60 protein-coding genes (2 of these 60 cut by a window edge) are annotated in these 55692 nt (G+C 60.3%); 38 read left to right on the forward strand and 22 right to left on the reverse strand.

The genetic code is table 11. The features are described 5' to 3' along the window. Positions 1-985, reverse strand: the beginning of a protein-coding gene (locus NKI46_RS14150) for a CheR family methyltransferase (RefSeq protein ID WP_352746668.1). It extends 2123 nt beyond the left edge of the window; 985 of the gene's 3108 nt are visible here — the first part of the coding sequence; the start codon lies at positions 983-985; its stop codon lies off the left edge, out of view. Positions 986-1143: 158 nt separating this feature from the next. Here NKI46_RS14150 and NKI46_RS14155 point away from each other — a divergent pair, with 158 nt between their 5' ends. Both NKI46_RS14155 and NKI46_RS14160 read left to right on the forward strand, forming a co-directional pair. After that, complete coding sequence (locus NKI46_RS14155; protein ID WP_050588792.1) at positions 1144-1698, forward strand: response regulator; 555 nt, start codon at positions 1144-1146, stop codon at positions 1696-1698. A 2-nt stretch (positions 1699-1700) separates the two neighbouring features. Then, positions 1701-1991, forward strand: a complete 291-nt coding sequence (locus tag NKI46_RS14160; protein ID WP_031197822.1) for a hypothetical protein — start codon at positions 1701-1703, stop codon at positions 1989-1991. A gap of 223 nt (positions 1992-2214) precedes the next feature. On the opposite strand, the gene NKI46_RS14165 is transcribed toward NKI46_RS14160, so the two are convergent. From NKI46_RS14165 to NKI46_RS14180, 4 genes are all read right to left on the reverse strand, one after another. Continuing rightward, positions 2215-2478, reverse strand: a complete 264-nt coding sequence (locus NKI46_RS14165; RefSeq protein ID WP_023681159.1) for a hypothetical protein — start codon at positions 2476-2478, stop codon at positions 2215-2217. A 339-nt stretch (positions 2479-2817) separates the two neighbouring features. Then, positions 2818-2982, reverse strand: coding sequence for a hypothetical protein (locus tag NKI46_RS14170; protein ID WP_352626355.1), 165 nt, complete (start codon positions 2980-2982; stop codon positions 2818-2820). Between the two features lie 246 nt (positions 2983-3228). After that, positions 3229-4722 carry an alpha,alpha-trehalose-phosphate synthase (UDP-forming) gene (locus tag NKI46_RS14175; RefSeq protein ID WP_352746672.1) on the reverse strand — a complete coding sequence of 498 codons (1494 nt, stop codon included), beginning with the start codon at positions 4720-4722 and terminating at the stop codon, positions 3229-3231. Positions 4723-5013: 291 nt separating this feature from the next. Then, entirely contained in the window at positions 5014-5238 is a 225-nt protein-coding gene (locus tag NKI46_RS14180; RefSeq protein ID WP_023681156.1) for a hypothetical protein, read from the reverse strand. A gap of 192 nt (positions 5239-5430) precedes the next feature. Between NKI46_RS14180 and NKI46_RS14185 the strand changes: the two genes are divergently transcribed. Continuing rightward, complete coding sequence (locus NKI46_RS14185) at positions 5431-5901, forward strand: GFA family protein (protein ID WP_050588111.1); 471 nt, start codon at positions 5431-5433, stop codon at positions 5899-5901. Between the two features lie 55 nt (positions 5902-5956). On the opposite strand, the gene ligD is transcribed toward NKI46_RS14185, so the two are convergent. From ligD to NKI46_RS14200, 3 genes are all read right to left on the reverse strand, one after another. Further along, positions 5957-8599 carry a DNA ligase D gene (gene ligD, locus NKI46_RS14190; RefSeq protein ID WP_352746675.1) on the reverse strand — a complete coding sequence of 881 codons (2643 nt, stop codon included), beginning with the start codon at positions 8597-8599 and terminating at the stop codon, positions 5957-5959. Between the two features lie 165 nt (positions 8600-8764). Continuing rightward, positions 8765-9058 carry a hypothetical protein gene (locus NKI46_RS14195; RefSeq protein WP_023681153.1) on the reverse strand — a complete coding sequence of 98 codons (294 nt, stop codon included), beginning with the start codon at positions 9056-9058 and terminating at the stop codon, positions 8765-8767. After that, on the reverse strand, positions 9055-9279 hold the full coding sequence (locus NKI46_RS14200) for a hypothetical protein (protein ID WP_156933724.1): 225 nt from the start codon (positions 9277-9279) through the stop codon (positions 9055-9057). Before NKI46_RS14200 ends, NKI46_RS14195 begins: the two co-directional genes overlap by 4 nt. A gap of 194 nt (positions 9280-9473) precedes the next feature. On the opposite strand from NKI46_RS14200, the gene NKI46_RS14205 reads away from it, so the two are divergent. After that, entirely contained in the window at positions 9474-10466 is a 993-nt protein-coding gene (locus NKI46_RS14205; protein WP_023681152.1) for a YihY/virulence factor BrkB family protein, read from the forward strand. A gap of 73 nt (positions 10467-10539) precedes the next feature. Further along, complete coding sequence (locus NKI46_RS14210; RefSeq protein WP_023668045.1) at positions 10540-10836, forward strand: hypothetical protein; 297 nt, start codon at positions 10540-10542, stop codon at positions 10834-10836. A 91-nt stretch (positions 10837-10927) separates the two neighbouring features. Here the strand turns inward: NKI46_RS14210 and NKI46_RS14215 are convergent, their stop codons facing one another. Further along, positions 10928-12328 carry a phospholipase D family protein gene (locus tag NKI46_RS14215; RefSeq protein ID WP_023733192.1) on the reverse strand — a complete coding sequence of 467 codons (1401 nt, stop codon included), beginning with the start codon at positions 12326-12328 and terminating at the stop codon, positions 10928-10930. 422 nt (positions 12329-12750) lie between these two features. On the opposite strand from NKI46_RS14215, the gene NKI46_RS14220 reads away from it, so the two are divergent. From NKI46_RS14220 to NKI46_RS14245, 6 genes are all read left to right on the forward strand, one after another. Then, positions 12751-13278, forward strand: a complete 528-nt coding sequence (locus NKI46_RS14220) for a YciE/YciF ferroxidase family protein (protein WP_023681150.1) — start codon at positions 12751-12753, stop codon at positions 13276-13278. 63 nt (positions 13279-13341) lie between these two features. Next, positions 13342-13497: a hypothetical protein gene (locus NKI46_RS14225; RefSeq protein ID WP_155923313.1), complete on the forward strand. Its 156-nt coding sequence runs from the start codon at positions 13342-13344 to the stop codon at positions 13495-13497. After that, positions 13494-13706: a hypothetical protein gene (locus NKI46_RS14230; RefSeq protein ID WP_245259911.1), complete on the forward strand. Its 213-nt coding sequence runs from the start codon at positions 13494-13496 to the stop codon at positions 13704-13706. Before NKI46_RS14225 ends, NKI46_RS14230 begins: the two co-directional genes overlap by 4 nt. Positions 13707-13774: 68 nt before the next feature. Then, complete coding sequence (gene xth, locus NKI46_RS14235) at positions 13775-14551, forward strand: exodeoxyribonuclease III (protein ID WP_352746679.1); 777 nt, start codon at positions 13775-13777, stop codon at positions 14549-14551. A gap of 119 nt (positions 14552-14670) precedes the next feature. Then, complete coding sequence (locus tag NKI46_RS14240) at positions 14671-15234, forward strand: hypothetical protein (RefSeq protein WP_033000226.1); 564 nt, start codon at positions 14671-14673, stop codon at positions 15232-15234. Positions 15235-15248: 14 nt separating this feature from the next. After that, the gene (locus NKI46_RS14245) at positions 15249-15545 is read left to right on the forward strand and encodes a SemiSWEET family sugar transporter (protein WP_023681146.1); all 297 of its coding nucleotides are present in this window, start codon (positions 15249-15251) and stop codon (positions 15543-15545) included. A 1-nt stretch (position 15546) separates the two neighbouring features. Here NKI46_RS14245 and NKI46_RS14250 read toward each other — a convergent pair whose 3' ends face one another. Next, the gene (locus tag NKI46_RS14250; RefSeq protein ID WP_023681145.1) at positions 15547-16146 is read right to left on the reverse strand and encodes a cupin; all 600 of its coding nucleotides are present in this window, start codon (positions 16144-16146) and stop codon (positions 15547-15549) included. Positions 16147-16271: 125 nt separating this feature from the next. Further along, positions 16272-16781, reverse strand: a complete 510-nt coding sequence (locus tag NKI46_RS14255; RefSeq protein ID WP_352746683.1) for a pyridoxamine 5'-phosphate oxidase family protein — start codon at positions 16779-16781, stop codon at positions 16272-16274. A 120-nt stretch (positions 16782-16901) separates the two neighbouring features. Between NKI46_RS14255 and NKI46_RS14260 the strand changes: the two genes are divergently transcribed. Next, positions 16902-17090, forward strand: a complete 189-nt coding sequence (locus NKI46_RS14260; protein WP_023681143.1) for a hypothetical protein — start codon at positions 16902-16904, stop codon at positions 17088-17090. Positions 17091-17282: 192 nt separating this feature from the next. Here NKI46_RS14260 and NKI46_RS14265 read toward each other — a convergent pair whose 3' ends face one another. Next, on the reverse strand, positions 17283-18200 hold the full coding sequence (locus tag NKI46_RS14265) for a glycoside hydrolase family protein (RefSeq protein WP_023681142.1): 918 nt from the start codon (positions 18198-18200) through the stop codon (positions 17283-17285). Between the two features lie 353 nt (positions 18201-18553). Here NKI46_RS14265 and NKI46_RS14270 point away from each other — a divergent pair, with 353 nt between their 5' ends. The 3 genes from NKI46_RS14270 to NKI46_RS14280 are packed head-to-tail and all read left to right on the forward strand — an operon-like array spanning position 18554 to position 21440. Continuing rightward, positions 18554-19726: a glycosyltransferase family protein gene (locus tag NKI46_RS14270; RefSeq protein ID WP_023681141.1), complete on the forward strand. Its 1173-nt coding sequence runs from the start codon at positions 18554-18556 to the stop codon at positions 19724-19726. A 2-nt stretch (positions 19727-19728) separates the two neighbouring features. Next, entirely contained in the window at positions 19729-20871 is a 1143-nt protein-coding gene (glf, locus tag NKI46_RS14275) for a UDP-galactopyranose mutase (protein WP_023668033.1), read from the forward strand. A gap of 47 nt (positions 20872-20918) precedes the next feature. Next, positions 20919-21440 (forward strand): ferritin-like domain-containing protein, encoded by a 522-nt coding sequence (locus NKI46_RS14280; protein WP_023687824.1) that lies wholly within the window; start codon positions 20919-20921, stop codon positions 21438-21440. Between the two features lie 69 nt (positions 21441-21509). Here the strand turns inward: NKI46_RS14280 and NKI46_RS14285 are convergent, their stop codons facing one another. After that, complete coding sequence (locus NKI46_RS14285; protein ID WP_023691420.1) at positions 21510-22667, reverse strand: hypothetical protein; 1158 nt, start codon at positions 22665-22667, stop codon at positions 21510-21512. 299 nt (positions 22668-22966) lie between these two features. On the opposite strand from NKI46_RS14285, the gene NKI46_RS14290 reads away from it, so the two are divergent. The 5 genes from NKI46_RS14290 to cyoD all read left to right on the forward strand — a co-directional run bounded on the left by NKI46_RS14290 (position 22967) and on the right by cyoD (position 28113). Continuing rightward, positions 22967-23857, forward strand: a complete 891-nt coding sequence (locus NKI46_RS14290) for an MBL fold metallo-hydrolase (RefSeq protein WP_023668030.1) — start codon at positions 22967-22969, stop codon at positions 23855-23857. 197 nt (positions 23858-24054) lie between these two features. Further along, on the forward strand, positions 24055-25020 hold the full coding sequence (cyoA, locus tag NKI46_RS14295) for a ubiquinol oxidase subunit II (protein WP_084627195.1): 966 nt from the start codon (positions 24055-24057) through the stop codon (positions 25018-25020). Between the two features lie 2 nt (positions 25021-25022). Beyond that, positions 25023-27023, forward strand: coding sequence for a cytochrome o ubiquinol oxidase subunit I (cyoB, locus tag NKI46_RS14300; protein ID WP_352459582.1), 2001 nt, complete (start codon positions 25023-25025; stop codon positions 27021-27023). Then, positions 27020-27706 (forward strand): cytochrome (ubi)quinol oxidase subunit III, encoded by a 687-nt coding sequence (locus tag NKI46_RS14305; protein ID WP_023681134.1) that lies wholly within the window; start codon positions 27020-27022, stop codon positions 27704-27706. Before cyoB ends, NKI46_RS14305 begins: the two co-directional genes overlap by 4 nt. Further along, entirely contained in the window at positions 27703-28113 is a 411-nt protein-coding gene (gene cyoD, locus NKI46_RS14310; RefSeq protein WP_023687822.1) for a cytochrome o ubiquinol oxidase subunit IV, read from the forward strand. The genes NKI46_RS14305 and cyoD overlap by 4 nt, the downstream gene beginning before the upstream one ends. A 217-nt stretch (positions 28114-28330) precedes the next feature. On the opposite strand, the gene NKI46_RS14315 is transcribed toward cyoD, so the two are convergent. Beyond that, a complete protein-coding gene (locus tag NKI46_RS14315) occupies positions 28331-29221 on the reverse strand; it encodes a LysR family transcriptional regulator (protein WP_023752165.1) in 891 nt (296 codons plus the stop codon). A 151-nt stretch (positions 29222-29372) separates the two neighbouring features. Between NKI46_RS14315 and NKI46_RS14320 the strand changes: the two genes are divergently transcribed. After that, positions 29373-29756: a DUF1330 domain-containing protein gene (locus tag NKI46_RS14320; RefSeq protein WP_023748057.1), complete on the forward strand. Its 384-nt coding sequence runs from the start codon at positions 29373-29375 to the stop codon at positions 29754-29756. A 100-nt stretch (positions 29757-29856) separates the two neighbouring features. Next, a complete protein-coding gene (locus NKI46_RS14325; RefSeq protein ID WP_023752166.1) occupies positions 29857-30699 on the forward strand; it encodes an SDR family oxidoreductase in 843 nt (280 codons plus the stop codon). A gap of 131 nt (positions 30700-30830) precedes the next feature. On the opposite strand, the gene NKI46_RS14330 is transcribed toward NKI46_RS14325, so the two are convergent. Continuing rightward, entirely contained in the window at positions 30831-34160 is a 3330-nt protein-coding gene (locus NKI46_RS14330; RefSeq protein WP_352746687.1) for a DEAD/DEAH box helicase, read from the reverse strand. 212 nt (positions 34161-34372) lie between these two features. Here NKI46_RS14330 and NKI46_RS14335 point away from each other — a divergent pair, with 212 nt between their 5' ends. The 3 genes from NKI46_RS14335 to NKI46_RS14345 all read left to right on the forward strand — a co-directional run bounded on the left by NKI46_RS14335 (position 34373) and on the right by NKI46_RS14345 (position 35932). Next, positions 34373-35308 (forward strand): Crp/Fnr family transcriptional regulator, encoded by a 936-nt coding sequence (locus NKI46_RS14335; protein ID WP_245260109.1) that lies wholly within the window; start codon positions 34373-34375, stop codon positions 35306-35308. A 19-nt stretch (positions 35309-35327) separates the two neighbouring features. Then, entirely contained in the window at positions 35328-35564 is a 237-nt protein-coding gene (locus NKI46_RS14340) for a DUF6894 family protein (RefSeq protein WP_023668023.1), read from the forward strand. 191 nt (positions 35565-35755) lie between these two features. After that, positions 35756-35932 (forward strand): hypothetical protein, encoded by a 177-nt coding sequence (locus tag NKI46_RS14345; RefSeq protein WP_023687819.1) that lies wholly within the window; start codon positions 35756-35758, stop codon positions 35930-35932. A gap of 186 nt (positions 35933-36118) precedes the next feature. Here NKI46_RS14345 and NKI46_RS14350 read toward each other — a convergent pair whose 3' ends face one another. The 4 genes from NKI46_RS14350 to NKI46_RS14365 all read right to left on the reverse strand — a co-directional run bounded on the left by NKI46_RS14350 (position 36119) and on the right by NKI46_RS14365 (position 38746). Further along, a complete protein-coding gene (locus NKI46_RS14350; protein WP_023668021.1) occupies positions 36119-36511 on the reverse strand; it encodes a response regulator in 393 nt (130 codons plus the stop codon). 242 nt (positions 36512-36753) lie between these two features. After that, entirely contained in the window at positions 36754-37284 is a 531-nt protein-coding gene (locus NKI46_RS14355; protein ID WP_023668020.1) for a DUF1003 domain-containing protein, read from the reverse strand. A 20-nt stretch (positions 37285-37304) separates the two neighbouring features. Further along, on the reverse strand, positions 37305-38363 hold the full coding sequence (locus tag NKI46_RS14360; protein WP_352746690.1) for an alpha/beta fold hydrolase: 1059 nt from the start codon (positions 38361-38363) through the stop codon (positions 37305-37307). Positions 38364-38491: 128 nt separating this feature from the next. Further along, positions 38492-38746 carry a hypothetical protein gene (locus tag NKI46_RS14365; protein WP_352746692.1) on the reverse strand — a complete coding sequence of 85 codons (255 nt, stop codon included), beginning with the start codon at positions 38744-38746 and terminating at the stop codon, positions 38492-38494. 220 nt (positions 38747-38966) lie between these two features. Between NKI46_RS14365 and NKI46_RS14370 the strand changes: the two genes are divergently transcribed. The 13 genes from NKI46_RS14370 to NKI46_RS14430 all read left to right on the forward strand — a co-directional run bounded on the left by NKI46_RS14370 (position 38967) and on the right by NKI46_RS14430 (position 54154). After that, positions 38967-42119 (forward strand): GAF domain-containing protein, encoded by a 3153-nt coding sequence (locus NKI46_RS14370; RefSeq protein ID WP_352746694.1) that lies wholly within the window; start codon positions 38967-38969, stop codon positions 42117-42119. A gap of 379 nt (positions 42120-42498) precedes the next feature. Then, a complete protein-coding gene (locus tag NKI46_RS14375; RefSeq protein WP_023691426.1) occupies positions 42499-43467 on the forward strand; it encodes a manganese catalase family protein in 969 nt (322 codons plus the stop codon). Positions 43468-43602: 135 nt separating this feature from the next. Beyond that, positions 43603-44652 carry a chemotaxis protein CheB gene (locus NKI46_RS14380; protein WP_352746697.1) on the forward strand — a complete coding sequence of 350 codons (1050 nt, stop codon included), beginning with the start codon at positions 43603-43605 and terminating at the stop codon, positions 44650-44652. Between the two features lie 273 nt (positions 44653-44925). Continuing rightward, positions 44926-45708: a heme-binding protein gene (locus NKI46_RS14385; protein ID WP_023712209.1), complete on the forward strand. Its 783-nt coding sequence runs from the start codon at positions 44926-44928 to the stop codon at positions 45706-45708. After that, positions 45705-47582, forward strand: coding sequence for a methanol/ethanol family PQQ-dependent dehydrogenase (locus NKI46_RS14390; protein ID WP_352746700.1), 1878 nt, complete (start codon positions 45705-45707; stop codon positions 47580-47582). The genes NKI46_RS14385 and NKI46_RS14390 overlap by 4 nt, the downstream gene beginning before the upstream one ends. Further along, positions 47563-48432 carry a substrate-binding domain-containing protein gene (locus NKI46_RS14395; RefSeq protein WP_023754469.1) on the forward strand — a complete coding sequence of 290 codons (870 nt, stop codon included), beginning with the start codon at positions 47563-47565 and terminating at the stop codon, positions 48430-48432. The genes NKI46_RS14390 and NKI46_RS14395 overlap by 20 nt, the downstream gene beginning before the upstream one ends. Further along, positions 48429-48962, forward strand: coding sequence for a c-type cytochrome (locus NKI46_RS14400; RefSeq protein ID WP_023668011.1), 534 nt, complete (start codon positions 48429-48431; stop codon positions 48960-48962). The genes NKI46_RS14395 and NKI46_RS14400 overlap by 4 nt, the downstream gene beginning before the upstream one ends. Further along, the gene (gene coxB, locus NKI46_RS14405; protein WP_352746703.1) at positions 48959-49972 is read left to right on the forward strand and encodes a cytochrome c oxidase subunit II; all 1014 of its coding nucleotides are present in this window, start codon (positions 48959-48961) and stop codon (positions 49970-49972) included. Before NKI46_RS14400 ends, coxB begins: the two co-directional genes overlap by 4 nt. Further along, a complete protein-coding gene (gene ctaD, locus NKI46_RS14410) occupies positions 49969-51939 on the forward strand; it encodes a cytochrome c oxidase subunit I (protein ID WP_023681117.1) in 1971 nt (656 codons plus the stop codon). The genes coxB and ctaD overlap by 4 nt, the downstream gene beginning before the upstream one ends. After that, a complete protein-coding gene (locus NKI46_RS14415) occupies positions 51936-52541 on the forward strand; it encodes a cytochrome c oxidase subunit 3 (RefSeq protein WP_023681116.1) in 606 nt (201 codons plus the stop codon). Before ctaD ends, NKI46_RS14415 begins: the two co-directional genes overlap by 4 nt. Then, the gene (locus NKI46_RS14420; protein WP_023681115.1) at positions 52541-52882 is read left to right on the forward strand and encodes a hypothetical protein; all 342 of its coding nucleotides are present in this window, start codon (positions 52541-52543) and stop codon (positions 52880-52882) included. Before NKI46_RS14415 ends, NKI46_RS14420 begins: the two co-directional genes overlap by 1 nt. Next, positions 52879-53757, forward strand: coding sequence for a cytochrome c oxidase assembly protein (locus NKI46_RS14425; protein WP_352497972.1), 879 nt, complete (start codon positions 52879-52881; stop codon positions 53755-53757). The genes NKI46_RS14420 and NKI46_RS14425 overlap by 4 nt, the downstream gene beginning before the upstream one ends. Beyond that, on the forward strand, positions 53738-54154 hold the full coding sequence (locus NKI46_RS14430; RefSeq protein WP_023712217.1) for a c-type cytochrome: 417 nt from the start codon (positions 53738-53740) through the stop codon (positions 54152-54154). Before NKI46_RS14425 ends, NKI46_RS14430 begins: the two co-directional genes overlap by 20 nt. A 1-nt stretch (position 54155) precedes the next feature. Here NKI46_RS14430 and NKI46_RS14435 read toward each other — a convergent pair whose 3' ends face one another. The 3 genes in view from NKI46_RS14435 to NKI46_RS14445 are tightly spaced (each overlapping or abutting the next) and all read right to left on the reverse strand, a layout consistent with a single transcriptional unit that may run on beyond the window. Beyond that, entirely contained in the window at positions 54156-54962 is an 807-nt protein-coding gene (locus NKI46_RS14435) for a lanthanide ABC transporter permease protein PedC (protein ID WP_023681112.1), read from the reverse strand. Beyond that, on the reverse strand, positions 54959-55684 hold the full coding sequence (locus NKI46_RS14440; protein ID WP_023681111.1) for a lanthanide ABC transporter ATP-binding protein PedB/LutE: 726 nt from the start codon (positions 55682-55684) through the stop codon (positions 54959-54961). The genes NKI46_RS14435 and NKI46_RS14440 overlap by 4 nt, the downstream gene beginning before the upstream one ends. After that, positions 55681-55692 carry the end of a PQQ-dependent catabolism-associated beta-propeller protein gene (locus NKI46_RS14445; RefSeq protein WP_352746707.1) on the reverse strand. Its footprint extends 951 nt past the window's final position, so only the last 12 of its 963 coding nucleotides appear in the window; its start codon lies beyond the right edge, outside the window — the gene reads right to left on this strand; the stop codon is at positions 55681-55683. The genes NKI46_RS14440 and NKI46_RS14445 overlap by 4 nt, the downstream gene beginning before the upstream one ends.

The raw sequence follows: 55692 nt of genomic DNA on the forward strand, positions 1-55692 counted from the left end.
TTCCGATCGAGAAGACTTCCTCGCCGGTTGCGCAGCCGGGCACCCAGACGCGGATCGTATCGTTGGCGTCCTTGCCTTCGAAAAGTTTGGGGATGACGGTTTCTTCCAGGGTCTTGAAAGCGTCCGTATCGCGGAAGAAATTTGTCACGTTGATCAGCAGGTCGCGAAACAGCGACCGCACTTCCTCCGCATTTGAACGAAGCAACTCTATATAGGCATCGATCGCGGTGTTCTGTGTTATTTGCATGCGTCGCCTGACGCGGCGCAAGAACGTCTTGGCCTTGTAGCCCGAGAAATCATGTCCCGAATGGCTGCGCAGGATCGCGTAGATTTCTTCCTGGCCCTTGCGGAGTTTCAAAGCACTGGCCTTGCCATCGTCAGCTTCAAGCTCGTCGAGCAGTTCAAAGCTGTGGGCAAATTCCATGAGTTTCGCACCCATCTCATCGGCCGGGATGGCGATATCGATCAGACCGGAACTGATCGCGCTGCGCGGCATGTCGGGATTGCTCGGACCCGACTCGTCGGAGAGTTGCGCCAGCGTCAGGCCGCCATGCTCCTTGATTGCCTTGATGCCCAACGTACCGTCGGAATCGCCGCCCGACAGGACGACGCCGACGGCGTATTCGCCCTGATCCTCGGCCAGCGCGCTGAAAAAGATATCGATGGGCTTGCGCTCCCTGGACACCGAATTCGGTTGGCGCAGCTTTAGGCTGGAATTTTCGATGGTGAGGATCGCGTTGTGCGGCATCACATAGACGGTGTCAGGATGGATATCCATTGCATCTTCAGCGACACGAACCGGAATTCCGGTGTAAAGCGCAATCACTTCGTGCAGCAGACTTTCCCGTTCCGGGCTGAGATGCGTGACGATCACGAACGCCATCCCGCTCGAAGACGGCATCCCGCGAAAAAATCCCTCCATGGCGGCAATGCCGCCCGCAGAGGCGCCAATACCGACTATGGGGAACCTCGGCAGCTTTTGCATCAATTGTCCTGCTTCAGTGAAATGCAACGCGGCAGCGCTGATTTCGATCCAATGTGTAAACCGTTCCTGGTCGAATTCCCATCCCGCACCGCCGATAGCCACGGAACCGATGGACGCGACCGCCGTTTAAAGCCCGGAGGGCTGCTATGTTATTAGGCATGCGAATTCTGCTCGTCGAGGACGAATTCTTGCTGGCAAGCGAACTTGCCTCTTATTTCAGCGATTGTGGGGCGACCGTTTTGGGGCCGGTGTCGTCAGTCAGCCGGGCTCGACGATATATCGATTCAGCGGACGGGGCGGTGCTGGACATCGATCTTAACGGTGAGACTGTTTTTCCCCTCGCCGATGAGCTGACGGACAGAGGCATCCCGTTCGTATTCTTCTCCGGAAACGATCAGATCACCCTGCCGGAGCGGTTCCGGTACACCCAAAACCTCTCCAAGCCGGCCGGGTTCAGGACGGTTGCCGGGATCCTCGCCGCGCAATCAACAGCGCTTGGTGAAGACAATGTTTTCCGCGCTCTTCCAAAACTGAGGCTGTCCGCGCGGCTGCTGCTGGGCGACCCACAGGCGGCCGATCGCCTCGTCGAACGGACATTGAAGGCGGCGCTGGAGGAGCGGTTGTCGACGCGGCATGACCTTCCCTTGAGCGAATGGCTCAATACACTCATGGAGGAGGTGCTCCGCAACGACAGGTCTGGCATCATGAATTAAGATTGTCCGATAGTTTGCCGCAGGCCGCCCTGTCGACCGCCCCCGCTACGGTACCCCTCCCCAAGAGCGCTTCGCTTCGTCTTGCAAATACGGCCGCATTCCTGCTAGAAATCCTCGTGGCCAAACCTCCGCAAACCAAACCTGACTCATTCCGCGATCCTGTTGAGGGCGACGCACTCGCAGCGCTGCTCGACGAAATCGCGGAAGAGGAAACACCTGAACGGCTGTTGAAGCTCGCCCTTGAGCTGCAGCAGCAACTGCTGTTGTCAAAGCAGCTGAAAAATCCCAACTGAACGGCCTGCAGCTAGGCATCTTGATGTGCCTCGAGTTCCACGATGGCGTGATCGCCTCGTTCGCCAGACCGATGCTGCTGCGGTAATCTTTCTGCGCTCGATGTGGGCGAAACCCAGTCTCAATAGCTCAGCGGTTCCTGCGCCCAGAAGGCCCTGATCCCATCATGACGCCGATGAGACGACCAGGAAGATCAGGCCAACTTGGGTCGCAGCCCAAGGTCGATCACTGCTGCCCTGGCATCTCGGTATTTTCTTGCGGGTTCTTTTTAACGCCGGGCGCGGGTGATGTCTCGGCGGGGGCATTGCCGCCTTGGTTCTGTTCCGGGGTGCGCTTTACTGGCGATGTCTGCCACGATCCGCCTGAAAGGGGTATGAACACAAAGAAGGCTAGCAGTGCGACGAAGATCACAGCCGCAATGACGACGCCCCACCCGAGTACATTTCGGGTGCCACGCTGTTCTTCCTTCCGGGACACATGCTCCGTCATCACTGGACTCCTTTGTGTCATTCGATGAAGTACAAATTTATCGTGCAGATCGACCGCACGGTCTGCTCTTCCCCGACGCGTGCCGCCGGCACAGCCGAAGAAGCTGAAGCTAATCTTCTCCAGCTTTTCGGCTGCCTGGTTTGGCGGCCCGCTTTGGGGCTTTCGGCACTGCCGGTTTCCGCTCGGGTGCAGGCGGATTGATCGCCTCGTGCGCCAAACGGGCTTTGCGCAATCGCGCCGTTTTCTCTTCCCGCGCCTTGCGCTCGGCTTCCATTACGCCTTGTGCGTAGAGGGTGGCTCGTGCGTCTCTGTCGTTTGCGGATCCACTGGCCGCCATAGTCAGCCCTCCGCCTTGTAATTTCTTGCTTCCTTCTTGGCGCCGTCTTTGCCGTGCTCGGCTGCAAGCTCTTTGGCCTGCCCGGGTGACACGTCGGTGGCTTCGGCCAACTTGATTGCCTCTTGTTCAGAGAGATCACTGTCCTTTCCCCCGGGGTTCCTTGTCATGGCAGATCTCCTATCAGAGCCCAAACGACCGGACCGGCGGTGTGTTCCGTGGAACCTTCGATAGTCCACCGATTGAGGCGGGCTATCGCGCTTCCGGCAACGAGCGAAAAGTTTCTGATGCGGGCTGACAAGGTACATGATCAGCTTCAAGGCCTTTCGAACTGCTAGGCAAGCCGGGTTATGGCCGGGCTATGACCGTGTGGGAACGCGTGACACACGGACGGGTTCAGGCATCGATGCCAGGCGCTAGTTCTCACCCGCGAGCGTGGCGAGAAATGACCGCCGCCATTCTGCTGCGTCATTGCGCGTGATGCGCTTGAGCAGTGCACTATGCCTTGCAATTCTTTCCTCAAGCGGCATCGCGAGCGCTTTTGCGATCGCATCGGCAACCTCGTCGACCGCATACGGGTTTACGATCAAGGATTCGGCAAGTTCTTCGGCCGCACCTGCAAAACGCGACAACACCAGCACTCCGGGATCGGCTTCGTCCTGCGCGGCTATGTATTCCTTGGCGACGAGGTTCATTCCGTCACGCAGGGGCGTGACCAATCCGACCTGGCTAGCGCGCAACAGGCCAGCAAGCCGAGAGCGTGATACGGCACGGTGGATGTAGCGGATCGGGGTCCAAGCCAAATCCGCGTATCTTCCGTTGACCGCGCCGGCGGTTGCCTCAAGCTGGGCCCGGATGTCGGCATAGGCGCTGACCTCCTCGCGCGTCGGCGACGCAATCTGCAAATAGGTTGCCGCCCGCTCTTGTTCCGGATGCCTTTCCAAAAGACGCGCGAAAGCCTGCATGCGGCCGGGGAGACCCTTGGAGTAGTCCAGCCGATCGACGCCGATGATTTGCTTGATGCCCAGAATCTGGCGGCGCATGGAATCGATCTGCACATCCTCCGCCGCCTCATTGGCCATGCGTGCGATTGAATCGACGTCGATGCCTATCGGAAAACACCTCGATAACACCGTGCGGCCGTTCATCTCAGCCGAACCATTGATATCAAAAGTAGTGGAGTTGGCCGCCTGCACTGAGCGCCGGAAATTCCCCACGTCCGTTTCGGTCTGGAATCCCACGACGTCATATTGAAGCAGATCATCGATGAGTTCTTCATGGTCGGGCGTGGCTACAAACAAGTCAGGCGGCGGGAACGGTATGTGAAGAAAGAAACCGATCCGATTCCGGACTCCCAGCCGCCGCAACTGGGCGGCCAAGGGGATAAGGTGGTAGTCGTGAACCCACACCAGGTCGTCGTTGCCCGACAGCAGTCCTGCGAGCGCCTTCGCGAACCGCGCATTGATCTGCCGGTAGGCGTATAGAAACTCTGCCCGGTGGTTCACCAGGTCGAGTCGGTAATGAAAAAGCGGCCACAGCGTGCTGTTGGCATAGCCATTGTAATAGAGCGAATACTCCTCATACGGCAGGGTAAGCGCAGCGGTCTCGATCTTTCCCACGCGTTCCAAGCGGATCAGCGGTTCGTCGCTCGCGGCGTAGTCCTGATACTCAGCGCTTGCTCCTAGCCACAGGCCTCCACGCTCGGCCAACGCATCCCCGATGCCTACAGCAAGTCCGCCGGCTTGCGACAGATCGCGAATGTTCCCCAGCCTGTTCGAGACGACAACCAGACGACGCGGGATGGCGCGATCGCCAGTTAGCTCAGCCTCCCCACCTAAGGCGTCGCGCTCAAGGGGATCACCAACCGTTTGCGAGGCCTCGTTGAAAATTTCATCCGGTCGCTGCAACAAGAGCAAATCCTGAGCGTGAAGATCGCTTGGGGAACGGTCCGCGCGTGCGATTGTTCCCGACGTAAGTGTCCAGCCGGACTCGCTGGATCACATTCTCGGCCCGCTCGGCGCCTTTTTCAGCGGCTCTCGCAGGATCGTCGTCGGACGCACCGGTGATGAGACCCCGATCCAGCACGCCGAGCAGCCGCTTTGGCGACGGCCGGACTTACCGCTTTGGTATTCATGCTGCCGGATCCCCTGCCCTGTCATATCAACTCCCCACCTTGGCAAACGCCCCAAGTGACCAAACCGTCAGTCCACCTCGATTACCTTGCGCGTCGGCTTTCGTTGGCGGGGCGGCTGCTTTGCGGCTACGGGCGCGGGCGGGGTCTGCGCTATCGATGCCTCCAACAACTGTCGCTGTTCTCTAAGCCGCGCCGTCTTGGCTTCCCTGGCATGCCGCTCCGCTTCCAACAGCAACTTGGCTTCTCGATCCGCCCTCTCGATCTTTTCCCTGTCGACGCGTCGTGTTTTCAAGGTCGCCTCCTTTGGTCAGACGGCGAACAAAGTGCGGACCTGAAAAAATGTTCCCAACAAATTAAGGCCTGATCTGCCTCAAATGATATTGACCAGCAGCCCGCCGGTTGCGCGCATCTGCGGCTCTGTGACGTCCAAAGGAACTGCTTGCCGTCCGCGGCGTTACGCCACCACGCTGGCCGGAAGATTACCATGGACGACAAACCCCGAACGACGATCAGAAAACCGGCCCGGATTGATCGAGGGCATTGCTTTTGCGGAGCCATCACAGCTGAATTCAGTGGCGATCCCTTTTGGATTTGTTTCGACCACGACGATGACTGCCGACGAGCGATCGGCAGCCCACTGACGATCTGGATTGGCTATCGTCCGGATCAGGTCGATTGGCTCGGCTCCAAACCAAAAACATTTTCGAAAACCAGGGGCGTCGTGCGCTCCTTCTGTTCGGAATGTGGCACCTCGATTGGGTACACCGATGAAGGCTTGCCAAATGAGTTCTACATCTCGATCGGATTCATGGACGCGCCCGAGAAGTTCCATCCCCAAGCTCAAGCCTATTGGGAAATGCGGCTGCCGTTTATCAGGATGGATGACGGTTTGCCTCGCGTCGAGGGCTACACCCGGGCGCGCGACCCCACCCTGGGCAATCCCAGAGACCGGTGAGGCAGGAGGTTGGACTTTGGGCCGCGTACCTGCAAGCCAGCGCGAACCGACGTCGTCATGCGGCGAGCTTCGCTGAACCAATCCGTTTGATGGCACTGCTGATCGACCGTTCGCCATCGTCGTAGTCAGCCCAGGCGACGGTCTTTTTCAGGTGGCCCGGGACCGTGCGAACGGTGTATTTTTTCGGATCGAGATCCGCCTTCACCTGACTCCAGGTCAGCGGCATGGATACAGTCGCGCCTTCCCTGGCGCGAGGGGAGAGAGGGGCGACGGCTGTCGCCATGCGATCATTCCTGAGATAGTCGAGAAAAATCCGGGATGTCCGCAGCTTCTTGGCCATGTTGACGAGGTAGAGATCCGGGCTGTCTGCCGCCATCTGGATGCAGACGGCCTTTGCGAAGGCCTTGGCCTCGGCCCATGTCGTCTTGCTGCGTTGGGCCGCCAATGGCGTCACGACATGCAAGCCTTTGCCGCCCGTGGTTTTGCAGAAGCTCACCAAGCCCAGATCTTCGAGACGATCGCGCATTTCCTTGGCTGCCGCGACCACCTTCGCAAAAGGGACTTCCGGACCGGGGTCAAGGTCGAAGACAAGTCGGCCAGGTATTTCGGGATGACCCGGCTGGCAATTCCAGGGGTGAAGCTCAAGGCCGCCTATCTGGGCGATCGCGGCCAGACCCTCGACGCGGTCGATTTGCAGATACGGTTTGTGATCGCCGAAGACTTTTACCAGCTCCAGCAGATTGGATGTGCCTGGCATTGCGTGGCGCTGGAAAAACTGCTCGCCGGCGTAGCCATCCGGCGCGCGCACGAGTGAACAGGGACGACCTTTGATATGTCTGATCATCCAGGGACCAACGGTCTCGAAATATTCTGCAAGATCGAGCTTGTCGACGGGCTGACCGTCGCCGGCATTCGGCCAAAGCGGCTTGTCCGGCTTGGAAATGATGACGCCCATGACAACCGGGCTTTTTCCTGTCTTGCCAGTCACCTTGGCAGGGTCGGCAATCGGCGTCTCTTGAGGATCAGCTGGACGCTCGGCCTCGACGTCTTTTGCGGGCTTGTCTTCACGCAGGCCTTTGAAGGCGGCCTGCCGGATATTGCCACCCCCGGTCCAGCCGGCGAACTCGATTTCCGCGACCAATTCCGGCTTCGTCCAGAAGACGGTTGAATTCCTTTTCGGTGCGCCATCGCCGGTAAACGGCGACGTCGCGGCTTTCATCTCCTGCAGCCTGGGCATCAGCTGCTTGACCTTTGCCTCGCTGAACCCGGTCCCCACACGGCCGATATAGGCGAAATGTTCACCGCGATTGACGCCGACGAGCAATGACCGGAATTTGCCGTTGGTCGTCGACCAGCCGCCGATGACCACCTCATGCCCGGCGCGGCATTTCGATTTGGCCCAGGTGTCGGTCCTCCCCGAAACATAGGTTGCATCGGCCCTCTTGGAGACAATCCCCTCAAGCGAAAGGCGACAGGCAGAACGCAGCACCGCGTCGCCGCCATTGCTGAAGTGCTCGACATAGCGGATGAGATTTTGCTCGCCGCGATCGACTTCGCCGAGCATCTCGCTCAGACGTTCCTTCCGTTGTGAGAGAGGCATCTTTCGCAGATCGACGCCATTTGCGAAGAGCAGGTCAAAGGCAAAGTAGATCAGGTCCTTCGTCCGGCGCTCCGACAGCGCTGCCTGCAGTGCGGCAAAATCGGGCGCGCCGTTCTCGCCAAGCGCTACGATCTCGCCGTCGATGATGACGTTGGGAAGACTGGCGGCCTCCTTTGCGATGGCGCCAAATTTCTCCGTCCAGTCAAGACCCTTGCGGGTCCTAAGCGCGATGTCCTTGTCTTCCACGCGCAACTGGACGCGATAACCGTCAAACTTGATTTCGTGAACCCAGTTCGTCCCGGCCGGCGGCCGGGAAAGCGTTGCGCAAAGCTGTGGTGGGATGAAGTCGGGCATCTTCGCCGCTGAGGCACCAGCGGCTCGCTTCGGCCGCGGAGCAGGCTTTGCCGACTTGGCGGCGCGCTTGTCGGCATGGCCGCGCTTGCTGTCCCAAACGGCATCCGCATCGGCCAACGATGAACCTTTCATCATGAACGGCTTCGGACCTGCCCCCTTTCCCGCTGCAATCCTTTCCATGCTCCGACCGGAGGCGACGGATCGGTCCTGAGCCAGCACCGCATCGCCATTGCCCTCTGTCGCGTATTTGTCGCGGTGTTTGATCAGCAGCCAGTTGGTCCGCTTCCCGCCATTGCGGTCATGCTTCATGCGCACGAGGACGAAGCTTCCATGCAGGCGCTTGCCCTGCAGCGTGAATTTCAGGTCGCCTTTTTCCAACGCCTTTTCGGGAGACATGGCGCCTTCCGGTTCCCAATATCCGCGATCCCACAACTGCACCGTGCCGCCACCATATTGTCCTTTGGGAATCGTGCCTTCGAAGTCGCCGTACTCCAGCGGGTGGTCCTCAACCTCCACGGCAAGTCGTTTGTCGTGAGGATCCAGTGATGGACCTTTGGTCACAGCCCATGATTTGAAGACCCCGCCAAGCTCGAGGCGAAGATCATAGTGCAGCCGCGTGGCCGCGTGTTTTTGGATGACGAACCGAAGTCGATTCGAACCCGCAATCGAGCTTTCGCCGCTGGGCTCTTTCGTCTTCGCGAAATCCCTTTTGGCCCGGTAGGTGGAAAGCTCGCCCGTTTTCATGGAAGTGCCCCGACTAATGACGCAACGCCGAACTCAACGCAGTGGGTGAGATTTGGTTCGGTTCATAGCCGAGACGGCGCCGATGCTGCTTTTCCGCTTCAGAGTGGCATCGCCGTCAAATGTAGGCATTCACGGAGATTACACGTGATGTCGTCACCGCTGACGTTAAGGTTCCTTGGTTTGCCCAACCATTTTTGCAAGCTCTGGAAATGGTGGGATGTCCAGTTCGCCTTGCGCGTTGTTTGCGATCTGCAGAAGCCGGATCGGGAAGCAGATCGCGTCACGGTTGGCCGGTGACATATCTTCGTAGGTCCGCTCGTCACTTGTCATGGACGCCTCTGCCTTTCGCAGGGCGGTATCGATCTCGTCAATTGACAGCAGACCTTTGTGAACGAGCAGATTGTTGATTGACGCGACCGCCATCATCAACCCTTCAAGCTGAAGATTGGCAACGTTCATGGCTTGACCGTGTTTCCGCCGCCCGGCCTCGCCGGGGCGTTCTGGCCATCGGATTGGTGCGTCTTGTCATCCACCTCATTGACTGGCCGCGTCAGACCGACCCCACTCTTGGGTTTCTTGTTGCCGGCCGCATCCTGAGAGAACGCATCCGAAGGATCAGGACCTGTTCTAGCCGGGTACTTCGTTGCGCCGGTCTCGCGATGGTTTTCATTATCAGGCATTTTTTGATCACTCCAATCGGATGACCGATAACCATTACGAGCCCGGCGAGTTCCGGCGCCGCATGGAACATTTCTGGCCGTTGGTGCAGAGACAAGCGGGCGTGTCTCGGCAATCGCGCCTCGCGCACTGGCGGCAGGTCTCGCTTTCGTTGCCGACAGCACTAGGTTGCTCGTTGAGGTAAAAGGAATTCCCCATGCGGGTGGCACGCGAAGCCTGGGTTCTTGGCAAGGAGAGCATCCTCGGATTCATCAACGACAATGCCCTCAGCCACGGTGCGGCGATGGCGTTCTATGCCGTTACGTCCCTGGCCCCGATCTTGTTGATCGTTGTTGCGATTGCTGGACTTGTCTTTGGGCATGAAGCAGCTCAACTCGCTCTGTCGGCCGAAATCGCAGGCGTGATGGGATCGCAAACCGGCGACCTTCTGCGCAGCACCATCGAAAGCGCTTCTCACAGAACCGCCGGCACTCTTGCCACCTTGGTGGGCATCGTCACCCTCTTCGTGACAGCCTCCGGGGTGTTTGGCGAAATGCAGCTTTCGCTCAACACAATCTGGAAGATTGACCCACCACCCATGTCTGTGTCGCGATTGGTGCGGGCGCGGGCGGCCAGCCTGGGTCTGGTTGCAGCGTTGGGATTTCTACTGCTTGTGTCGTTGGCGGCGAGTGCCGCCATTTCCGCGCTTGGCGCTGTCATCAACGCCCATCTGCCGTTCGGCACGATCATTCTCGCGTCGATAAACGGCATTGTATCATTCGTGCTGATTTCCGCTCTGTTTGCCGCGATCTTCAAGATCCTGCCGGACCGGTCGCTCGCTTGGCGCGATGTCGCAATTGGCGCGGCAGTGACCGCTTTGCTCTTCACCATCGGCAAGTCGCTGATTGGCTGGTATATCGGAACCAGCGCGATCGCATCCTCCTATGGCGCGGCGGGTGCACTGCTGGTCGTGCTGCTTTGGGTTTACTATTCGTCTGAGATATTCCTGCTCGGCGCCGAGTTCACGCGGGCCTATTCCGTCCGTCTCGGCAGTCGGTCCGACCTTCAACCGATAGTGGAGGCAGAGAGCCCGTCGCGACAGACATCGAACCCTGGGCCAACCATCCAGCGCGAGGTGCAGGCCTGGATTGTGATCACGGGTTTGCTGACCTTCGTGGCGACACGGGTCTGGCCATCGCGGCGATCTTAGCTGCTTCCCACCAATTCTGTTTCTTTGGAACGCAACCCGGACACCGGAATTGCATAGGAACAGGAGGTTGCCCATGCCAAAATTCCGCTTTGAGACGACAGTATCCGGCCAGACTACCGCTCTCGAGGAAGAGCTAGCGAGTGCGGAGATGGCCAGTCCGAGAGCAATAGAGATGGCGCGCGTAGCGGTGGCGGCGGATCCTGGGTCAGGAACCAAGCAATCGGGATCGACTATCAAGGTCTACGATGAAGCCGGATACCTGGTCGCCACAGTCAATTTTTCCGACGTGTTGCCGAGTGATCCGGACGCCGGACAGCATGGGATTGGCGACGCGGTTGTCGAAGAACCGGGTGTGATGCGGTCTGGCTGACCCGTGGTAGATCAGGGTTTCACGTTTCGCTCACGCGATCCCCGGCAGGGCAATTCGCTGAGATCGCGAGGTCCTCGGCCATCATCAGATGCTAGAGCTGAGATTCGATCGGGAGGTGACGGACGAAGACCGCCAGGATACGGCGAAAAAATCCGGCTTCTGGTTCATGCGTATAGTCCTGAATCTTGCCTTCGCCGCATCCGTGCCAATGCAGAACATTGTGCTTCAGTTCGAGCCGATAGCTTGTTTCCGGAGATATTTCCGATTGGAATCGATGCCGCAGCTCGGCGACCAATTTCGGATCCTCAAACAGCACGCCCATTTCCGAGTTCAAGGACACTGACCGTGGATCGAAATTGAAGGAACCAACAAAGCCGATATTGTCGTCGACGGTGAAAGCTTTCGTATGCAGACTGGCGCCCTTCGAGCCAAACACCGAGATTGCCGAGCGCCGGTTGAACGGCTGAAGCTCGAAAATTTTGACGCCATTCCTCAGCAGCCGCTTGCGATAGTTTGCGTAAGCGCCATGGACTGCGGCCACGTCGGTAGCGGCCAGGGAGTTGGTCAGAACCGAAACGTCAACACCGGCGCCGACAAGGTCCAGCAAGATCGCTGTGCCCCTTTTGCCGGGGATGAAATAGGGCGACACAATTTCCAGACACCCGCGGGTGGATTGGATGATCGGACGCAGCTCTTTCATAAGCCAGCTGCGACGTCTCCAACCACGAACCTTCTCCGGCGGATCGGAAATGACCCGCACGCCATCCACCCAATGAACGTCGTTGCTGGCCGCAATAAACTCCGTGATCGAGCCCCGGTTGCCGATGCCGTTCAGGAATTTGGGATCGGGGCCGGTATCGCTTCCTTCAAGCCATTTGGCATGCTCATGCTCAGCCACTGATCCCAAGGTTTTGATTGGCTTGGCTTCATTGCAAGCCCAGAAGGCATCGAATATCGCCGCGGTTTGCCAAACCGCAGGCCCCAGGAGCAGCAGATCGAGATCCCGGAAATTGGTTTCTGCCGCATCGAAATAGGCATCGCCAACATTCCGACCGCCGACAATGGCAAATTTGTCGTCAACGATCCAAGCCTTGTTGTGCATCCGTCGCGTCAATGCAAAGAGCCGCAACAGCACTTCCACACCACGCATGATCCGGCCGCGCCTGATACCGCTCGGATTGAACAACTTCAGTTCGATGTTTGGATGGTGGTTCAGCGCCAGATATGCCGCATCATTTTTGCGCGGATTGACGTCGTCAAGGAGCATGCGCACCCGAACACCGCGCTCAGCAGCTCGAAAAACCTCGCGAAGCAGCAAGCGGCCGGTGTGGTCATCATGCCAAAGGTAATACATCAGGTCGAGGCTGCGCTCAGCGCTCCTTGCCGCCAGCACGCGCACGGCGAAAGCGTCATAATTGTCCGAGACAAGCAGCAAGCCGCTCTTGCCGGCCTTGATGTTGTCGTCTGCGGTTCGCGAAAGTGATACGTCCATAAAAATTGCCACCTTTGGACGGCGCTCGCTGCCATCCCGCTCAAATCATAGCTAGAACCATTCTGAGGTATTCTGGTTGCATACGCAGCGTCCAATCACCCAATTGCTGGATGCAAGCAGGGCCAGCAATCAAGCGGCTGCAGAGCGGTCAGGAGGCTTGAGAGGCGTTGCCCCGACTGCTCTGCTGCCGCCGCGGAACTTGCTTCTCCTGTAGTCCCAGCCCCTCAGACCGTGAACTGTTGGCGGGAGCCCGATGGCGTGCACCCCGCCGCGGCTCTTCGACGAGAATGACGTGGTCGTTGTTCTCACTGAAGCGCAGGACCCTTTAAATTTAGATATCTCCATTATGCCGGAACCGGGTTCGGGTTTCCGAGTTAAGAAAATGCTCGCGACGGGCAATTTTCAACAGAGGAGACGGCACAATGCCCACTGCCAAGAAAGCCAATGGCAACAACAAGGACCTGGAGGACCTTTTCCTCGATGGCCTCAAAGACATCTACTATGCCGAGAAGAAAATTCTGAAAGCCTTGCCGAAGATGGCCAAAGGCGCATCCGAAGAGCAAGTTTCGGCAGCATTCGAGAAGCACCTCGCTGAAACCGAGGGGCAGGTCGAACGTCTGGAGGAGGTCTTCGAGATTCTCGGCGCGGCCGCGCGCGGCAAAACCTGCCCGGCGATCGACGGCATCCTGGAGGAAGGATCTGAAATCCTTCAGGAGTACAAGGGTTCGACTTCGCTCGATGCAGGGCTCGTCGGTGCCGCGCAAGCCGTGGAGCACTACGAGATCGCCAGGTATGGAACCCTGATTGCCTGGGCTACGACGCTCGGCAAGGATGACGTGGTTGCGCTCCTCAATGCGACACTTGAAGAGGAGAAGGCCACCGACGAGGCGTTGACTGCCCTCGGTGAAGCCGGCGTCAACGAACGAGCGGCAGAACGGAAAGCGGCTTGATTGATCGCCTACCCAACCGCCTCGGCGACCCATGTGCCGAGGCGGTCCCGGGAGATGAAGGACATGATCACGCATATCTACAAAGGACTGGAATGTTTCCTGCTTGAGTGTTCGGCCGCGCTGGTCAGGCGCCGCGCGCTTGGCGGTTCGCGCAGCGATCCTCGGCAGCTGCGAGAACAGCGCAGAGATGAGTTCAGGGCCCGCAAAGTCGCCGAATGAGCGCCAAGATGGAGAGTCGGATGGGCTTCTTTGGAAAATATTTCTCAGGACTGTTGAGCAAGAAATCGACTGACGGCAAGGGGAGCGGCGATATGCGGAAAGCTACCGGCGCGGGTCCGGCAATTGCCGCGCATTCCAAAGATGCAAAGACATCCGCTGCTTCCGGTCAAAGCACCAATGCTTCGAGCAAAAATGCAGATGGACGATGACAAAAGGCAAGATTTGGCTACCGACTCTATGTCGCATCGAAGCGGCGCAAAGACGTTAAATCGTCGAGATGACCCGCATCGCAACCTTCAACGTCAATGGCGTCAACGGCCGACTGCCAGTGCTTCTCAAGTGGCTTGGCGAAACCGGCTATGACATCGTCTGCCTTCAAGAACTGAAGACCTCTGACGAAAAATTTCCCGTCGACGCGATTAGAAACGCCGGCTATGGCGCAATCTGGCACGGACAGAAGTCCTACAATGGCGTGGCAATCCTCGCTCGCGGGATTGAGCCGCTGGAACGTCGTCGAGGTCTGCCGGGCGATCCCGACGATTCGCACAGCCGCTACATCGAGGCAGATGTGAATGGGCTTGTTGTCGGCTGCCTGTATTTGCCCAATGGCAATCCAGCGCCGGGGCCGAAGTTCGACTACAAACTTCGCTGGTTCCGAAGCTTGATCACCTATGGCCAGGTGCTGCTCGGCGACAGCTCACCGACAATCCTGTGCGGCGACTATAACGTCGTTCCAGGCCCGATCGACGCGGCGGTGCCGGGGCGCTGGGTTGGCGATGCCGTTTACTACCCCGAGAGCCGGAGCGCATACGCCGAAATGCTTGCTCAGGGCTGGTTCGATGCGGTTCGTCGCATTCATCCAGAAAAAGGAATTTACACCTATTGGAACTTCTCCTACCGCGGCGGGTACGATCGGAGTTCCGGGCTCCGGATGGACCATCTCTTGCTGAGTTCATCCCTATTGGATCGCCTGAAGAATGCCGGAGTAGATGCCGAAACGCGTGCATGGGACAAGCCGAGCGATCATGCGCCAGCCTGGATAGAACTTGATTGAGCTTCCTCGGCAAGGAGCCTGAAGAACCTGGTGGCGCTCCTTCGTGATTACATTTGGCCGCGCATGTCTATCGTCAACAATGAGGACTGCCGGCGCCAAGCGATTCAAAGGACGCAATGATGACAAACACTCAAAAGGAAGCTGAACTGATTGCGCGCCTTGCACGCCAGCAAGGCGTCACTGATGGCGCTGTCATGGCTGTCCTTGAGGCGTTGCGGCGTGGTGGTGGAACCATGGCCCAGTTCAGCCACGTCGACTTCGGAGGAATGTCACAATGGTCCTCCGGCATGACGATGGTCGGCGACATGTTTGATGACAGCCTCAAGGCGAAGCTCAACACTATCGCGGCGGAGCTCTCGGCCTACCTGCGCGATCATCCCGCCAAGCCACAACGCGACGACACGAGCTATCGTTCTGCAGCTATGGCCCACGCCGGCTCATGGTGGCCTGAGGAGTTTGGGAGCCCGTCTGCCGCTGGTTCTCAAAACAATATGCGCTACGCAGCGTTTCCTGAGCGAAGCCGGCTGGTCATCGACGATCATGGAAAGATGGAGATTTATGACACAGGCGACCATCGCATATCCGGTGTTTCGCAGAGCCAGAGCACGGACTCCACCCTGACCTTTGTCAGCCAGCACGGCGTGGTCCGCGTATCTGATCTTAAGCGCGTATCTGCGACGTAGGGCAGGCCGCTTCCATGCAGACAGTCACGCTCATCGGCTATCTCGCGACCGTCTGCTCGATGAGCAGTTTCACGCCGCAAGCCTGGAAAATCATCAGGACACGAGAGACAAGCGGCATCTCCGCACCGACGTATGCCATCACTGTGTTGGGGTTCGCCTTGTGGCTGGCCTTCGGCATCATGAAGGCAGAGTGGCCGATCATAATCACGAATGGCGTTTGTCTCCTGCTGTCAGCGTTCATTCTCACAATGACAGTCCTGCCGCAGGCTGAGAAAGATGCAGTTGCCAAGGCTTTCGACCCCGACGACTAAATTAACGCTTCCAACTTTTCAGAAGCGGACCTTGGCTACCATATGCAGGATCCTTGCGCGGACGCCCCACCTTGGGGATGGTTGCGAGCGCATCGCTATGCTGATCCTTGCTCCTACATTCGTCATAAGTCCCAAATGGAGGATACGCGCCGACAACCAAAAAATCATCGGATGCCGAGAGGCATTGGTGCCCGGTGCCTGCCGGGAGGACCGCGACGTCGCCAGCCTTCAGCGACAGCGTTCGTCCTTTCTTGCCGCCAAACCGGACTTCAGCATTTCCGCGGGCAATGCCCAGAACCTCGTGTATTTGCGAATGATAGTGAACGTAATCATAGATGCCGTTTCGCCAGCTATCGCCCCATCCGTTTGCATCGAAAAGCACCTCCATGACGGCTGCTGGATCAAGTCCTTCGGGCAATTCGACGGCGCCGCGATAAACGACGAGCGGCCATGCTGGATGATTGGGTACAAGTCCATCATCCTTGAACCAGAACTCATTCGACTTTCGCTGCCTCACAAATCCGGCGACAGCTTCCTTGCGCGGTCTTGCGAAACCGGTGACGTTCTCGATCACTTTCTTGCTGGTTTCCAAAATGCTCATCGACGCTGCCTCTGCGGAAAATATCGAACACGTTTTAGTCAACATGCACCAGAAGCGCTCCGTTCCGCAGGGTCAAACAAACCTTGCATGGATACGCGGCCGGAAAGCAGAGGTTAGCCGCTCGCTCAGAGCTCGACCTTTGCGTTGTCGCCCACATTCGGCTTGGCGCCGGTAACGGCCGCAAACACCATCGTTGCGGTAGCCATCATTAGCCCCGGGCTGTCCCACAATTCGCCTTCGTCGGGTTTGACCGTTATCAGACGAATCTCGGGATCATCGGCATTATCCCACCAGGCTGAGTCAGTTTTCTCCCAGAGCTCGGCGATCTTTTCCCTATCATTTGTCACTGTGGCCGGGCCTGACATGGTGACGTATTTGCAGTGGCTGTTGTCACTCCAGGCCAATGTGACCTTTGGATAGGTCGACAGCTGCTTGCTCTTGGCGCTGTCGTCATTGACGAGGAAGTATATGGCGTTTTCTTCACGGACCACACGCGCAGATAGCGGACGGGCTCGATTGTACTCGCCGTCCCAGGTCACAAACATGCAGACGTCGATGTCCTCGGCGAGTTCCCAGATGCGGTCTGTTGCCTCGGCGGGCGTGAGGTCCGTCTGCTGCTCTCGGCGGTTAGCCATAAGCGTCCTCCTGCGGGTGAATATCCTCGCTTACAACTCACGTCCCGCCACGACGTTCCAACTCACTGGGTCCTTCGGCTTGCTAAAGCGGTGGAACTTTCGAAATTGCCGGAAGTTTGGATGGCAAACGCGATGGCGGACAAGACGCTTCGAACATCAAAACGGACACCCGAGCAGGACGCAAAGGGTCAGTCGGAAAAGGACCACAAGGGCGGCGGAAACGACGGCGTCGCCAGCGCCGATCCGCGGGTGATCTCTGGCAAAAAAGACGGCGACGCGACATTCCCTGTCAAGGCACCGAAGAAATAGCTATGAGCTCATTGCGATCGCGGCAATCGTCGATCCGCATCGGCCATGTCGTTTCTCCTGCTGCGTCGGATGACACTTTACTTGCCGTCCCCGACGCGGATCACCTTCACCCTCAGGAGTTTCATGGCCGCATGACGCGCATCCGCCTCAAGGCGCTAATGGCAGCCTGAAGGCGCTAATGGCAGCCTGGAATCACGCGACCTTTGAAAAGAGAGCGACGTCGCATCTGGCCAAACCGTAGCGCCATCGGTGATCGGTTGTGGCAACCCGGCTCTGGTAGAACAGCGAAAGCTGACTTCCTTCGATCATCACTGTCGAGTGGCCGTTCTCGCCCGGTTGACCTGGCTCCAGCACCGGGCCGATCGAAACGTAAGGTCCGCTGACCTCGTCGGCTATGGCAAAAAACACCCGTTGCCGGTTTCCCCGAAGGCCGTCCGGAAGAAAGCACGTGGCATTGAGAAGCACCCGGCCGTCCGGCAATTCGATCAGTTGCGCGCCCTCAATGCCCCATTCGTAGTCGGGATCATCTCTGGTGTTATGGTGGGGAACATCGTTGTGGTCGAGGATTTTGCCGATCCGCTTCCACGGACCGAACCACGAGTCGGACTGGCTACGCGCCAGATAGATGTCGGGCTGAGGCACCCTGGTGAATTTTGGCATAGCCGAATAAACGAGGTAGCGCCCACCGCCAATGACCGCCGGATGCGGATCGTAAATTCCGTCCTCTTCCGTGTCCGGGATGGCCAGAATGGCCGGACTGAGGACTACCCAATGGAACCCGTCGTTGGAAACCGCATGCTCGCAACGGCCACCCGACTTCATGAATTCCGTCTGGATGAACATGTGGAAGACGCCGCACTCGTGGGTCACACCGGGAGCCGCAACACCAGTGCCGTTGATTGGAAGTTCGATCGGCTCATGCTCGGCCCACGGTCCATACAGATCGGGCGCCGTGGCATGCAAGATTCTCCACGTCTCAGTGGTGACCGTGCCGCTTGACCCGAAGACGTGCCAGACGCGGCCATCGAAGACAGGACACGGGTCCTTGAGATCATCCACGCTTTGCGGATGAAACAGTGGAAAAACGTTGGTTTCAAAGTTGATGTTCATGTCAGCCCCGGAATTCGCCTCGGCAGTCGGAGACGCGCAGAGATACAGGCGAATCATTGATGTTAGGCACATTCTATAGCCAACGAGTTCAACGCAAATACGGCAATGCCGCTGTCCACCAGCATTCCTCGTTGAACCACGGTTTCAGTGGCGGCCGGGTTCCGACAGCCGCCCTCGCCTCCGCAACCAGATCCCGCTTCGTGCGTGGAACAAGCGGGCGACCGGGCCTTCTTCATTTCAGTTGGAACAACTCACCTGATCGAAAGTTAGGAGCTGGAACTAAGTAGTTCTCTCCATTCGCGATTAACAAATGTTAATCGTAACATAAATAGTGTCACAGAGGGAGTATGTCAATGGATGCGGCCTTTGGCGGGGTAACCGGCAGTCAATATGTTCGTCGCGAAAATATACTGGTCTGCTTCTCCCACTTACGATGGAATTTTGTTCACCAGCGTCCGCAGCATCTCCTCACTCTCGCATCCGCTCAGCAGCGAGTGGTCTACTTTGAAGAACCCCTTTTCGAAGAATTGCCGCAGCCGCTGATGCGGACGAGCGTGGCATCGGAAAACATTCTAATTGTCACACCAGTGCTGCCGCTCGGCACGTCGGCCGCGAAAGCAGATGCCGTCCAGCGGAGATTTGTGCAGCAGACCATCGCTTCTATGCCGCATAGCCGGCTGATCGCCTGGTACTACACCCCAATGGCTCTTCGCTTCACGGAATTCCTCGACCCAGACATATGCGTCTATGACTGCATGGACGAACTCTCTGCGTTCAAGAATGCGCCCCCCGAGCTGGGCCAGATGGAAAAGGCGCTTCTGCGCCGCGCGGATCTGGTTTTCACCGGTGGTCTAAGCTTGTTCGAGACCAAGCGTCACCTCCATCCCGCCATCTTTCCATTTCCGAGCAGCATCGATGTGAGGCACTTTCACACCGCAAGACGGCCAGGAAGGGACCCAGCCGACCAGGCCGGCATTCCTTCCCCGAGGGTTGGATATTTCGGCGTCATCGACGAGCGGCTGGACGTCAATCTCGTGGCGCTAGCGGCAAAGACAATGCCGGACGTGCATTTCGTCATGCTCGGTCCGGTCGTCAAGATCGACCCTGCAAGCCTGCCGCAAGCCGAAAACCTGCATTGGCTTGGCCCGAAAGCCTACTGCGATCTGCCCGACTATTTGCGCCATTGGGACGCCGGATGGATGCCGTTTGCCCTCAACGAGGCGACGCGTTTCATCAGCCCGACCAAGACGCCGGAATTCCTCGCCGCGGGTCTGCCGGTGATCTCGACGGCAATCGTCGACGTGGTGCGCAGTTACGGTGCTGCCGGGCTGGTGGAAATCGCCGACTGTGACGATCTGGAAATCAAGTTGCGCTCCGTTCTTTCGCGACCGCGTCAGATGCTCCTGCAGCAAGTCGATGCCTACCTTGCGGACATGTCCTGGGAACGGACATGGAATGCCATGGCAGCTCACATTGAGCGCGCCTACCAACGCAAGAAGGTCGTGCCCCTTCGCAGGAGTGCATAGCCATGTTCGATTGGCTGATCGTCGGCGCGGGTTTCGCCGGCAGTGTGCTTGCCGAACGGATAGCGTCGCAGCGTCAGGAAAGCGTTTTGCTGATCGATCGCCGCAGCCATGTGGGAGGCAACGCCTACGACTGCTACAATGAAGCCGGCATCCTCATCCATCGCTACGGCCCGCACATCTTCCACACCAACAGCCAAACGATCGTGGACCACCTTTCGCAGTTCACGCAATGGCGGCCGTACGAGCACAGGGTGTTGGCGGCCGTGGACGGGCAACTGGTTCCCATCCCGATCAATCTCGACACCATCAACCGGCTTTACGGGCTAGACCTGACCTCGGCACAGCTGGAGGATTTCTTCGCGTCGCGACGCGAAACGGTGGAGGATGTCCGAACGGCTGAGGACGTCGTCGTCAGCACCGTGGGGCGCGAGCTCTATGAAAAATTCTTCCGCGGCTACACAAGAAAGCAATGGGGCGTCGATCCCAGTCAGCTGAGCAAATCCGTGACGGCACGAGTGCCGACCAGGACCAACCGTGACGACCGCTATTTCAGCGACAGCTTCCAGAAAATGCCGGCCGGCGGGTACACGCGGATGTTCGAACGCATGCTCGATCATCCGAACATCAAGATCATGCTGCAGACCGACTTCCGTGAAATTCGTGAGAAGATACCGTTCAGGCGCATGGTTTATACCGGCCCGATCGATGAATATTTCGGCTGGCAGCTCGGGCACCTTCCGTACCGTTCGCTTCGTTTCGAGCACGTTACACTGGATTGCGAGCAATTTCAGCCGGTTGCCGTGGTCAATTATCCCCAGACGGAAGATTACACGCGCATTACCGAGTACAAACATCTGACCGGCCAGCAGAGTTCGCGGACCAGCCTGACCTACGAATACCCCACGGACATCGGGGACCCGTACTATCCCGTGCCCCGGCCCGAAAACGAAGTGCTCTACAAGCGCTATGAAGCGCTCGCGGCAAGCTGCCCAGACGTCTGGTTTGTCGGTCGGCTTGCAACTTACCGCTATTACAACATGGACCAGGTAGTCGGACAGGCTCTGGCCACTTTCTCGCGCATCCAAAAAAGCCTCCCGGCCTGGGCGCGCACGGACGAGCCGTTGTTGGCCGAGCCGAGAAGATAGTTTCTTTCAAGACGGAAGATCGGGCGGGTATCAGAAGGAGAAACTCGATGGATACAAACTTCAACTCGGAAAGCCGTGAGATATTTATCGTCGGCTTGCGCAACGCGCACGCCATGGAAAATCAAGCGCTGTCGATCATGAAGCCTCAGGTCGAGCGTATAGAGAACTATCCGGAGGTGGCCGATCGCTTGCGCCGGCACATTCAGGAAACCGAAGGCCAGATCACGAGACTCGAGTCCGTCCTGGAGGGCCTTGGCGAGGAGCACTCCACCCTCAAGGACACCGCCTTGTCGATGGTTGGCAGCGTGGCCGCCATTGGACATTCGATGGCCGGCGACGAGATCATCAAGAACAGCCTGGCGAATTTCGCATTCGAGAACTACGAGATTGCTGCCTACAATTCGCTGCTGGTACTGGCCGACGCCGGGGGCTTCCAGGATGCTGAAAGGGCCCTCAAGCAGAACCTGAACGAAGAGGAAGCCATGGCCAACTGGCTCAAGGAAAATCTGAGCGACGTTACCATGCGGTATGCCAGGTTGCGCGAGGCCGGGGCGACTGCAAAAAGCTGATGCACCGCACCGGCGCGGGCGGCGTTTCGAAACAGACGCCCGCCCGCCCCTCCCCCGTTTGAGGCCCCTTCAAGGCGTCGTGTCCGCCACGAGAAGAGCTTGCTGACGGGCCAGTTCATCTGCTGTGGGTTTGCGCAGGTGTCGCCTGCCATCAGCCTGGATGACGGAAAACAAACCAACCTCGGCATGTCGCGAATTGTCCCAGCCCGGGTAGGCCGTTATCGGGTACAGGCAAATACCCTCGATCGGCGCTCCGAGACTGATTGCGGAACGCACCTCGTCGCAGACATAGTGGAGCCAAGCCGGCCCGCCGGATCCCTCGGAGCCGGTCTCCGCAATGAACATCGGCTTGCCGTACCGGTGAGCAACTTCTAGCAACATTTCCGACAGGGCGCGGTACTCGTGGTGTCCCATCGGAATCGTCGGCCCGTTTACGTACCATTGATTGTGCGGGTAAAAATTCAAGCCCACGACATCGACAACATCTTCGCTCCCGCCCAACTCAGGTTCGACGCGGCCCAGCAACATGTCGTAAGCTTCGAACTGTCCCTGTCGGGCGTTTTCGGCCCGGCGCCGTTCGCTGCGGGTCCGGTCACGAGGGGCGATATGGATAAGCGGCTCGGCCCAGACAAATCTGCAGGCGGGATCGATCTCCCGCATTGCACGAACACCCGCGATGGCGGCCTTGACGAGGTGCCGCTTGAACCATCCACGTTTGTTCGGCCCCACGCGCGGGAAATAGCCGACCTCGACAGCCCATGCGAAAAAGGAGATTTCGTTGATGGGACACAACAGAGGCGATGTTCCGGTGATCGAACGGTGTACCTTGACGGCTTCCGCCGCGAACGAGGCATAGGCGTCGATGAAATGCAGCGAGCCCTGATCGACATGGTCCGGAGATCCGTAGTGAAAGATGTCCCAGATTACCTGAACACCTGCCGATCGGGCTGCCTCGACCATTGGCGCCCAACTTGACCAGTCATAGGTTCCGGGAGCGGTTTCGATCAAATGCCAACGCAGGCCGTCGCGGATGGTGCGAAGGCCGAGTTCGGCGCAGCCGCGGTAGTCGCCCAGGGCATGCAAATTATGCGAGGTCGCACGAATAAGATCGAGGCGAACGCCGTCCTTGCGCCGGTGCGAGGAGCATTCAAAGCCTGCCATGAAAAAACTGGCGAAGCGCGAAGCTTCCGGAACCGAGGCCTCCGTCTGGCGTCCCACTTCGCTCATTTTTCGAAGTCTCCTTTGGGCAATCGGCTTCGAACTCGGCCGCCTTGTCCGGACCGGGAACCGCGTTGGCGAAATACCGAATTCAGTCGGGCGCGCCCCATGTTCGTTGCTCAGTCCAGCTCGTCCTTGCGTGGCCGGGTAGTGCCGAACCCATTGGTAGAGCCTTTGTTCCGGTGGTGAACTGTCCGGGCGCCGCGTGCAAATGAGGAACAAGGAGGCCCGTCCCAAGTTCGGGGCGATGTACAGCCGCCGTCATCCACTCGAGCGGCTGCTCGGCAACAACAGAGGCATGGGATCACATGACCGTTCAGATTCGACTTTCCGAGATCGACCACGCCAGGCGCGAGGATCGTGGCGACGGCGCTTGGAGCATCGCACCGGACCTGGGTTACTTGCGGCTAGCAATCGTCAATGTCGTGTTCTTCGGCGCACCGGGCAGCGGAGATCGGAACTGGGTGCTGATCGATACCGGGTTGCCGACGTCTCGCAGCAGCATTCTAGCGGTCGCGGAAAAGCGGTTCGGCGTTAACGCACGGCCGGCTGCAATCATCCTGACCCATGGCCATTTCGACCATGTGGGAACGGTTCTAGAACTCGCAAATGGCTGGGACGTGCCTGTCTTCGCCCATCCACTCGAGCACCCCTATTTGGACGGAACCACATCCTATCCGCCACCGGATCCCTGGGTTGGGGGTGGACTGATGGCGCTGCTTTCACCGCTTTTTCCACGCGGGCCAATCGATCTTGGCAGCCGTTTGCAACCCTTGCCCGCCGATGGATCGATCCCCGGAATGCCCGGATGGCAATGGCTGCACACACCCGGACATGCCCCTGGGCATATCTCGCTCTGGCGCGAGCAAGACCGCTCGCTCATTGTAGGAGACGCTTTCATCACCACCGGTCAGGAGTCGGTCTATGAAGTCGCCATTCAGGATCTCGAGATGCACGGTCCGCCGCGCTATTTCACGCCAGACTGGGATGCAGCGGAAAGGTCCGTGAAGCATCTGGCTGCCTTGGGTCCCCAGATGGTCATCAGTGGACACGGTGCGGCTGCTGCGGGAGTGGGCATGCGGCAGGCTCTCGATAACCTGGCTGAGCGATTCAGGGTATTCGCCGTCCCGCCGAAATTGAAATTCGTGCGCGAGCCAGCGTCGCCGATAGCTAGGCCAATCGAGCCGCCATCGTTCTGAAGTTATGGTCGGATTGGCCAACGCGGGACCATCGGACAGAGTAACTCGGTCCAGCGGAACAAACCCGGCCGGCGACAGTTGGGGCACTCGCTCAGGGGGCGACACCCTGCGAAGTGCCGCGAGGTTCCGCGCCATGGGGAGGCTCAGATGGAAACCCGATGAACGCATGCCCCTAGCACGCGTTCCCGCAAAGAGAGATTGCAGAGCCGGTGTTGTTGCCATCCAGCCCTAAGTTGACACGCCAACTGCTCTGGATCCTCGGAGGCGCATTCTTGCCCGGTTGCGCGGGGGGAGTGCTCGATCCCCAAGGACCAATTGGCGTCGGCAATCGCACGATCCTTTTGAACTCGCTGGCGGTGATGCTGGTGATCGTTGTTCCCACGCTTGTTGCACTTCTGGCATTCGCCTGGAAGTTCCGCGCCTCGAACAGCAACGCCCGCTATAACCCGGAGTTCACCTATTCGGGACGCGTGGAGTTGATCGTCTGGTCGATCCCGACGCTCACCATCCTGTTCATTGGCGGTCTGATCTACTACGGATCGTATCAGCTCGATCCGCGCAAACCGATCCCTTCTAGCCAGCCGCCGCTCGACATTCAGGTGGTGGCGCTCGACTGGAAATGGCTGTTCCTCTATCCCGAGCAGGGCGTGGGCGCTGTCAATCAACTGGTTATCCCCGCCGGTGTTCCAGTGCGTTTCAAGTTGACCTCGGCCAGCGTGATGAACACGTTCTTCGTGCCCCAGCTTGGCAGCATGGTCTACGTCATGAACGGCATGCAGACCGAATTGCATCTGCAGGCCGACCGCGAGGGCAGCTTTTTCGGCCAGTCGGCGCACTTCAGCGGCGACGGCTTCTCGGATATGAATTTCAGTGTGAGCGCGGTTTCAGCCGATGCCTTCACCCGCTGGGCGTCATCGCTGCGTGGCGGGGGCGGCGTGCTCAACGCCAACGCCTATCGCGAACTCGCCCGGCAAAGCACAAATGTGGCGCCGGCTTCCTTCGGTCATGTCCAGCCTGGGCTGTTCGAAGCGGTCGTTCAGCAGACGCTCCCACCGGGTCCGGGGCCTGCTGAGAGCGCAGCCAGCGGCGAGCCACAGGTGAGCCCAAGGGCATTACCCGCGGCGGCGGCAACGATGACCCATCATCCACAAGGCGCAGAATGACGATGCTGGGCAAGCTCGACTGGTCGGCCGTTCCTTTCGATCAACCTATCCCCCTCGGCGCAGCCCTTGGCGTCTTTCTGGCAGCAGCCGCCGTGCTTGGCTGGATAACGGTGAAGGGCTACTGGCCATATCTGTGGAGCGAGTGGATAAGCTCGGTCGACCACAAGCGCATCGGCGTGATGTACATTGTGCTGGCGATGCTCATGCTTCTTCGTGGTTTTATCGATGCTATCATGATGCGCACACAACAGGTGCTGGCGATTCACGGGCCGGGCTACCTCCCGCCGGAGCATTACGACCAGATCTTTTCCGCGCACGGCACGATCATGATCTTCTTCGCCGCGATGCCGTTCATGATCGGCCTGATGAATTTCGTCGTGCCGCTGCAGCTTGGCGTACGCGATGTCGCTTTTCCGACGCTCAATTCCGTCAGCTTCTGGCTGACGGCTTCCGGAGCCCTGCTGGTCAACATCTCGCTTGTGGTCGGCGAGTTCGCGCGCACCGGCTGGCTGCCCTATGCCCCTTTGTCGGAAACCGCCTACTCGCCGGGCGTCGGTGTCGATTATTATCTGTGGGCGATCCAGATCTCCGGCGTCGGCACGCTGCTCACCGGCGTCAACCTGGTGACGACCATCCTCAAGATGCGGGCGCCGGGAATGGGCTATCTGCGAATGCCGATGTTCTGCTGGACCTCGCTCGCGTCCAACCTGCTCATTGTCGCAGCCTTCCCGATCCTTACCGCCACGCTCGCAATGCTGACGCTGGACCGGTATCTCGGCTTCCACTTCTTCACCAACGAAGCTGGTGGAAATCAGATGATGTTCGTCAACCTGATCTGGGCGTGGGGCCATCCCGAAGTATACATCCTGGTGCTTCCCGCCTTCGGAATCTTTTCCGAGATTTTCTCGACTTTTTCATCGAAGCCGCTGTTCGGATACCGTTCGATGGTCGCGGCCACGATGTTCATCTGCATCGTCTCGTTCATGGTCTGGCTGCATCACTTCTTCACCATGGGTGCCGGAGCGGACGTTAATGCCGCCTTCGGCATCGCCACGTCGGTCATTGCCGTGGGAACCGGTGTGAAAATCTACAACTGGCTCTTCACCATGTATGGCGGGCGCGTTCGTTTCGACACGCCGATGCTTTGGGCACTGGCTTTCGTGACCACCTTCACCGTCGGCGGCATGACTGGCGTCCTGCTTGCCGTCCCGCCGGCCGACTTCGTGCTACACAATTCGCTTTTCCTCGTCGCGCATTTCCATAACGTCATCATCTCGGGCGTGTTGTTTGGAGCATTCGCCGGCTTCACCTACTGGTTCCCCAAGGCGTTCGGTTTCCGTTTGCACGAAGGCTGGGGAAAAGCGGCATTTTGGGTCACCTTGGCCGGCTACATGCTGGTCTTCGTACCGCTCTATATCGTCGGTCTGCTCGGCATGACGCGGCGCCTGCAACATATCGATATGGACCTTTGGGCGCCGTGGCTGGTGGTGGCCGCTCTCGGCGTGGTGGTGATGATCGCCGGCGCGGCGCTGCAGATCACACAGCTTTTCGTTTCGATCCGGCATCGCGACAAGTTTCGCGACGAAACCGGCGACCCGTGGGACGGGCGTTCGCTGGAGTGGTCGACATCTTCCCCTCCTCCTGTCTTCAATTATGCACGGCTGCCTCACGTGGAAGACGAAGAGCCCTACTGGAGCATCAAGCAACGAGGGATCGAACAGAGCTCGGACGAGGAAAAGGCATATGAGCCGATCGAGATGCCTCGCAACAGCCCGACTGGCTTCGTCACCGCCTTCTTCAGCACACTGATCGGCTTCGCGCTGATCTGGCATATATGGTGGCTGGCGATCGTCGGTTTCATCGGCGCATACGCAACCTTCGTCGTATTCGCCTGGCGCGATCATGGAGACTACGAGATCCCTGTCGACGAGGTCGCCCGCATCGACCATGACCACAAGGCAGCCCAGTTTGCCCGGCTGCGCGGGTGGGAGCGCCCGGCATGAGCGATCACGCATTCTCCGGCGACATCAGCGCCGGCACCCAGGCACGGGACCCGTATCGGCTTAATCACACCGGTCGGCATGCGGTGCGCTCTGCGACGGGCCACGGAGAAGGCGGCCCGGCCTCAAAGTTCGTCACGGTGACCTACGGCTTCTGGATCTTTCTCCTGTCCGACATCATCATGTTCTCGGCATTTTTCGCCGCCTACGCCGTGCTCGCCAAGGCAACCGCCGGCGGACCGACAGGCAAGGATCTGTTCGAACCGACACGGGTTGCGGTCCAGACGGGCCTTCTGCTCACTTCGAGCTTCACCGGCGGCGTGGCAACACTCGCCACCCGTCGCAGATCAATGGCTGCCACGCAGTTCTGGCTTCTCGTCACGGGGTTGCTCGGGGCAGCGTTCCTGTTCCTGGAACTACAGGAGTTCGCGGCAATGATCGGCGAGCAGGCAGGCCCCTCGCGCAGCGCATTTCTTTCTGCCTTCTTTGCGCTCGTTGGCTGCCACGGTGCCCATGTCGGTCTCGGCCTGCTCTGGCTGGGAACGATGATGGCGCAGCTGTGGGTCAAGGGCTTTCGGCCCGACATCTTGCGGCGGCTCCACTGCTTCGGGCTCTTCTGGCACGCCCTCGACATCATCTGGGTTGCCATCTTCACCCTGGTCTATCTGCTGGGAGCATCGTCATGACCGAGTTCGAGAGCAAGACCGGCGAGTTGCAGGACCGCCGCGATTCAGCGCCGGGCGAGGAACACATAAGCGAGCACGAAACGGCTGGGGGCCTCTCGGGCTATGTGCTCGGCTTCGGGCTGGCCATCCTGCTCACGATCGCGTCATTCCTGGCGGCGCGAACCGATCTGATTTACCAGCCCGCGGTCATCTCGGCCCTGGTGGTGCTCGCTGTTGCGCAGATGGGCGTGCATCTTGTCTTCTTTCTGCACCTGACCACCGGGCCGGACAACACCAACAACATCCTGGCCCTGGCCTTCGGCGTGCTGATCGTCGCGCTGGTGGTTCTGGGCTCTATCTGGATCATGGCCCACCTGAATGAAAACATGGCTGCCATGACACCCCATCAAACCGGAACCATGCCTTGAACGCTGCCCTGCGAACGCACGGCCGCCCACAGTGCACCATTCGCACCGATGGCCCGAGCCAAGCTGCGGCGGCAACGCTGAGATGATACTAGGCAGTGAACTCATAAATTGGGGAGACTGGGATCGGTGGGAAACGGGCGCTCCGGACTTCCTGTACTGGGCGGCTTTGATAGGCGCCATGGTCGTCGAGGTCTGGCGATCCTTATTTCAATCGCACTCAGTCGCGGTAGCGCAGCCTTTCCAGCGCGAGTGCGAAAGCCGGCGAGTGTTGGCGCCGGCTTGGATAATACAGGTGATATCCCGGCCGAAGGGGGCACCAGTCCTCAAGAACGCGCACTAGGCGACCCTGTTCGAGTAGGTAGGTCACTAGATCCTCGGGCAGATAGGCGAGCCCGAACCCTTCAAGGCTGGCCTGGCAGATCATCGCGAGGGTGTTGAAGGCGGCGTGTCCGTGAACGCGCACCTTCAATTCCCGCCCCTCCTTGCGAAACTCCCACGGTGCAAAGCCGCCTGTGGGCAGTCGCAGGGGTATGCATGCATGATCGGCAAGATCTTCAGGCGTGACCGGACGGGAGCGGCTTACAAAGTATGAAGGCGCTACCACAACCGCCATGCGGAAGTCTGGCCCAATGCGCGCCGAGATCATGTCCTTATCCACCTGTTCGCCGAGCCGTACACCCGCATCGAAGCGATCGGCCGCAATGTCAGCCAAGCCGTAGTCGTGGATAATCTCGACCCTGATGTCGGGATAGTCGCGCATGAGCCCGACCATGGCGGGCCAGATGATGGTCTCGCCGGCATGCTCCACGGTGGTGATCCGGACTGTACCGGCCGGCTTGTCGCGCAGGGCGCTGAGGGCGGCAATCTCGCTTGCGATCTCATCTAACTTGGGAGCGATGCTTCGAAACAGGCGATCCCCCGCTTCGGTTAGCGAGACGCTGCGGGTCGTGCGGGTCAGCAGCCGAACGCCGAGGCGCTCTTCCATCGTCCGGATCGAATAGCTCAGGGCAGACTGCGACACGCCGAGCATGGCGGCCGCCTTGGTGAAACTGCGCTCGCGGGCGACGGCGATGAAGGTCAGGAAGTCATCCAGACTATCGCGACGCATTCATCAATCCTACTTCTAAGCCCATGCAGATTATACCACCTAATGGCATGTCGCTAAAGGAGCTAACTTCCTGACTCAAGGCCAGACGGTCAACCGGAGCAACTCTCCGCGCAATGCCTACCGTCCCACTGGCCCACTGAAGGAGAACAATATGAAGAAGGTAATCGTGGGCGCGCTCGCCGCCCTCACCATGATCGTGAGCCCGGCCGCCTTTGCTCAGCAAGCGACGGGCGTCGCTCCCCGCGCCTACATGATCGGCAGCTATGACATCAAGGATCAGGCGGTGTTTCAGCAGTACATCGAAGCGGCGTCGCCGCTCGTCACCAAGTATGGCGGCCGCGTGATCGTCTACAATCCCAATGTCACTGCCATCGAAGGAAGCTCGAGATCGGTGATCGCCATCGCCGAGTTCCCGAGCCTTGCTGACGCCAAGCGCTACTACAACTCGCCGGAATACACAGCGGCCCGGCAGTTTTTTACCAGGTCGACCGAAGGATTTCGCATCATCACCGAAGGCGCCGGCCTTCCGCAGTGACGCAGTCCGCCGGCGGATGGATCAACATGGGGATCAGTCCCTGCTGGCCATCGCGTCCAAATCCGGGGCCGTGCTGCGGCCTAGAGAACAGGAGCCCAATATGAGTGTTTGGTTCATCACCGGCGCAGGCCGGGGCCTCGGTCTGGATATCGCCAAGGCCGCATTGGCGGCGGGCCACAAGGTGGTGGCAACCGGCCGCAACACGGAAAAAGTCGCAAGGGCCGTGGGAAACGCCGAGAACCTCCTTATCGTCAAGCTGGACGTGACGAGCGCGGCCGACGCCGAAGCCGCTGCCCAGGCCACGTTTGACCGGTTTGGCCGCATCGACGTGCTGGTCAACAATGCGGCGAGTTTCTTTGCCGGGTACTTCGAAGAGTTGACCGCCGAACAGATGCAACTGCAGCTCAGCACCAGCCTCGTCGGACCCATGAATGTGACGCGGGCCTTTCTGCCAGCGATGCGCAAGCAGCGGTCCGGCAGGGTCATTTCGATCTCCTCGACGGCCGGGCTAATGGGTTTCGAGTTCTGCACGGCCTATTCAGCCTCGAAGTTCGGCCTCGACGGCTGGATGGAGGCGCTGCAGACCGAAGTCGTGCCGTTCGGCATCGAGACGATGATCGTGAACCCGGGCTTCTTCCGCACCGAGCTTCTCACGGAAGAGTCGACCAACTATGCCGCCCCCTCCGTCGAGGACTACCATGAGCGGCGGACGGCGCAGATCGCCTTCTGGCGTTCTCAGAACGGCAAGCAGGGGGGTGATCCGGCCAAGCTCGCGCGCGCCCTGATCACGCTCACGTCTGGGGACGTGCTCCCCCAGCGTTTCCTTGCCGGTACTGACGCCATTGCGACGGCAGAGCAGAAGATTGCCATTCTGCAGCAGCAGATCGGTGCCTATCGCGAGCTCTCGAGTTCCCTCGCCATGGACGAGAACGGCCGCAACTAACGACCCCTGCGGAACATCCGGACTTGCGGTACTGGTGGCTGAACACCACTGGCACTGCAATTCCGAGGTGAAGACTCGTGGCTGCGGCACTCCCATTGTCGTGCCGCCGCCGGATGGAGAGAAAAGGCTAGTCAGATCTCGTGCTTTGGCTGAGCTGCACGTATGGCATCAAGCGCTAAGCGAACGGCGTCGACGCCAGAGACGCCGGGCGGGATCGGCCTGAAAATCAGGCGGCCGTTCCGGTACTCCAGGCCCAACGCCTTGCTGTTCCGCCATTGGGACGCCGACGGCTTGTTCCGAAGGGTGATCGCGATGGCCTCGGGACCGACATCGACTTTGCCGACGCCCAATTCCGACGCTGCTATTCGCAACCTGGTAAATTCCAGCAAAAGGGCTACTTCGCCAGGCATGTCTCCAAAGCGGTCCTCGAGCTCTTCGCTGAATGTATCGAGGTCCGGCTCCGAACGGATGCGGGAGAGCCGCGCATAGAGGCCAACGCGCACCGTAGGCTCGTCGACATAGCTCTCGGGAAAAGCCCCCTTTCCCGAGCCATTGATCTCGGCAAGTTGCTTGCTGAAGTTGGCCCCTCCGCCAGCCGCCGAGACCGCCCGCTCCAGCAAGTGCTCGTACAAGCCCACTCCGATCAGCTTCATATGCCCGGCCTGGTCTTCGCCGAAAAGATCTCCGGCGCCACGCAGGTCGAGGTCTCTTTGACTGATTGCCAGGCCGGAGCCGAGCCGATCGAGCGCAAGCATCGTCGAAAGCCGGGCCCTGGTGCCGTCGGCCAGTTCAACGCCAGGCTGGGTCAGAAGAAACGCAACGGCCTGCACCGCCCCCCTTCCGACCCGGCCCCGCAACTGGTGCAACTGCGCCAGACCGAACCGGTCGGGGCGCCAAACGATGATGGTGTTGGCCCGCGGCACATCGAGGCCGCTCTCGATGATGTCGGTGCTCAACAAAATGTCGCCATCACCGTCGGCGAATCCGACCATGACTTCGTCCAGCTGTCTCCCCTTCATTTCACCATGCGCCGTCTTGACCCCGAGTTCCGGCACCAGTCTGTTCAGCTGGTCACAGGCCGGGGCAATATCCTCGATCCGCGGGACCACGAAGAAGCTCTGTCCACCCCGGTGAAATTCACGCAGGAGGGCCGCGCGCACCGATGCTGGATCGAACGCTGCCAAGATCGTGCGAACGGGACGTCGTTTGGCGGGCGGAGAGTTTAGAACGCTGACGTCCTGGATGCCCGACAACGCCGATTGCAGCGTCCGGGGTATCGGTGTGGCGCTCATGCTCAGCGTATGGAGGCGAGGCGTCATGGTCCGCAGGGCCCGCTTCAACTTGACCCCGAACCGGTGCTCCTCGTCGATCACCAGCAGTCCAAGATTGGCGAAGGTGACGCTCCTGGACGCCAGGGCCTGAGTACCCACAACGACCGCAACCTGGCCGCTCCGCAGACCCTCTTTTGCCGCTCTCGCCTCCGCTGCCCCGACCATCCTAGAAAGGTGGGCGACCTGCAGGCCGGTTCCTGCGAAGCGGCGGCTGAACGTCTCATAGTGCTGTCGTGCCAACACCGTTGTCGGCGCTATGATAGCAACCTGTTTCCCGCAGAAAGCCGCGGCGGCGCAAGCACGCAGGGCGACCTCTGTCTTGCCGAAGCCGACATCGCCGCAGACGAGCCGGTTCATTGTTCTTCCCGACGAAAGATCATCGAGCACAGCGCGGATGGCGGCCGCTTGGTCGGGCGTCTCCGTATAGGGAAATCTCGCCGCAAAACGGGCCAAGTCCGTGCGGGAGGGCTTCAAGATCTCGGCAGGCTGGCTGGACCTGATTTTGGCAAGACTCAAGAGGCGTTTGGCCAGCCTGTCGATCTCGCGCAACGCAGCTTCGCGTCGCTTCGGCCAGCCCTCGCCTTTGAGGCGATCAAGCGACACTGCCTCCGGTTCCGAGCCGTAGCGCCATATTCGTCCAAAGTCGTCGACCGGAACCAGCAAGGAAGCCCCGCCATGATATTCCAGTCTGACGACATCCTGTTGCTGGCCAGCCAACTCGACCTGTTCGACCGCGGCGAGCACGCCCAGGCCATGGTCTTCATGGACGACGACATCGCCAATGCGCAACTCGGGTTCGAGTATGCCCGTGGTCGCGCTCCCGCTCGCCTTTAACGCGGGCCCAAACAGGTCGGATGCGGCCACCACGGCGATATTGGATTGCGCGTCGACAAACCCTTCGTCGAGGACGAATTCAGCCTTGAGAACAGAGCCCCTCGCGGCCGAAAGGATTTGCGGCAAGTCGGCCGCTTCCTCTGCCCGCCGGCCTAGTCTCCTATCGAGCAGGCGATCTGCTCGCTGCAGTTCAGAGGCATCGCCGGTGAACACTACTCTGACTCCGGCACTCGTCTGCCCTCTGATGAATTCCGCGAAATCATGCCCGGGTCGGGCCTGGCGGAAGAATTTGGGAACTCCCACGGCAGAAACGGCTAGTCTCACGCAGCAGCGGTTAAGCAGAGCAGCGTCCCACTCTTTACGGGATAGGTAAAATCGTCCCGGCAAAGGTTTTTTCGTTCCGGCTGCCTCCTGCCTGGCACGACGTGCATCCTCGACCAGATCCAGAATTCTGCCGAGCGGCTGCCCGTCGGTCCCTTCAAGGAAGGAGATCGAAGCGCTGGATGCCGCATCGAAGACGGATGGCATAGCGCCATACGATGCGACCAGGCGCTCCTCCATCGACGTCGTGCGCATCGCTGTCAACTCAGGATGCTCACCAGCTTTAAAGATCAGCTCGGATGCCGGTCCGACCGTAATCGAGTCTCGAACCTGATCGCTGAGCTGACTGAGCGGGTCGTAGGTCTTGAGCTGCCGGATGCAGGCATCGGGATCAACGATGACGCGAACGGGGCCATCCGCGCCAGCAGGGAAAATATCGATGAGATCGCCCCGAAAGGCTATCTCACCCGGTTCGTCGACCCTCTCGTCGACGACATAGCCAATGGCTTCGGACCAGGTTCTAAAATCGTCACGGTCGAGCTTTTGTCCCACCTCCAGAATTGTGAAACCGCCAGCGATGACCGGAGCAGGCGGCACCCGCTGCAGAATGGCTTCGAGCGACATTACAGCGATGCGCGGGCGATCCGGCTTCGTTGCGATCTCACGCAACGCACGAAGCCTTCGCCCCATATTGGCGCGTGTGGGCCACACCCTGTCGTAAGGCAGGCAATCCCAGGACGGCAGCAAGATTATATCCGCGTCAGGCAGGAACTGACGCAAGGCGCCGGCGATCTCCTCGGCACTGCGTTCCGAGGGAGCTATATGGATGATGTGCTTGTCCCGACTGGTCTCCAGGCCACGGGCCAGCGCTACCGCGATTGCTGAGGATGGCGGTCCGCCGTGCTCTATCGCAAACCCGCTGTCATCCGTGTGATCGATTTGTTCGACATCCGTCCGCGAAATATGCCTGTTCACTGAAATCTCACCTTGCCACTGAGACAACGTCAGCGGAGCCACCCCGTTCCTGGCGGCGCATCAAAGAGTTCCAGGACGGGCTGCGGGTGCAGCCCTTGAATGGGCGGAGCGACAGGGTCAAAGCTGCGCCGTGATCGGCGAACTCCTGGGGCTGGCTGCCCAGCGGGAAAATTTCTAACCGAGCCTATGTCATAGGTTAATGCATTGCTGCCTTGCTCACCTATGGCTGTCCTAAAAAACTGGTGCTTCGATCATTCCGGGATCTTCAACCACGCTCGACGCTGGCAAAACGCTCCAGGCATGGGACCATGCCGCACGGCGGCGCCTTCTGCCGCCGCGCATATGTCCCCATGCCAGTCGGAACTTTTGGCGCGGATAATAGTTCGATCACCAACATCAGCCAGGTAGTCAATTTGTTCCCCACCTCATCCTCGGATGTACTCATTCGCAAGCTTCAGACCATCTCGGATCTTCGAGAGGCCGACATCGGCGTTCTGAAAGGCATTCCGATCCAGGAGAAGGAATATTTGGCCAACCACGATCTGGTGCGTGAGGGCGACCGTCCTGTTTACTCGTTTGTCGTTCTTGATGGCTTGGTCGGTTCCACCAAACATACGGGCGAAGGAAAGCGACAAATCACATCATTCTTCGTCGCCGGCGACATTCCTGATCTGCATGGGCTGCATCTGTCGGTCATGGATTGTAACTTCTCGACCCTTACGCCGGCGCGAATAGGTTTCATGCGGCATGACACCCTGCGTGCCGTTTGCGACCAGCACCCTCGCATCGCCACCGCTTTTTGGCGGTCGACGTTGATAGATGCCGCGATTTATAGGGAGTGGGTCATCAATGTGGGAAGACGCGAGGCATACACCCGCATGGCTCACATCCTGTGCGAACTGATTTTTCGCTTGCGCTCCATGGGGCGCATTGAGGATCACGTGGCGGATATCCCCATTACACAGGCGGCCCTTGGCGATGCGCTGGGTTTGTCCACGGTCCACGTCAACCGGATGCTCCAGGAACTACGACGCAGAGGCCTCATTGCCACCTCGGGATCAAAAGTTCACGCACTGGACTGGGCTGGCCTCACTCACGCAGGAGATTTCGACACGACCTACCTGCACCAAAGGAACCCCGCAGATTAGCAGTGACGGAAGCTCTCCGATGGCACGATTTTTCTTCGACAGCGGCGATGGCGATCTCATCTTCGAGGACGAAATAGGTGTCGAATGCGCTGGCCTCGAAGAGGTCCGCCGCGCGGGATTCGAGGGCCTTGTCGACCTCACGAGAGAGTCACTGAAGAGCGTCGACGGGCAGCAATTGTTTATCGAAGTGCGTGATGAAAACGGCGCCAAGATTTTGCGGCTGAGCCTCTCGCTTCGGGTAAAATCGAACGTATAAATTTGCACTCTACGCGCAGCGTTAGGCGAGCGGACTGGGACTGCAAACATCCACTGGCATGTCGTGTCTCAAAACCAGGCCACTTTTGAGCGACATGCATTAACCCATAGATTGTGCCTCGATTTGTGTACAGGACAGGGAACCATCAAAGAGCCGCCGAGTTCGTCCAACGGACAAGCCCGGAATCTAACATGGAAGAAATCGGCAAGGCACAACAAAAGGTCATAGCCCGCCTCATACGGGAGTGGATTTCATCGGACGCCAATCGTCGCCAGCTTCGCCAGTTGCTGGATCTGCCGACAGACGCGGACATGCCCAGCGAGCATCGGTCATTGCTTGACGAACTCGACCGAAAGCTCAACCAATGAGCGCCCCTGCTTTCGGGAGGGCTCCCGAGTGGATGCGAGCCGGTGGCGAGGGGAAAGGAGCTGAGGTCGACATCTGGTTGAGGCCGCCGACATTTGACCCAAGCAGACGCGAACGCTTTACGCCGGACGGCGCCGATTGGCCGAAGAAGAATGTTCGGTGGTGTTCGCGGAGCCGCGGTCCGATTCCTAGAGGTGAGTTTCTGCACCTTGCTGCGCGTTTAAAAGTTGAGAAACGGCAGTTATGATCTGCGGCAGAAAAAAGGGCTTGGTGATCATTATGCTGTTGGGCACACCTTCCGCTCCCCAGTGTACCGCGCTGTCGCCACTGATATAGACAACCGGGATGGTAGAGTTGGACCTTCGCAAGTGCCGAGCGACCTCCCACCCCGACTGTCCTGGTCCCAGACGGATGTCCGTGAGTACGGCCTTGAACTTGGTCGGATCGGGGTCGAAAGCCGCCAGCGCCTCGGCGGCACTCCGAGTGCCGACCACCTGGAAGCCGGCCTCCTCCAAAGCTGACTCGAGGTCGAGCAGGATCATTGTCTCATCTTCGACGATCAGAACAGCACCTTCGCTCATCCGGAATCTCCCCAAGCCGCCACCGCTAATACGATTTCGGCGTCAACTTGGTTCCATCTGACGCGCAGCAGCCTGTTGGTTATCGAAGTTCTACGCTGCTTCGATTGCGCGGCGGACTTGTGACGTCGGGAAGCCGCCCTGGAGAACGCCGACGCCGGCTTAGCTGCTTCGACAGCCCTGGACAATGAGGCTGATTACAGGCTGCAGCCGACGCTGAACCGTTGCCGGCGAGGTCGCTTTGATCAAGCGTTCTCCTGATCTTCAGAAGCTTGCTGGATTTGCGTCATCACCTTTTGGGGATCGACATTCTCGGCGAGTTCCGGCAGCTCTTTGTCGGCCGGGGTCGAGATATTCAGACGCGCCGTCAAGGCAGCCACCATCTCGATCAGCCGCGTGGTTTCATGTTCGTTCAGAAGGCTGATCTGCAAATCCAGTTCGGCTCGGCGCTCGCTGTGGGCGGCCATTCTGTTCTGATTGATCAGCACAAAGGTAGACAGGAAGATTGCCTCAACCGAGGCGACCATGGCCAGGATCACGAAAGTCGGGTCCCAGGCTGGGACGGCTGGTATCGCGCCAAGGTTCGCGAGCACCCAGACGACAAGAATTGCAAGGTGCAGATAGACGAAAGTCATGCTTCCCGCGAAGCGCGAAACAGCGCCGGCGACCCACGCTTGAACGCCTTGGTGCTCCTCTTGCTGCCGCCTGTGCTCCACCAGGGCCTGTATGTTCTGGTGGAGCACCGACTGCATGTCGGCTGGACGTTGGTCGCTCATTTGAAAGCCCCGTTTGGAGATCATTCCGTGCAAGCGGCGTCGCTTATCGCCGGTGGCTCCCGCGAGGCCGGATCTGCCTTGAACTCGTCGGCACGCGACTTGGGTCGCTGCCGACGGCCCGCTTGGAACAAGGCGTGCCGCCCTGCAATAGTGTGCACCATGCCAACCACTGCTTGCGGGGCGCTCTGATGAACCATGTGGCCGGCGCCCGGAACCACCTCAAGGAGAGACCCACCGACTTCCGCGTGCAAGCGTCGTGCATCGCGTTGCGCGTCGAACAAACGATCCCCGGATCCCGCCATGATGCCGGTGGGCACGGCAATGTCCCTATAGTTGGCTTTTCCCAACAGGGACGCGGCCAGCATCGATGCTGTCTCCAGAGAAACCGCCCGCAGTTGGGAAGGGCGGCTGGCGACATCTTTGGCAAGTGCGGCGAACTCGCCAGCGACGACGGCGGGTTTAAAGATCTTCTCCATTGCCCAATGCCAAGCAAGCCTTACAAGCGGCGGCAGCAAGGTGTGACGAAACGCGGTGCCGATCACAGGCAGTGCAGGGAGTGCGGCCAGTGCAAGATCCAGCCGCGGTGGCGGATAGTAATAGCCCGAGACCAGCACGATGCCCACGACCGATTGAGAATGCCTTCGCGCCAATTCGAGGGCGATCCAAGCTCCCCAGGAATGTCCAAGCACGAGGTATTTCTCTATACCCAGCCCGCAGGCCGCGGCATGTATAAGGTCGGCTTGGTCGCGAGCGGACCAACGCCGGCCGCGCGGCCGTGAGCTTCGCCCAAAACCGGGACGATCAAATGCAAGCACCCGGTAGGTCTTTGCCGCCTCATCGAAGATGCCGCTCGACTTGAAATCCTCCGCCATGGATCCATTGCCATGCAGGAGAAGGAGCGGCATGCCGGTTCCGGCTTCGATAAAATGCAGGCGCACACCATAGATCTCCATCACACGTCCGCACGCCCGGCCGGCAATCGCACGTTTGGCGCGGATGGCGTTGTATGCCGCCAGCGCCGCCAACGAGGCCGCGAGCAACCCGGTCGCGAGTTTCGGTCCATCTCTGTCGAACGCCATGCCCGTGCCTGTTGGAAACTATCTGCCGACCCCAACTCTCGGGGCGAAAGCTTGTTCCGCCAGACAAGACAACGCTGTACAACCGGCTCAAGCGGCTAAAGTAGGCCTTCTCCATGGAGTTCGGACCGTTAAGCCTGGGCAGCGCTGCTGCCTCCCATTTTCCAATCACCCTGCCAACGTGCGCGCACGGCAATCATCAGCATGGCCGCTTCCGTCATCCCGGTCTGGAAAAGTCTGACCAGCTCTCTCGCGATGGATTCTGCCACGGTAGTGTCCGACGAAATCTCAAATTCCTCACACAGCGCGTCGAAAACCGACCGAAGCGTTTTCAGGTCGTCTGGATAGAGAGCGTCCGTATTCGTAAGAATGGGTCGGTCAAGCATCAAACGTCTCCAAACGAGTGAAGTGCGGTTCGGGCACCCAGCCAGCGGGAGCTCGTCAAGTGCCCGCTGGTTTCCCCTTTATCCGCCACAGCGCGCCAAGCTGTCATTAACCTATGACCGGTGCGGCATGTTCGGCTGACCGGCCCGCCAAAGAAACTGCCGTCCTGCGGGGAACTCTTGGCCGCAGACTGCATTTAAGTCCGGGCAAAACGGGGGCGAAATGGGGGCCACTTCAAGCAATCCGCGATCTGAACTGCAGCGCTTCGAGCTTTTGGCAGCGCTGGGCGACCGTATTCGCGAGATTACGGATCCCGCAGAACTGGCCTACGCAGCCGCGGAACTGCTGGGGAACCATTTTGGCATCAGCCGAGCCGGATACGGCACGATCGATCTAGAGAAAGAAACGATCACCATCGACAGGGACTGGAACGCGCCAGGCATCAAAAGCCTGGCTGGGACGTTGAATTTCAGGAACTACGGCACGTATATCGAGGATTTGAAGCGAGGCGAAACCGTTGTCTTTGAAAACGCCGAGACAGATCCGCGAACCAGCGGCCATGCGGAGGCCCTCAAAGCCATCAGCGCCCAATCCGTCATCAACATGCCCGTTACCGAGCATGGCGGGCTGGTGGCGCTGTTATACCTGAACCACTCCGCGCCCAGACGCTGGGCGACGGAGGAAGTAGCCCTCATTTCGGCAGTCGCGGACCGGACGCGTACGGCGATAGAACGCCTTCGCGCCGAACTGGCCCTGCGTGAGAACGCCGAACGCCTTGCTTTTCTCGACCGCCTCGGCAGGGAGATAGCCCTCGCGGCCGACGCAGATGCTGTCATGCAGATCACCACTCGGCTCCTCGGCGAACATCTTGGCGTGTCGATTTGCGCCTATGCCGACATGGAGCAGGACCAAGACCATTTCACCATCCGCGGCGATTGGAGCGCACCTGGCTCGCCCAGCATCAGGGGATATTACAGTCTTGCCGATTTCGGTCGCCTGGCTGTCACCAACCTCAGCGCCAACAAGCCGCTTATCATCAACAACAACCTTGAGGAAATTGCTCCCGAGGAAGCGAAGACCTTTCAGGATATCGGGATAACGGCAACCATCTGTATGCCTTTGGTGAAACAAGGCCGACTGACTGCCCTGATGGCCATCCACGACAAGCAGCGCCGCGTCTGGTCGCAACGCGAACTGTCCTTGCTGACCGAGGTGACGGAGCGGTCCTGGGCTCACATCGAGCGCGTTCGCTCGGAGCAGGCGGCACGGGCGAGCGAGGAGCGGCTGAGGCTTGCCACCGACGCGGCCGCTATCGGCACCTGGGATTACGATCCCATCAGCGGAGTGCTGCGTTGGGACGACCGGTGCAAAGCCCTTTTTGGTTTGCCGCCGGACGCGGAGGTGACATATGAAAGCGCCTTCCTGGCGGGCCTCCACCCGGAAGATCGCGCACGGGCCGACGAGGCCGTACGCCAGTCGCTCGCGCCGGGCACCCCCTCCCGCTACGACATCGAATACCGGACGATCGGCCTTCGGGATGGCAAGGAGCGCTGGATTGCCGCAACGGGGGAAGCGCTTTTCCAGTCCGGCCGTGCGATCCGCTTCATCGGCACCGTGGTCGACGTCACCGCGCGAAAGCGGGTGGAGCATCAGCTTCAGTTGATGAACGCCACTGCGGCAGCCGTGGCGGCCGAGCTTGACGTAGAGCGAATTGTCCAGACGGTAACCGATGCCGGCGTGGTGCTGTCGGGCGCACAATTTGGAGCTTTCTTCTACAATGTGATCGACGACAAGGGCGACAGCTATGTGCTCTACGCCCTGTCGGGGGCACCTCGTTCTGCTTTCGAAAACTTTCCGATGCCGCGCAACACCGCGGTGTTCGAGCCCACTTTCCGCGGAACAAGCGTGGTGCGTTCCGACGATATCCTCACCGATCCGCGCTACGGCAAGAACTGGCCCCGCAAGGGAATGCCGGAGGGCCATCTGCCGGTGCGTTCCTATCTCGCCGTGCCGGTCGTCTCGCGTTCGGGCGAGGTGCTGGGTGGCCTCTTCCTTGGCCATCCAGAAATCGGCGTCTTCGCCGAACAGCAAGAGGCGGCCTTGCTGGGGCTTGCGGGCCATGCCGCGACGGCAATCGACAACTCCCGACTGTTCAAGGCGCTGCAGACACTCAACGGCACGCTCGAACAGCGTGTCAAAGATGAAGTAGCGGAACGCGCCAGAGCAGAAGAGCACCTGCGCCAAGCCCAGAAGATGGAAGCTGTCGGACAGCTCACCGGTGGCATCGCGCACGACTTCAACAATATGCTGGCCGTCATCATCGGCGGCCTGAACCTTGTGCAGCGCAAGCTCAGAAACGGCGATACCAACGTCCACCAATTCGTAACCGGCGCGATCGATGGAGCACAACGTGCCGCAGAACTTACCAGGCGACTGCTCGCCTTTTCCCGCCAGCAACCACTGGCGCCGAAGCGGCTGAATCCAAATCGCCTCGTCTCCGGTATGAGCGAATTGCTGAACCGGACGCTTGGCGAGACCATTCAGATCGAGACCGTGCTCGCTGCGGGCCTATGGCATGTCGAGGCCGACGCAGGGCAATTGGAAAGCGCGCTGCTCAACCTTTGCGTCAACGCAAGGGATGCCATGCCTGCTGGCGGCAAGCTGACGATCGAGACATCAAACGCCCACGTCGACGATCGCTATGCCAGGGAGAACGCGATCCCCTCCGGCCAGTATGTGATGATAGCGGTCACCGATACAGGAACGGGCATGACTGCTGATGTTGTCGCAAGAGCCTTCGATCCGTTCTTCACCACCAAGGGGGTCGGCAAAGGCACCGGGCTGGGACTCAGCCAAGTCTATGGGTTTGTTCGCCAGTCCGGCGGCAGTGTGAAGATCTATTCCGAGCAGGGCATCGGAACCACCTTGAAAATATATTTGCCGCGCTCGCACCACGGCGTGCTCGACAGCCAAATCGACGTCGTGGCAGGCGAGCACCCCGGCTGTGCAGACGAGATCATCATGGTTGTCGAGGATGAAGATCGCGTCCGGCTGATGGCGGCGGAAGCGCTGCGGGAACTGGGCTACTCCGTGCTGGAAATGCAAGGCCCACGCGACGCGCTGGTGGCCGTCGAAAGCGGGCAAGTGCCGTCGCTTTTGTTCACCGACGTGGTGATGCCGGAGATGTCGGGCCGGGAGCTGGTGGATCAGGTCAAGACAATGCACCCGTCGCTAAAAGTGCTCTACACCACCGGCTACACACGAAATGCGATTGTCCACAACGGCACGCTCGATTTCGGAACCGAACTTTTGACCAAGCCCTACACGATCGACGAATTGGCAGAGAAAGTCCGGAAGGTGCTGGATCGAAAGTGAACGGGCAACAGCCCGCGACGCTCGCCGTGTGACCGAACCCGGCGTTTGCCGCGTAAGGTGTGCGGCGAAACGGGCCGAAGGTGTCGACACCGACATCGTATTAATATGGGCCGGCTTCACTTTTCCGAGCCAGTATCCCTCCAGATTTTGTCTACCTCTTGCCCATCCGCGGCCTTGCTCATTGCCGTGATGGCGCAGCACGATCGAAATCTCGTTGCCGCCGGTCACCAGTCGGAGAATCCCGGCGAGAAATAAATGCCGCCTCTGGCTCCCTGCGATGCTCAACACTGAAGCTGCCGTAAAAATGCTCGCTGGCCGATGGCCGGATGGAACAATCATCTTGCGGGGATGTTCGGATGATCTAACCGGAGAGATGTCCATGTTCATGCACAACAAGCGCCTGCAATACACCGTTCGCGTCTCGGAGCCGAATCCTCGCCTGGCCTGCATGATCATGGAACAGTTCGGCGGCGCCGATGGCGAGCTTGCAGCGGCCATGCGCTATTTCACGCAAGGGCTTGGCGAGGACGATCTTGGCCGTCGCGACATGTTGCTCGATATTGCGACCGAAGAACTCAGCCATCTCGAAGTGGTGGGATCAATCGTCACCATGCTCAACAAGGGGCTCAAGGCACAGCTGGCCGAGGGCCAAATGAAGGAAGCGGACCTTTACCTGATGATCGGCGCCAGCGGCACAACAGCCAAGGAATCAATTCTGTTCGGCGGCGCTCCCGCGCTGTGCGACTCAGCCGGCGTTCCCTGGACCGCGGCCTATGTCGACTCGCGCGGTGAACCTACGGTGGATTTGCGGTCGAATATCGCCGCCGAAGCCCGCGCCAAGATCGTTTACGAACGCCTCATCAACATCACCGACGACCCGGGAATCAAGGACGCGCTCGGCTTCCTGATGACCCGCGAGATCGCGCACCAGAAGTCGTTCGAGAAAGCACTCTACGCGATCGAAAACAATTTCCCTTCCGGCAAGCTCCCAGGCGTAGAGAAGTACGCCAGCATGTATGTCAACACCTCTCAAGGCGACGGCGATGTCGCTGGCCCATGGAATTCCGGCGAAGAGTGGGATCGGATCGATGACCTTGAAGAGGTGATGCCCGTCGACGGCGGAGACGGCCTGGCAACTGTCAAGCTGGGGGCCAAAGACCTGAAGGTGGTGGCCAGGATGGCCGACCGTACGCTTTCCGATCCGGCTTCCGATCCGACAACAGGCGCTGATCTAGGAGCGGGCCCGGGAGCTGGCCGTACCAAGAACGCCGATTTCGGCGGCGCGGCAAGCATTCAGGAGGCCCCGGCCGTGGCAGAGGCTGCTGTCAAACGCGCACGTAGGCGTTAGTACAGAGCCGACGCGGGCATCTATGTTCCGCGATGCGGCCGGAAGCTAACACCGACGAAGGCAGGGCGCCCGACCACCAGCGGACTGGCCGGAGCGCTCGCATCGACATCTGTGCTGAATGTGGGTGAAGCAACCATGGCCACCGCCGCACCACGATCAGATTCGGAGCGTGCGGGCCAGCCGGACAAGGTCCGTCCCGACGGTTGCGAGAACCGGTGCATCGTGACAATCGGAGCATCGGCCGGCGGCGTCGACGCGCTGAAGAGACTTGTCCGCGACCTTTCGCCGGACATCCCGGCGGCTCTCCTCGTCGTACAGCACGTTGGTCCCACGAGTTACCTCGGCGACATTCTCGGTCGCGCTGCCAACATGCCCGTTGCAAATGCCTCCAACGGCATGAAGGTTAAAAACGGGCACATCTTCGTTGCACCGCCTGGAGCTCACCTTCTGTTACACGACGATCATATGCTGCTGCGGCGCGGGCCGCGCGAGAACCTGGCGCGCCCCGCCATCGACCCTCTGTTTCGATCGGCCGCTTGCAGCTTTGGCGGCAGCGTGATCGGCGTCGTGCTCACAGGCAGCCTCTCCGACGGCACCGCCGGCCTGCACGCAATCAGGATGTGCGGAGGCGTCAGCGTAGTCCAGGACCCCGGCGACGCCGCAGTACCCGATATGCCGCTGAGCGCCTTGCAGAATGTGGAAATCGACCATTGCGTCCCTCTGTCCGAAATGGCTGGCCTGTTGCACAGGCTTGCTTCCGAAATCGCAGGGCCGACACCAGAAATCCCGTCCGGCATCCGCCTTGAGGCAGCGATTGCAGCTCAGGAGCACAGCACAATGGAATTGACCGAAGGCCAGCTTGGCGCCCCCTCGACATTTGTCTGCCCCGAATGTCATGGCCCCCTATGGGAGATCGAAGACGGGCCGATTACCCGTTACCGCTGCCACACCGGACATGCGTTCGGAGCGGACGTTTTAATGCAGGCCCAGGCTGACGATGCGGAACAGGCTCTTTGGAGCCTTTTAAGAGCGCACCAGCAGCGGGCTGAGTTGGCGAAACGTACGGCAAAACGCGAAGCCGCGCGGGAAAGACACAGCCTGGCCAGCCAAATGGCTGCGCGGGCCGCGGAGTACGAAGCCGACGCGAAACTTATTGAAGAGATCATCCATCGTCGAACGCCGTGACAAGGCAACAGCGTTTGTCAAGGCGGGTGCGTCTGCGCCATCCCGATCGCATTTTCCTGGATCAGCCGCGTTGCCTCACCGCTTGGCCTGTGGCCACGGGTATCCAGGTCCCATGCTTTGATTGAACACCTGCACCCAAATCCAACTGCACGAATTTTATGCAAAGCAGGAACATAGAAGCATTACGCGAGTTAGGCACTGACCCATTGGACGTATCCTCGCATTCTGCGGTCTGCCTGGGTGGTCCTTGTTTTGTAAACGAATGCCAGGACAATGTATCGCTCGCAGCTTTTCGTACCTCTTTTTGGCCTGCTGTTGCTGATGGGTGGCCTGTTCCACGGGCACGAGGCCATGGCGCAGGAACCCTGTCCGGCCGATCACGATAAGCTGCTTGCAGCCCTGAAAGCCAACGTGAAGGCAAGCGGCGGACCAGCCAATGGCGGCTTTGAAACCAACGAATGGGCAGCCATCGTTGCCCGTGACGGCACTGTCTGCGCGATTGCGTTCAGCGGCCCCACCCCCGACTCGCAATGGCCGGGAAGTCGGCTCATAGCAGCGGAGAAAGCCAACACGGCCAACGGTCTCAGCCTGGCTCAGATGGCCCTCTCGACGGCCAATCTCTATGCGGGGGTGCAGCCCGGCGGACCGCTATTTGGCCTGCAGGAGACCAATCCCGTCAACCAGGCCGCGGCCTATACGGGCGATCCCAAAACGTTCGGAAGCGCCGGCGACCCGCTCGTCGGCAAGCCGATCGGAGGCGTCGTGGTGTTTGGCGGCGGGCTTGCCCTCTACGACGGCAAGAGCATTGTCGGCGGCCTCGGCGTTTCAGGCGACTCCTCATGCGCCGATCACAATGTCGCCTGGCGTATCCGCGCGGCGCTCGGCTTCGACAAGGTCCCGGCAGGCGTCAATCCAAATCGCAAGGATGCCATTGTCTACGATCTGGACCCCGGCGGCAAAAGCGCTTCGGGCTGGGGCCATCCGCTTTGTGCCGGAACGGAGGCCGACATCGCGGCCGAACTCGGCGCCGGCGTGGGAGGCTCGATCAATAAATGAAAGCTATGCCGCAGTTGGCATTAACGCGCGTTGACGTAGAACGACGTACCCGCAAATTGGCAGCCGGGAATTCCTTTGGCGCTATCCTTCTGGTGACGCTGCTCGCCTGCGTGCTGCTTCTGGGCGCTGCGTCCGAGCCTCCTAAAACGCCAGCGATCGTACCGCCAGCCGCAGCCTCGCCACCCGATGACGGCCAATGGACGATGCCGGCCAAGAACTACGCGTCGACGCGCTTCAGCGAACTCTCCGAGATCAATGAAGGCAACGTCAAGAACCTGCAGGTCGCGTTCACGTTCTCGACAGGCGTGAACAAGGGCCAGGAAGCAGCGCCGCTGGTCGTCGGCAACACCATGTATATCGTGACGCCCTTTCCCAACTTCGTCTATGCGCTCGATCTCTCCAAGCCCGGCGCCCCGATGAAGTGGAAGTACGAACCCAATCCCGAGCCGGCGGCACAGGGAGTGGCTTGCTGCGACGTCGTCAACCGCGGGGTGGCATTCGCCGACGGGCGCATTTTTTTCAATACGCTGGACGGCCACACGATTGCCCTTGATGCGAACACGGGCAAGCCGATCTGGAACACTCATGTCGGCAACATCAACATCGGCGAGACCATCACCATGGCGCCGCTTGTGGTGAAGGGCAAAGTGCTGGTCGGCAACTCCGGCGGCGAGATGGGCGTTCGCGGCTGGGTAAAGGCGCTCGACGCCGGCGACGGTCATGTCGTCTGGATCGCCTATAGCACCGGGCCGGACAAGGACGTGCTGATCGGATCGGACTTCAAGCCGCACTACGACATGGACAAAGGCAAGGATCTTGGCGTCACGACGTGGCCGCCGGAAGCCTGGAAGATCGGCGGCGGCAACATGTGGGGCTGGATTTCCTATGATCCCGATCTGAACCTGATCTTCCACGGCACCGGCAATCCCGGACCATGGAATCCGGATTTGCGGCCGGGCGACAACAAGTGGACGTCTGGCATTTTCGCGCGCGATCCCGACACCGGCGCGGCGAAATGGTTTTATCAATGGAGCCCGCATGACCTCCACGATTATGACGGCATCAACGAGCAGATCCTGCTCGACATGTCCTGGCACGGCAAGCCGCGCAAGGTGCTGATCCGGCCGGAGCGCAACGGCTATCTCTACATCCTCGACCGGACAACCGGCGAGGTGCTGTCGGCAAAACCGTTTGGTCCGGTCAACTCCAGCAAAGGTGTGGATCTGAAAACCGGTCGGCTGATCGTAAACCCGGACAAGAAGACCGGCACCGGCAAGGTCGTTCGCGATATCTGTCCGACGGCGTCGGGCCTCAAGGACTGGCAGCCTTCCGCGTTCTCGCCGAAGACCGGCCTGCTCTACATCCCGCACAACAATCTGTGCATGGATGAAGAAGGCGTCGAGGTGAACTACATTGCCGGCACGCCCTATGTGGGCATGAACGTCCGCATGATACCAGGGCCCGGCGGTAATCGCGGCGCCTTCACCGCCTGGGACATCGCCGCGGAGAAACCCGCCTGGAGCCTCAAGGAGAATTTCCCGGTGTGGAGCGGCGCGGTGGTGACCGCCGGCGACGTTGTCTTCTATGGCACGATGGAAGGCTGGTTCAAGGCGGTCAGCGCCAAGACCGGAGACCTGCTTTGGCAGTTCAAGACCTCGTCCGGGATCATCGGCCAGCCCATCACCTATCGCGGTCCCGACGGGCACCAATATGTCGCCATCCTCTCAGGCGTCGGCGGCTGGGCCGGCGCCATTGTATCGGGCGATCTTGACCCGCGTGACGCCACCGCCGCGCTCGGTTTCGTCAATGCCATGAAGGATCTGAAGAACGCGACAACCTCGGGAGGCACGCTTTATGTGTTCCGGCTGCCTTGATGGATTGTACTTGACCGTAGGTCCGGCGCGAAAGGGGTGTCAACGGCTGGCGATCGGCATGGCCGCGATCGCCTTCGTGTTCTTGACGGCCACAGCCGACGCACGTGAGCTGAGGGTCTGCGCCGATCCGAACAACCTGCCATTCTCCAACGCGGCAGGTCAGGGCTTCGAGAACAGGATCGCCGAAATCGTTGCGTCCGATCTCGGCGCCAAGCTGACCTATACCTGGTGGGCGCAGCGTCGCGGCTTCATCCGCAACACGCTGAAGGCGGGCCTGTGCGATCTCGTGCCGGGCACGCCGAGCAACCTCGAAATGCTGCGCACCACCACGCCCTACTACCGATCGTCCTATGTCTTCGTCACCCGCAGGGACGGCCCCGACGTAGCATCGTTCAATGATCCGCGGCTGCGCGACATGCGGATCGGTGTTCAGCTCATCGGCGACGATGGCGCCAATTCGCCTCCGGTCCAGGCGCTTGGCCGCCGCGGTATCGTCGGGCACCTCGTTGGCTATCCGGTCTATGGCGACTATTCCGCCCCCAACCCGCCGGCGCGCATCGTCGAAGCGGTGGCGAGTGGCGAGATCGACCTTGCCGTGGTCTGGGGCCCCCTCGCCGGCTACTTCGCCGCCAGGCAGAAGGTGCCGCTCCGCATCACGCCGGTTGCGCCCCGCATCGACGGACCGCAACTGCCGATGATCTACGACATCTCGATGGGCGTCCGCCGCGAAGACGATGCGCTGCGCGGCGATGTCAATGGCGCCCTCTCCAGGCACAAGGTCGAGATAGATGCCTTGCTGTCACAGTACGGCGTGCCGCGCCTCGATGCCTCGGGGAGCCCGGTGCGATGAGAGCCGTTGTGGCCATGCTCCTGTTTCCAGTCCTGGCGCTCGCTGCCTGCCAGCGCGAGGAACGTGACACGCGCCCGCAATCGGCGCTCGGATCGGGCGAGCAGCCGACGCCTGTGACCACGCTGGAGCCCGGCGGACAGCGCCCCCCCGCCAGCGATAACAAGGCGGCGAGCTTCGAGGCCAACGCCTTCCATATGAGCGAAGGGAAACGGCTTTTCGGCTGGTTCAACTGTTCGGGATGCCACGCCAATGGCGGCGGCGGCATGGGGCCGGCCCTGATGGACCAGAAGTGGCTCTATGGCAGCTCGATCGAAAGCATCCATGCCACGATCCGCGACGGTCGGCCAAACGGCATGCCGAGCTTCCGCGACAAGATTCCCGACGACCAGATCTGGGAGCTTGCGGCTTTCGTGCGCTCGCTGAGCGGCAACGCGCCGTCTTCCGCCGCGCCGCAACGCAATGACGACATGATGGCGCATCCGTCGGAAAACCGCATGCCCGACGCGGCCACGCTGGGGAAGTCGCCGTGAAACGTCTCGTCTCGATGGCGTTCGCCACCGCCGGCGCTCTGTTGCTCCAGGGATGCGCGGGCTGGCAATCCGCCCTCGACCCGAAAGGTCCCGCGGCGAGCGAACTGGCATGGCTGATCTGGTTCTTCACCGCGCTCTGCGCCGTGGTGTGGGTGCTGGTGATGATCGCCCTCGTCGTACCCTTGATGATGCGGTCGCGCGCGCAGGCGGAGCCGCTCGCGATCAAGGCCGGCGCCGACGACCGGAAGCTGCGCGCGGTGATGACCGCCGTCGGGTTGACCGCCATTGTCCTGATCGGACTGACCTTGCTGAGCTTCTTCGCCAACAGGACGCTCGCCGCGATCGGCTCGGATGCCGCACTGACCATTCGGGTCACCGGCCATCAATGGTGGTGGGAGGTGCGCTATGAGGATGCCACGCCAAGCCGGATCCTGACCACGGCGAACGAGATCCATATCCCCGCCGGGGAGCCGGTGAAGCTTCTTCTGACCTCGACCGACGTCATCCATTCCTTCTGGATTCCGAGCCTTTCGGGCAAGCTCGACCTCATTCCCGGCCACATGAACGTGCTCGACCTCAAGGCAGACAAGCCTGGTGTTTACCGAGGTCAATGCGCCGAGTTCTGCGGGGCGCAGCACGCAAACATGGGCACCTTCATCATCGCCGAGCCGCGTGCGAAGTTCGACGCCTGGTGGAACGACCAGTTGCAGCCGGCAGCTACTCCGACGGGGGGCGAGGCCAAGGCCGGCCAGGATCTGTTTCTGAAGCGCCCTTGCGTGATGTGTCACAGAATAGGCGGCACGCCTGCCGGAGGAACGGTCGCCCCTGACCTCACCCATATAGCCAGCCGGCAGACGCTTGCCGCCGGGACATTGACGATGAGCCGCGGCAATCTCGCCGCCTGGATAGCCGACCCACAGGGCATCAAGCCCGGATCCCACATGCCGGTGGTGGAGCTCAGCGGCGACGAACTCAACGCCATGGTCGCCTACCTCGAGGCGCTTAAATGAGCAGCGCGGACCTCACAAGCGAACGCGACCTGCCGCGCGAAACGCCCGCCACAGGCGACGTCGCACCCGAGCATGACGGACCGCGCGACACCGGCATGGACGATGCCAGCCTGGATCGCTGGCTGGCGCGGACATGGCGCACGCCCCCCGGCATCATCGGCGCGCTGTCGAGCGTCGACCACAAGGTCGTCGCACGGCGCTATCTGATCACCGCCTTCGTGTTTCTGTGCCTGGGCGGGCTCAACGCTGTCGCGATGCGCATCCAGCTCTCAGGGCCGCAGCGCGGTCTGATCGGCCCGGACCTCTACAACCAGCTGTTCACGATGCATGGTGTGACCATGATGTTCCTGTTCGCCGTGCCCATCGTGCAGGCGACAGGCATCTATCTCGTCCCGCTGATGGTCGGCAGCCGCAACATCGCCTTTCCCCGCCTGAACGCGTTCAGCTACTGGATCTATGTTTCGGGCGGTATATTTGCCTGGGTGTCTTTCGCGCTCAACATGGCGCCCGACGTCGGCTGGTTTGCTTATGTGCCACTGTCAGGCCCCGAATTCGCGCCGGGCAAGCGGGCCGACGTCTGGGCCCAGATGATCACTTATACAGAAGTATCCTCGCTGGCGGTCGCGGTGGCAACCATCGTCACCGTGTTCAAGCAGCGAGCCCCCGGCATGTCGCTGGACAGGATTCCGCTCTACGTCTGGGCAATGCTGGTTACCTCCTTCGTCGTCGTCTTCGCCATGCCCGCGGTGATGATCACCTCGACCTTCCTGATCCTCGACCGGCTGGTCGGCACACATATCTTCAACCCCGCCGAGGGCGGCGACGCACTGCTCTTCCAGCATCTGTTCTGGTTCTTTGGCCATCCCGAGGTCTACATCATCTTCCTGCCGGCGACGGGCATGGTCTCCGCGATCATCCCGGTCTTCGCCCGGCGTCCCGTGTTCGGGCATCTCGGGCTGGTCTTGTCGCTGATCGCCGTCGGTTTCCTTTCGTTCGGCCTCTGGGTCCATCACATGTTCGCGACGGGGCTACCCAAGCTCGGCGCCAGCTTCTTCACCGCGTCGAGCATGCTGATCGCCATCCCCAATGGCGTTCAGATCTTCTGCTGGCTGGCGACCTTGTGGGACGGCAGGCCGGTGATCCGCACGCCGCTGCTGTTCGTGTTCGGCTTCTTTTTCATCTTCGTCATCGGCGGCCTCACCGGCGTCATGCTCGCTTCGGTGCCGCTGGACCTCCAGGTGCACGACACCTATTTCGTCGTCGCCCATTTCCATTACGTGCTGATCGGCGGTTCGGTCTTCCCGCTGCTGGGCGCGGCCTATTTCTGGTTCCCCAAGATCAGCGGCCGCATGATGAGCGAGCGTCTCGGGCGCTGGCATTTCTGGCTGGCTTTCATCGGCTTCAACGCAGCTTTTTTTCCAATGCATCTCGTCGGGCTCTGGGGCATGCCACGAAGGGTCTACACCTATCCGGCCGAGCTTGGCTGGGGCAACATCAACCTGTTCATCAGCGCTGGCGCGGTGCTCTTTTTCCTCAGCTTCGTACTGTTCACTTTCAATCTTGTACACGGCGCGTTGAAGGGCGCGCTGGCCGGAAACAATCCCTGGGATGCCGGTACGCTCGAATGGGCGACGTCTTCGCCGCCGCCAAGCTATAATTTCGCGCGGATACCGATTGTCACACACGTCGAGCCGCTCTGGGCCGAACGGGAGGCGCTGCCTGTGGCGACCGGACTCCGCGTCGATGTCCGTGAGCTGTTGATCTCAACCGTGGCGGAAGCCCACCCCGACATTCGCGAGAAATCGGCGACACCGTCGATCTGGCCGCTGCTGGCAGCAATCGCTGTCGGCGGTACGTTTGTCTATTCGATCTTCACGCCCTGGGCGATCGTCTGGGGCGCCGCGCCCATCGCCATCACCTTGATCGGCTGGTTCTGGCCCAAGGACGACCCGGAGGATGAGGGATGAGTGAGCGTCCCAGCTTGGATCTTTCGGACCTCCCAACCTTTGGACATGGTCCGCGCAGCCCGACCTGGTGGGGAACGCTCGGCTTCATGGCGCTGGAAGGCATGGGCTTTGCGTTGGCCGCCGGCGCTTATCTCTATCTCGCCACTTTGTGGCCCAACTGGCGTCTAAGCGCCCCGCACCCCAACCATTGGCCCGGAACGATCGTCACCATCCTGTTCATTATCAGCGTGGTGCCGAATCACATCCTCCACGGCCATGCCAAGCAATGCGCGATCGTGCCGGTGCGGATCGGGCTGGTGGTGATGTCGCTGCTCGGTCTGGCCCCGCTTGTCGTGCGCTGGTTCGAATTCCCGGCGCTGAACATCTACTGGGACACGAACGCCTATGGTTCGATGCTCTGGGTGCTGCTCGGGCTGCATACCACACACCTGATCACCGATGTCGGCGACACCATCGTTTTGACGGTGCTGATGTTCACACGCCATGGCTATAGCGGCCGGCGCTTCGGCGATGTCGGCGACAATGTCTTCTATTGGGATTTCGTGGTGCTGACCTGGATCCCGATCTATCTGCTCATCTACTGGATGCCGAGGCTAGGCTGATGCGTGCGTTGAAAATGGGAACGTCCTGGGGTGGTCTTCTGTCGGGGCCGATGGCTTGGGCAATCTCGACGCAGCTGAACTACGCACTCGTACCATGGCAGTGCAACCGCCAGGTGCCGGTGGTGCTTCCCGTAGCACTGGTGCTCGCCGTGCTTTCGCTGCTCGGCGGTGCCTTGTCATGGCGGGCGAAGCGGCAGGGCGGCGCCGCCTTCAAGCCTGAGCGCACGCGCAGCACCGAGCAGTTCGTCGCCGATCTCGGCATGCTTGCGGCATTGCTGTTTGCCCTCGTTATCATCATGCAAGGCAGCGCAGCTCTCATTCTCGACGAGTGCCTGCGATGAGCTTCGACGCGTTCTTCTCGACCTCGATCTGCTACGGCACCGGCGCGCCCGAGGCCGGATGGACGCTCGCATTTCCCATCACGTTTCCGCTGGCCGCCATTGCCTTCCTTTATGCCATCGGAGCGACTCGGTTGTGGCGCCGCAGCAGCCGAGGCCGTCCCGAGCGGATGCGGCAGGCGTTGTTGTTCGCCGCCGGTTGGGGCGTGCTGACGGCAGCACTGGTCAGCCCCATCCATGCGCTCGGCGAGCGGGTGTTTGCCGCCCATATGATCGAGCATGAACTGCTGATGGCGGTCGCGGCGCCCCTCCTTGTCGCCGCTTGCCCAGGGGCGGTCCTGCTCTGGTCCTTGCCGGCCTCACTTCGCCGCGGAACGGGCAAGCTCACGCGCGCAAAGACGCTGCAATCGGTTTGGGCCCTGGTGATCCGCCCCCTCAACGCGACGATCATTCACGGCGTCGCCATCTGGATCTGGCACATTCCGGCGTTGTTCCAGGCAGCGCTCCAGCAGGGCTTTCTTCATTATGCCCAGCATGCGAGCTTCCTCGGCACAGCCTTGCTGTTCTGGTGGGCGCTCCTACCGCGCCCCGGTCGACAGCAGACCTCTGGCAACTCCGTCATGCATCTTTTCTTCACCTCGCTTCATACCGGCCTGCTCGGTGTCCTGCTGCTGATGTCGCCCAAACTCTGGTATCCGGAGAATGGCGCCGGCGCGGCATTGTGGGGAATGACCGCGATCGAGGACCAGCAGCTCGCCGGATTGGTAATGTGGGTTCCGGCCGGCTTGATCTATGGCGGCGCCGCCCTGCTGCTCGCCGGCCTCTGGATAAGCAGCAGCGCAACCAGGGAGGCAACACATGCGCTCAGACCTGGGTAGGCTGATCGGGGGCGCCCTTGCCGCAATCCTGCTGCTGACCGCGGCTGTCGCAGCGGCGACTTTGTGGTCCGACCGGCGCGACCGTGTCCGGCACGAGTCGGATGCGGCGACCGGGGGCGTAGGCGCTCGCGCCATTCCAATCATGACGGCGAATGGCTGCTCCGGCTGCCATACGATACCCGGCGTGCCGGGTGCGCAAGGCCAGGTCGGACCCCGCCTGGACGGTGGCCTTGCCGACAGGGTCTTTATCGGTGGCCTGCTGGCAAACAATCCGGAGAACATGATCCGCTGGATACGCTCGGCGAGAGAAGTCAATCCGCACACGGCCATGCCGTCTACGAGGATCACCGAGCAACAGGCGCGGGACATCGCCGCTTATCTCTATGCGTTGAGGTAAATCAGCCCTCGCCGCCGCGCCGGGACCACAAGCCGCGGCCGGGATCGTAGCCGATGACCGCCGCGAGGAAGAAGGCGATGAGGCAGCCAAGGACCACAATCGCCGCGACAGGATCGAACCGCAGATAGAGCGCGAAGCGTATCAGCTCGACCGCCGAGCTGAACGGGTTCCAGGCGGCGATTGTTGCCAGCACCGGTCCCGCCTCGGCAAGCCGCCACAGCGGATAGAGCGCCGTCGAGGCAAAGAACACCGGAAAGATGACGAAATTCATGACACCGGCAAAGTTCTCCATCTGTGTCGAAACCGAGGAGACAAGCAGGCCGAACGCGCCAAGCATCAGGCCCGCCAGCACGAGCGCCGGAAATACCGCGACGTAGCCGAGAACGGGCGGCCGCACATCCCAGAAACGCGCGATCAACAGAAACAAATAGACCAGCGGCACGCCGACGATCACGCTGGCCAGCAGGCGCGCCGCAAGCAGGTACCAGCGCGGCAATGGTGCGGTCAGCAACAAGCGCATGCTGCCCATCTCGCGATCGTAGACCATGGCCAGCGAACTCGCCATGGCATGGAAGAGCAGCATCATGGCCGCTAGCCCGGGCACCACATACACGTCATAGAGAACATAGGTCTGGTAGGGTGGCGTGATCGACAGACCGAGAACGGAGCGGAAGCCAGCGGCAAAGATTGCCAGCCAGACCAGCGGCCGTACCATCGCCGAGAGCAGCCGGCCGCGTTGCCGCAACGTGCGCAGCATCTCCCTGCGCAGGATGCCGTTGAGCGCGCGCACCGCGTGAGACGTTTTCATTCGGACTCCGTCAGCGACGCGAAGGCCTCGCCCGTGCTCGCTACACCGAGATCGGTAGCCAGGCGATCGGCGCGGCCGGCCCACCGCATTGTGCCTCGATGCAGCACCACCACATCGTCATCCGCCGTTAGTTCTTCCAGAAAATGTGTTGCCCACAGGACGGCAATGCCGCGCTCGCGGCAAAGCTCCCGCACGTGCCGCTCGAGCGCGCGGCGGCCAGGCACGTCGAGCCCGGTGGTCGGCTCATCCAGCAGCAAAAGGCGTGGGCTATGCATCAGAGCGCGTGCTATCTCGACACGGCGACGCTGCCCCCCGGAAAGCGCTCGGGCAGGATCGTCGATCCTGTCCAGCACGTCCAGCCGGCCGAGTTCGTGGATGGAGCGCTCCTTGCTCAAGGCCTGGCTAAGCCCATGCAAGGCCGCGTGGTAACGCAGGTTCTCGCCGGCCGTCAGATCGAGATCGAGGGTCGGCAACTGGAAGACGACCCCCATCTGCGTCAACGCGGCGGACGAGTTGACATCCATCGCCTGGTCGAAGACATGCACCGAGCCGGAGCGGGCGTGATAAAGCCCGGTGATCAGCGAGAACAACGTCGTCTTGCCGGCGCCATTGCGGCCTAGCAAGATGCACATCTTGCCTTGGGCCACAGAGAAAGAAACGCCGTCGAGAACCCGCCGGTTTCCGAAACTATGGCCCAGATTCTCGACCGACAAGGCGTTCATGGCCCGAT

The organism is Mesorhizobium sp. M0615 (genome assembly GCF_040320805.1).
In the GTDB taxonomy this organism is placed as follows: domain Bacteria; phylum Pseudomonadota; class Alphaproteobacteria; order Rhizobiales; family Rhizobiaceae; genus Mesorhizobium.

Coding starts and splice junctions, on each gene's coding strand:
- NKI46_RS14155 (WP_050588792.1), top strand. CDS start 1,144: ATGCGAATTCTGCTCGTCGAGGACGAATTCTTGCTGGCAAGCGAACTT.
- NKI46_RS14165 (WP_023681159.1), bottom strand. CDS start 2,478: ATGACGGAGCATGTGTCCCGGAAGGAAGAACAGCGTGGCACCCGAAAT.
- NKI46_RS14170 (WP_352626355.1), bottom strand. CDS start 2,982: ATGACAAGGAACCCCGGGGGAAAGGACAGTGATCTCTCTGAACAAGAG.
- NKI46_RS14185 (WP_050588111.1), top strand. CDS start 5,431: ATGGACGACAAACCCCGAACGACGATCAGAAAACCGGCCCGGATTGAT.
- ligD (WP_352746675.1), bottom strand. CDS start 8,599: ATGAAAACGGGCGAGCTTTCCACCTACCGGGCCAAAAGGGATTTCGCG.
- NKI46_RS14195 (WP_023681153.1), bottom strand. CDS start 9,058: ATGAACGTTGCCAATCTTCAGCTTGAAGGGTTGATGATGGCGGTCGCG.
- NKI46_RS14200 (WP_156933724.1), bottom strand. CDS start 9,279: ATGCCTGATAATGAAAACCATCGCGAGACCGGCGCAACGAAGTACCCG.
- NKI46_RS14205 (WP_023681152.1), top strand. CDS start 9,474: ATGCGGGTGGCACGCGAAGCCTGGGTTCTTGGCAAGGAGAGCATCCTC.
- NKI46_RS14210 (WP_023668045.1), top strand. CDS start 10,540: ATGCCAAAATTCCGCTTTGAGACGACAGTATCCGGCCAGACTACCGCT.
- NKI46_RS14215 (WP_023733192.1), bottom strand. CDS start 12,328: ATGGACGTATCACTTTCGCGAACCGCAGACGACAACATCAAGGCCGGC.
- NKI46_RS14220 (WP_023681150.1), top strand. CDS start 12,751: ATGCCCACTGCCAAGAAAGCCAATGGCAACAACAAGGACCTGGAGGAC.
- NKI46_RS14225 (WP_155923313.1), top strand. CDS start 13,342: ATGATCACGCATATCTACAAAGGACTGGAATGTTTCCTGCTTGAGTGT.
- NKI46_RS14230 (WP_245259911.1), top strand. CDS start 13,494: ATGAGCGCCAAGATGGAGAGTCGGATGGGCTTCTTTGGAAAATATTTC.
- xth (WP_352746679.1), top strand. CDS start 13,775: ATGACCCGCATCGCAACCTTCAACGTCAATGGCGTCAACGGCCGACTG.
- NKI46_RS14240 (WP_033000226.1), top strand. CDS start 14,671: ATGACAAACACTCAAAAGGAAGCTGAACTGATTGCGCGCCTTGCACGC.
- NKI46_RS14245 (WP_023681146.1), top strand. CDS start 15,249: ATGCAGACAGTCACGCTCATCGGCTATCTCGCGACCGTCTGCTCGATG.
- NKI46_RS14250 (WP_023681145.1), bottom strand. CDS start 16,146: ATGAGCATTTTGGAAACCAGCAAGAAAGTGATCGAGAACGTCACCGGT.
- NKI46_RS14255 (WP_352746683.1), bottom strand. CDS start 16,781: ATGGCTAACCGCCGAGAGCAGCAGACGGACCTCACGCCCGCCGAGGCA.
- NKI46_RS14260 (WP_023681143.1), top strand. CDS start 16,902: ATGGCAAACGCGATGGCGGACAAGACGCTTCGAACATCAAAACGGACA.
- NKI46_RS14265 (WP_023681142.1), bottom strand. CDS start 18,200: ATGAACATCAACTTTGAAACCAACGTTTTTCCACTGTTTCATCCGCAA.
- NKI46_RS14270 (WP_023681141.1), top strand. CDS start 18,554: ATGGATGCGGCCTTTGGCGGGGTAACCGGCAGTCAATATGTTCGTCGC.
- glf (WP_023668033.1), top strand. CDS start 19,729: ATGTTCGATTGGCTGATCGTCGGCGCGGGTTTCGCCGGCAGTGTGCTT.
- NKI46_RS14280 (WP_023687824.1), top strand. CDS start 20,919: ATGGATACAAACTTCAACTCGGAAAGCCGTGAGATATTTATCGTCGGC.
- NKI46_RS14285 (WP_023691420.1), bottom strand. CDS start 22,667: ATGAGCGAAGTGGGACGCCAGACGGAGGCCTCGGTTCCGGAAGCTTCG.
- NKI46_RS14290 (WP_023668030.1), top strand. CDS start 22,967: ATGACCGTTCAGATTCGACTTTCCGAGATCGACCACGCCAGGCGCGAG.
- cyoB (WP_352459582.1), top strand. CDS start 25,023: ATGCTGGGCAAGCTCGACTGGTCGGCCGTTCCTTTCGATCAACCTATC.
- NKI46_RS14305 (WP_023681134.1), top strand. CDS start 27,020: ATGAGCGATCACGCATTCTCCGGCGACATCAGCGCCGGCACCCAGGCA.
- cyoD (WP_023687822.1), top strand. CDS start 27,703: ATGACCGAGTTCGAGAGCAAGACCGGCGAGTTGCAGGACCGCCGCGAT.
- NKI46_RS14315 (WP_023752165.1), bottom strand. CDS start 29,221: ATGCGTCGCGATAGTCTGGATGACTTCCTGACCTTCATCGCCGTCGCC.
- NKI46_RS14320 (WP_023748057.1), top strand. CDS start 29,373: ATGAAGAAGGTAATCGTGGGCGCGCTCGCCGCCCTCACCATGATCGTG.
- NKI46_RS14325 (WP_023752166.1), top strand. CDS start 29,857: ATGAGTGTTTGGTTCATCACCGGCGCAGGCCGGGGCCTCGGTCTGGAT.
- NKI46_RS14340 (WP_023668023.1), top strand. CDS start 35,328: ATGGCACGATTTTTCTTCGACAGCGGCGATGGCGATCTCATCTTCGAG.
- NKI46_RS14345 (WP_023687819.1), top strand. CDS start 35,756: ATGGAAGAAATCGGCAAGGCACAACAAAAGGTCATAGCCCGCCTCATA.
- NKI46_RS14350 (WP_023668021.1), bottom strand. CDS start 36,511: ATGAGCGAAGGTGCTGTTCTGATCGTCGAAGATGAGACAATGATCCTG.
- NKI46_RS14355 (WP_023668020.1), bottom strand. CDS start 37,284: ATGAGCGACCAACGTCCAGCCGACATGCAGTCGGTGCTCCACCAGAAC.
- NKI46_RS14360 (WP_352746690.1), bottom strand. CDS start 38,363: ATGGCGTTCGACAGAGATGGACCGAAACTCGCGACCGGGTTGCTCGCG.
- NKI46_RS14365 (WP_352746692.1), bottom strand. CDS start 38,746: ATGCTTGACCGACCCATTCTTACGAATACGGACGCTCTCTATCCAGAC.
- NKI46_RS14370 (WP_352746694.1), top strand. CDS start 38,967: ATGGGGGCCACTTCAAGCAATCCGCGATCTGAACTGCAGCGCTTCGAG.
- NKI46_RS14375 (WP_023691426.1), top strand. CDS start 42,499: ATGTTCATGCACAACAAGCGCCTGCAATACACCGTTCGCGTCTCGGAG.
- NKI46_RS14380 (WP_352746697.1), top strand. CDS start 43,603: ATGGCCACCGCCGCACCACGATCAGATTCGGAGCGTGCGGGCCAGCCG.
- NKI46_RS14385 (WP_023712209.1), top strand. CDS start 44,926: ATGTATCGCTCGCAGCTTTTCGTACCTCTTTTTGGCCTGCTGTTGCTG.
- NKI46_RS14390 (WP_352746700.1), top strand. CDS start 45,705: ATGAAAGCTATGCCGCAGTTGGCATTAACGCGCGTTGACGTAGAACGA.
- NKI46_RS14395 (WP_023754469.1), top strand. CDS start 47,563: ATGTGTTCCGGCTGCCTTGATGGATTGTACTTGACCGTAGGTCCGGCG.
- NKI46_RS14400 (WP_023668011.1), top strand. CDS start 48,429: ATGAGAGCCGTTGTGGCCATGCTCCTGTTTCCAGTCCTGGCGCTCGCT.
- ctaD (WP_023681117.1), top strand. CDS start 49,969: ATGAGCAGCGCGGACCTCACAAGCGAACGCGACCTGCCGCGCGAAACG.
- NKI46_RS14415 (WP_023681116.1), top strand. CDS start 51,936: ATGAGTGAGCGTCCCAGCTTGGATCTTTCGGACCTCCCAACCTTTGGA.
- NKI46_RS14420 (WP_023681115.1), top strand. CDS start 52,541: ATGCGTGCGTTGAAAATGGGAACGTCCTGGGGTGGTCTTCTGTCGGGG.
- NKI46_RS14425 (WP_352497972.1), top strand. CDS start 52,879: ATGAGCTTCGACGCGTTCTTCTCGACCTCGATCTGCTACGGCACCGGC.
- NKI46_RS14430 (WP_023712217.1), top strand. CDS start 53,738: ATGCGCTCAGACCTGGGTAGGCTGATCGGGGGCGCCCTTGCCGCAATC.
- NKI46_RS14435 (WP_023681112.1), bottom strand. CDS start 54,962: ATGAAAACGTCTCACGCGGTGCGCGCGCTCAACGGCATCCTGCGCAGG.
- NKI46_RS14440 (WP_023681111.1), bottom strand. CDS start 55,684: ATGAACGCCTTGTCGGTCGAGAATCTGGGCCATAGTTTCGGAAACCGG.